At 74.9% G+C, this 57,671-nt stretch carries 40 protein-coding genes (1 of these 40 running past the window's edge); 23 read left to right on the plus strand and 17 right to left on the minus strand.

Annotation, left to right across the window (positions count from 1 at the left end; all coding sequences use genetic code 11):
• Window positions 1-35: 35 nt before the first annotated feature.
• The 3 genes from BJP25_RS03670 to BJP25_RS03680 all read right to left on the minus strand — a co-directional run bounded on the left by BJP25_RS03670 (window position 36) and on the right by BJP25_RS03680 (window position 3,255).
• A complete protein-coding gene (locus BJP25_RS03670) occupies window positions 36-1,244 on the minus strand; it encodes an ATP-grasp domain-containing protein (protein ID WP_084793655.1) in 1,209 nt (402 codons plus the stop codon).
• Window positions 1,245-1,246: 2 nt separating this feature from the next.
• The gene (locus BJP25_RS03675) at window positions 1,247-2,428 is read right to left on the minus strand and encodes an MFS transporter (RefSeq protein WP_075973354.1); all 1,182 of its coding nucleotides are present in this window, start codon (window positions 2,426-2,428) and stop codon (window positions 1,247-1,249) included.
• A 245-nt stretch (window positions 2,429-2,673) separates the two neighbouring features.
• Window positions 2,674-3,255 carry a TetR/AcrR family transcriptional regulator gene (locus tag BJP25_RS03680; RefSeq protein WP_075973355.1) on the minus strand — a complete coding sequence of 194 codons (582 nt, stop codon included), beginning with the start codon at window positions 3,253-3,255 and terminating at the stop codon, window positions 2,674-2,676.
• Window positions 3,256-3,394: 139 nt separating this feature from the next.
• On the opposite strand from BJP25_RS03680, the gene BJP25_RS03685 reads away from it, so the two are divergent.
• The gene (locus tag BJP25_RS03685; protein WP_075973356.1) at window positions 3,395-4,558 is read left to right on the plus strand and encodes a serine hydrolase domain-containing protein; all 1,164 of its coding nucleotides are present in this window, start codon (window positions 3,395-3,397) and stop codon (window positions 4,556-4,558) included.
• Between the two features lie 5 nt (window positions 4,559-4,563).
• Here BJP25_RS03685 and BJP25_RS03690 read toward each other — a convergent pair whose 3' ends face one another.
• A complete protein-coding gene (locus BJP25_RS03690) occupies window positions 4,564-5,280 on the minus strand; it encodes a hypothetical protein (RefSeq protein ID WP_075973357.1) in 717 nt (238 codons plus the stop codon).
• A gap of 58 nt (window positions 5,281-5,338) precedes the next feature.
• Window positions 5,339-5,800, minus strand: coding sequence for a phage tail protein (locus BJP25_RS03695; protein ID WP_075973358.1), 462 nt, complete (start codon window positions 5,798-5,800; stop codon window positions 5,339-5,341).
• 201 nt (window positions 5,801-6,001) lie between these two features.
• Here BJP25_RS03695 and BJP25_RS03700 point away from each other — a divergent pair, with 201 nt between their 5' ends.
• From BJP25_RS03700 to BJP25_RS03715, 4 genes are all read left to right on the plus strand, one after another.
• A complete protein-coding gene (locus tag BJP25_RS03700) occupies window positions 6,002-6,925 on the plus strand; it encodes an NADP-dependent oxidoreductase (protein WP_143218866.1) in 924 nt (307 codons plus the stop codon).
• A 136-nt stretch (window positions 6,926-7,061) separates the two neighbouring features.
• Window positions 7,062-7,955, plus strand: a complete 894-nt coding sequence (locus BJP25_RS03705; protein WP_075973458.1) for an NUDIX hydrolase — start codon at window positions 7,062-7,064, stop codon at window positions 7,953-7,955.
• Between the two features lie 117 nt (window positions 7,956-8,072).
• A complete protein-coding gene (locus tag BJP25_RS03710; protein WP_233157897.1) occupies window positions 8,073-8,390 on the plus strand; it encodes an ArsR/SmtB family transcription factor in 318 nt (105 codons plus the stop codon).
• 43 nt (window positions 8,391-8,433) lie between these two features.
• Window positions 8,434-9,090, plus strand: a complete 657-nt coding sequence (locus tag BJP25_RS03715; protein ID WP_075973359.1) for an NAD(P)H-dependent oxidoreductase — start codon at window positions 8,434-8,436, stop codon at window positions 9,088-9,090.
• A gap of 36 nt (window positions 9,091-9,126) precedes the next feature.
• Here BJP25_RS03715 and BJP25_RS03720 read toward each other — a convergent pair whose 3' ends face one another.
• Window positions 9,127-9,576 carry an RICIN domain-containing protein gene (locus tag BJP25_RS03720; RefSeq protein ID WP_075973360.1) on the minus strand — a complete coding sequence of 150 codons (450 nt, stop codon included), beginning with the start codon at window positions 9,574-9,576 and terminating at the stop codon, window positions 9,127-9,129.
• Between the two features lie 372 nt (window positions 9,577-9,948).
• Here BJP25_RS03720 and BJP25_RS03725 point away from each other — a divergent pair, with 372 nt between their 5' ends.
• Window positions 9,949-10,872: a TIGR03564 family F420-dependent LLM class oxidoreductase gene (locus BJP25_RS03725; RefSeq protein WP_075973460.1), complete on the plus strand. Its 924-nt coding sequence runs from the start codon at window positions 9,949-9,951 to the stop codon at window positions 10,870-10,872.
• A gap of 341 nt (window positions 10,873-11,213) precedes the next feature.
• Window positions 11,214-12,152 (plus strand): hypothetical protein, encoded by a 939-nt coding sequence (locus tag BJP25_RS03730; RefSeq protein WP_075973361.1) that lies wholly within the window; start codon window positions 11,214-11,216, stop codon window positions 12,150-12,152.
• A gap of 58 nt (window positions 12,153-12,210) precedes the next feature.
• On the opposite strand, the gene BJP25_RS03735 is transcribed toward BJP25_RS03730, so the two are convergent.
• The gene (locus BJP25_RS03735; protein ID WP_075973362.1) at window positions 12,211-12,747 is read right to left on the minus strand and encodes a TetR/AcrR family transcriptional regulator; all 537 of its coding nucleotides are present in this window, start codon (window positions 12,745-12,747) and stop codon (window positions 12,211-12,213) included.
• 86 nt (window positions 12,748-12,833) lie between these two features.
• Here BJP25_RS03735 and BJP25_RS03740 point away from each other — a divergent pair, with 86 nt between their 5' ends.
• From BJP25_RS03740 to BJP25_RS03765, 6 genes are all read left to right on the plus strand, one after another.
• Complete coding sequence (locus tag BJP25_RS03740; protein WP_075973363.1) at window positions 12,834-13,949, plus strand: YbfB/YjiJ family MFS transporter; 1,116 nt, start codon at window positions 12,834-12,836, stop codon at window positions 13,947-13,949.
• Window positions 13,950-14,051: 102 nt separating this feature from the next.
• Window positions 14,052-16,439: an AAA family ATPase gene (locus tag BJP25_RS03745; protein WP_075973364.1), complete on the plus strand. Its 2,388-nt coding sequence runs from the start codon at window positions 14,052-14,054 to the stop codon at window positions 16,437-16,439.
• Window positions 16,436-16,771, plus strand: coding sequence for a hypothetical protein (locus tag BJP25_RS03750; RefSeq protein ID WP_075973365.1), 336 nt, complete (start codon window positions 16,436-16,438; stop codon window positions 16,769-16,771). The genes BJP25_RS03745 and BJP25_RS03750 overlap by 4 nt, the downstream gene beginning before the upstream one ends.
• 66 nt (window positions 16,772-16,837) lie before the next feature.
• A complete protein-coding gene (locus BJP25_RS03755) occupies window positions 16,838-17,233 on the plus strand; it encodes a DUF11 domain-containing protein (protein ID WP_075973366.1) in 396 nt (131 codons plus the stop codon).
• Window positions 17,234-17,625: 392 nt separating this feature from the next.
• Window positions 17,626-17,970 (plus strand): hypothetical protein, encoded by a 345-nt coding sequence (locus BJP25_RS35200; protein ID WP_143218867.1) that lies wholly within the window; start codon window positions 17,626-17,628, stop codon window positions 17,968-17,970.
• 86 nt (window positions 17,971-18,056) lie between these two features.
• Complete coding sequence (locus BJP25_RS03765) at window positions 18,057-18,446, plus strand: hypothetical protein (protein ID WP_075973368.1); 390 nt, start codon at window positions 18,057-18,059, stop codon at window positions 18,444-18,446.
• On the opposite strand, the gene BJP25_RS03770 is transcribed toward BJP25_RS03765, so the two are convergent.
• Complete coding sequence (locus BJP25_RS03770) at window positions 18,439-19,434, minus strand: LacI family DNA-binding transcriptional regulator (protein WP_075973369.1); 996 nt, start codon at window positions 19,432-19,434, stop codon at window positions 18,439-18,441. The two genes, BJP25_RS03765 and BJP25_RS03770, sit on opposite strands and share 8 nt — an antisense overlap.
• A 36-nt stretch (window positions 19,435-19,470) precedes the next feature.
• Here BJP25_RS03770 and BJP25_RS03775 point away from each other — a divergent pair, with 36 nt between their 5' ends.
• The 5 genes from BJP25_RS03775 to BJP25_RS03795 all read left to right on the plus strand — a co-directional run bounded on the left by BJP25_RS03775 (window position 19,471) and on the right by BJP25_RS03795 (window position 23,631).
• Entirely contained in the window at window positions 19,471-20,367 is an 897-nt protein-coding gene (locus tag BJP25_RS03775) for a phytanoyl-CoA dioxygenase family protein (protein ID WP_075973370.1), read from the plus strand.
• A gap of 117 nt (window positions 20,368-20,484) precedes the next feature.
• A complete protein-coding gene (locus tag BJP25_RS03780; RefSeq protein WP_158075594.1) occupies window positions 20,485-20,838 on the plus strand; it encodes an STAS domain-containing protein in 354 nt (117 codons plus the stop codon).
• A 60-nt stretch (window positions 20,839-20,898) separates the two neighbouring features.
• Entirely contained in the window at window positions 20,899-21,582 is a 684-nt protein-coding gene (locus tag BJP25_RS03785; RefSeq protein WP_075973372.1) for a DNA alkylation repair protein, read from the plus strand.
• A 97-nt stretch (window positions 21,583-21,679) separates the two neighbouring features.
• Window positions 21,680-23,224, plus strand: a complete 1,545-nt coding sequence (locus tag BJP25_RS03790) for an amidase (RefSeq protein ID WP_075973373.1) — start codon at window positions 21,680-21,682, stop codon at window positions 23,222-23,224.
• Complete coding sequence (locus tag BJP25_RS03795) at window positions 23,224-23,631, plus strand: hypothetical protein (RefSeq protein WP_075973374.1); 408 nt, start codon at window positions 23,224-23,226, stop codon at window positions 23,629-23,631. The genes BJP25_RS03790 and BJP25_RS03795 overlap by 1 nt, the downstream gene beginning before the upstream one ends.
• A 4-nt stretch (window positions 23,632-23,635) precedes the next feature.
• Here BJP25_RS03795 and BJP25_RS03800 read toward each other — a convergent pair whose 3' ends face one another.
• Window positions 23,636-24,067, minus strand: a complete 432-nt coding sequence (locus tag BJP25_RS03800; protein ID WP_075973375.1) for a DUF1707 SHOCT-like domain-containing protein — start codon at window positions 24,065-24,067, stop codon at window positions 23,636-23,638.
• Between the two features lie 93 nt (window positions 24,068-24,160).
• On the opposite strand from BJP25_RS03800, the gene BJP25_RS03805 reads away from it, so the two are divergent.
• On the plus strand, window positions 24,161-24,805 hold the full coding sequence (locus BJP25_RS03805; protein ID WP_075973376.1) for a TetR/AcrR family transcriptional regulator: 645 nt from the start codon (window positions 24,161-24,163) through the stop codon (window positions 24,803-24,805).
• On the opposite strand, the gene BJP25_RS03810 is transcribed toward BJP25_RS03805, so the two are convergent.
• The gene (locus BJP25_RS03810; RefSeq protein ID WP_158075595.1) at window positions 24,756-25,907 is read right to left on the minus strand and encodes a glycosyltransferase; all 1,152 of its coding nucleotides are present in this window, start codon (window positions 25,905-25,907) and stop codon (window positions 24,756-24,758) included. The genes BJP25_RS03805 and BJP25_RS03810 overlap by 50 nt on opposite strands.
• A gap of 120 nt (window positions 25,908-26,027) precedes the next feature.
• On the opposite strand from BJP25_RS03810, the gene BJP25_RS03815 reads away from it, so the two are divergent.
• Window positions 26,028-26,549 carry a DUF1360 domain-containing protein gene (locus tag BJP25_RS03815; RefSeq protein WP_075973377.1) on the plus strand — a complete coding sequence of 174 codons (522 nt, stop codon included), beginning with the start codon at window positions 26,028-26,030 and terminating at the stop codon, window positions 26,547-26,549.
• 372 nt (window positions 26,550-26,921) lie between these two features.
• Here BJP25_RS03815 and BJP25_RS03820 read toward each other — a convergent pair whose 3' ends face one another.
• From BJP25_RS03820 to BJP25_RS03830, 3 genes are all read right to left on the minus strand, one after another.
• Window positions 26,922-27,335 carry a DUF3224 domain-containing protein gene (locus BJP25_RS03820; RefSeq protein ID WP_075973378.1) on the minus strand — a complete coding sequence of 138 codons (414 nt, stop codon included), beginning with the start codon at window positions 27,333-27,335 and terminating at the stop codon, window positions 26,922-26,924.
• Window positions 27,336-27,539: 204 nt separating this feature from the next.
• Window positions 27,540-28,334, minus strand: coding sequence for a Crp/Fnr family transcriptional regulator (locus BJP25_RS03825; RefSeq protein WP_075973379.1), 795 nt, complete (start codon window positions 28,332-28,334; stop codon window positions 27,540-27,542).
• A 96-nt stretch (window positions 28,335-28,430) separates the two neighbouring features.
• The gene (locus tag BJP25_RS03830; RefSeq protein ID WP_075973380.1) at window positions 28,431-29,948 is read right to left on the minus strand and encodes a class I adenylate-forming enzyme family protein; all 1,518 of its coding nucleotides are present in this window, start codon (window positions 29,946-29,948) and stop codon (window positions 28,431-28,433) included.
• Between the two features lie 169 nt (window positions 29,949-30,117).
• Here BJP25_RS03830 and BJP25_RS03835 point away from each other — a divergent pair, with 169 nt between their 5' ends.
• Window positions 30,118-30,660: a DUF1697 domain-containing protein gene (locus tag BJP25_RS03835; protein WP_075973381.1), complete on the plus strand. Its 543-nt coding sequence runs from the start codon at window positions 30,118-30,120 to the stop codon at window positions 30,658-30,660.
• Window positions 30,661-30,666: 6 nt separating this feature from the next.
• On the opposite strand, the gene BJP25_RS03840 is transcribed toward BJP25_RS03835, so the two are convergent.
• The 4 genes from BJP25_RS03840 to BJP25_RS03855 are packed head-to-tail and all read right to left on the minus strand — an operon-like array spanning window position 30,667 to window position 35,532.
• The gene (locus BJP25_RS03840; protein ID WP_075973382.1) at window positions 30,667-32,682 is read right to left on the minus strand and encodes an acyltransferase domain-containing protein; all 2,016 of its coding nucleotides are present in this window, start codon (window positions 32,680-32,682) and stop codon (window positions 30,667-30,669) included.
• On the minus strand, window positions 32,683-33,420 hold the full coding sequence (locus BJP25_RS03845) for an enoyl-CoA hydratase-related protein (protein WP_075973462.1): 738 nt from the start codon (window positions 33,418-33,420) through the stop codon (window positions 32,683-32,685).
• Window positions 33,420-34,658 carry a hydroxymethylglutaryl-CoA synthase family protein gene (locus tag BJP25_RS03850; RefSeq protein WP_075973383.1) on the minus strand — a complete coding sequence of 413 codons (1,239 nt, stop codon included), beginning with the start codon at window positions 34,656-34,658 and terminating at the stop codon, window positions 33,420-33,422. The genes BJP25_RS03845 and BJP25_RS03850 overlap by 1 nt, the downstream gene beginning before the upstream one ends.
• The gene (locus BJP25_RS03855; protein WP_075973384.1) at window positions 34,651-35,532 is read right to left on the minus strand and encodes a DUF6039 family protein; all 882 of its coding nucleotides are present in this window, start codon (window positions 35,530-35,532) and stop codon (window positions 34,651-34,653) included. Before BJP25_RS03855 ends, BJP25_RS03850 begins: the two co-directional genes overlap by 8 nt.
• 194 nt (window positions 35,533-35,726) lie before the next feature.
• Between BJP25_RS03855 and BJP25_RS03860 the strand changes: the two genes are divergently transcribed.
• Complete coding sequence (locus BJP25_RS03860; RefSeq protein WP_075973385.1) at window positions 35,727-41,231, plus strand: SDR family NAD(P)-dependent oxidoreductase; 5,505 nt, start codon at window positions 35,727-35,729, stop codon at window positions 41,229-41,231.
• 66 nt (window positions 41,232-41,297) lie between these two features.
• Window positions 41,298-57,671: the 5' portion of an SDR family NAD(P)-dependent oxidoreductase gene (locus tag BJP25_RS03865; protein WP_269844517.1), read on the plus strand. Its footprint extends 3,375 nt past the window's final position; the window shows 16,374 of its 19,749 coding nt (coding positions 1-16,374); its start codon is at window positions 41,298-41,300; its stop codon lies beyond the right edge, outside the window.

Genomic DNA, 57,671 nt, shown 5'->3' on the forward strand with positions numbered 1-57,671 from the left:
GGGGCGGGGGGGGGGGGGGGGGGGCGCCCGAGCGGTCAGTGCTGGGCCTTGACCTCGACGCGCACGGCGGCGACGGCCGCGCGCGCCCTGGCGTCGGCCTCGGCCGGGGTGTCCCCGACGGCGATCGCCGAGCCCACCCGGTCCCACGAGGAGCGCAGGTCGGCCAGGGTGTCGCCCGCCTTGCGCAGGACGTCGACCCGTTCCACCCCGGGCAGGGCGGTGGCGTCCTCCACCCCGTCGACGGAGAGGACCGTGCCGGGGTCGGCGGTGATGAAGGCGATGGCGGCGGCGCGCGAGGCCGTCGCGGGCGGGTCGATGGGCCGCCCGGCCAGGGAGTCCACCCAGTGCCGGGTCAGGTTCGTCCGGTAGGCCAGGTCGACGAGGTCGACGATCCGGTCGCCCGGGGGCCTGCCCGCGCACTCGACCAGGCGCGGGCCCTCAGCGGTGCGCACCCACTCGGCGTGCAGGATGCCGGTGTCGAAACCGACCGCGCGCACCAGGTCGGACACCGGTTCCCGCCAGTCGTCCGCGGGTTCGGCGGGCACCACGTGGCCCACCTCGACCGGGGCCGGGCCCGCCGAGGTCCGCTTGGCGGTCGCGTTGAGGAACACCACCCGGCCGCCCACCACCAGGCACTCGGTGCTGAACTCCGGCCCGCGCAGCCGCTCCTCCACCAGGTACCGCCACGACATCGGGCGCCGGGCGAGCTGGTTGCCCTCGTCGGCGCCGGTCGTGGCCGCCCACGCGGCCTCGACATCCGCGCCCGCGTCGAGCAGCAGCACCCCCAGGCTGGCCTGCCTGCCCGACGGCTTGAGCACGCACGGCCCGCCCCCGGCGAACGCGGCGACGTCGGCGGCCGAGCGGACCTCCGCGAACCGCGGCCCCGGCATCCCCGCCGCGGTGGTCACCTCGCGCAGGGTCAGCTTGTCGCGCAGGGCGGTCGCCGCCCGCGCGCCCGCGCCCGGCAACCCCAGCGCCTCGGCCGCGCGGGCGGCGGCGGCGACGGCGTACTCCAGACCGGGCGCCACGGCGTCGACGCCGGTCAGCCCGGCGACGACGTCGAGGAACTGGTCATCCTGCTGGTAGCGGCCGAACACGACCTCGACGAAGGGGTGCCGGGCGGCTTTGGCGGCCAGCCCCTTGGCCTCCCACAGGTCGCGCTCCTCCAGGACGACCACCGAGGTGTCGCCGTCGTCGAGGGCGGTGAGGACGCTGTCGTTGTACCCGACGAGCAGCAGGCGCACGGTCAACCCTCCCGGGCCGGGGTGGAGAGGTGGAACAGGACCACGACCGCGCCGACCACGGCCAGCGCCCCCCAGTACACCGGGCGGGAGCCGTGCTCGGCGGCGACCAGGAACAGGGCGCCGCCGGTGAACGCGCCCACCGACTCGCCCGCGGTGGCGGCGACCTGGCGCAGGTTGAACAGCTCGACCACCGGGCGGTCGCCGGGGATCACGCTGAACGCGGTGTTGACCATGGGGGTGAAGAACGTCTCGGCCAGGGAGAACACCGCCACCGCGGCGAGCATCCCGGCGACGGCCGCGCCGGTGGCCCCCATCAGCGCGAAGGCGGCGGCGAACGTGCCCACCCCGACCAGCAGGAACAGCACCGGCGGGGTGCCCGCCCCGAGCTTGCGCGAGCAGTAGGCGGTGACCGGGATCTGGAGGACCACGACGAGCACGGCGTTGGCGGTGAAGATCCCGGCCCGCCAGGCGGGGTCGTCGGTGACCTGGGCGACCTGGAGGGCGACCGCGGAGAAGAACTGGGCGTAGAGGAACCCGCCCGCCGCGGTGATCACGGAGACCCGGCGCACGTGCGGGTCCGCGACCACGGCTCGCAGCAGCCCCAGCCGCAGCGGGGGCCGCACGTCGCCGTCGTCGGGCCGCACCCCGCGCGGCAGCAGGACGAGCACGGCGGCCGCGGCCAGCACGTACGTCCCGGCGACCGCGAGCAGCAGCGGGGTGTCGAGCGCGTTGTCCAGCATGAAGTTCGCGGCGATCGGCCCCAGCGCGGCGGAGACGTTGACCGCGACCTGCACGGCGGCGAACACGGTGTTGCGGGCGACGGTCTCCAGCGAGAGGGCGACGTACACCCGGGCCATCAGCCCGTTGGTGCTCATCCCGGCGCCCGCGACCAGCAGCGCGGCGGTGATCCCCACCGCCCCGGGCGCGACCGGCAGGACCGCGAACCCGGCGGCGGCCATGAGCAGCCCGGACGCCATCGCCACCCGCACGTCCGCCCGGTGCAGCAGCGAACTGATGAACAGCGACGCGCCGCGGACGGCGAAGTTGAACGCGAACAGCGCGGCCCCGACGAACACCGCCCCGCCCGCCGGTTCCCACCGCCCCAGCAGCACGGGCAACACCGGCAGGACGGCGAAGAAGCCCAGGTGGGAGAGCAGGTAGTCCAGCACCACAGGCACGGTCACGGGCCTGTGCCGCGCAGACACGTCAGTCACCACCGGCCCCCCAACCGCTCCGAGAACCCCCACGTCGCGCAGTCGAGCCGCACGCCCTGACAAGGTTGCACATCGAATCCTGTCACCACGGTGTTACCGACTGCCGTCGGCCCCCGGGAAACGCCCGACGGGTCTGACCGGCAGTGGAAGACCAGCCCGCGTGGACCTGGTCGCCGCCCGGGTGGACGTCGCGGTGGTGCGCCGGGCGGGCTTGGTCAGGGGCGGGGAGCGCCGGGTTCGCGGGCCGGGAGGCCGCGGACCAGGGTGTCCAGGAACAGGTCGAACCTCGGGGTGCTCGCGCTCAGGTGCAGCGGGTTCTCGGTCGCCGCCAACCAGCTGACGACGCAGGTGATGAAGATCTGCCAACTGTGGTCGGCCAGGTCGGCGGGGACGTCGGCCCGCCGGAGGCCGGTGGTGACCACCGTCCGGAGGCGGTCGATGGAGTGCGCGTTGTGCCTGTGCGGGCGGGAGAGGTGGGTGGCGTAGCCGGGCAGGGCGAGGAATTCGTCGTGCACCGCCCACGCCAGCCGGGTCAGCCAGGGCCGGAGCTGCTGGTCCTCGGCCCCGGCGCGCTCCAGGACGCGGTCCACGACGACCTCGCTGACGAGGTCGAACAGCTCGTCGCGGTTCTTGACCCACCGGTAGAGCGCGCCGTGGCTGACGTCCAGGCGCGCGGCCAGCTCGCGCATGGTGAGCGTGTCGACGTTGTCGGCCTGGGACACCGCCTCGACGATCAGGTCCCGGCTGAGCTGCGCGGGACGTCCCGGCCGTCGTCGTCCGGGCGCGTCGTCGGTCATGGCACGACGATAGCCGGCGGTCACAGCCGCGGCAGCGCAGGTGGGAGCCGCTGCCACCGGGGTATGTGACCAATGGTCACTAAAGGCGTATGGTCGGTGTCGCGCGGCGGGTCGGCCGTCGCGGGACGAGGGAGGACCGATGCTGGACGTCGAGGAGAGGGCGGGGATCGACGGCGTGGTCGCGCCGGGGTTCGAGGCCGTGCGCGAGCGGTTCGCCGACCTGCTGGCCGCGGAGGGCGGCGACCTGGACGTCCAGGTCGCGGCCTACCACCGCGGGGAGAAGGTGGTCGACCTGTGGGCGGGGCCGGACACGACCGCCGAGTCGCTGATGGGGATCTACTCCGCGAGCAAGGGGGTCGCGCACCTGGTGGTGGCCCTGCTGGTCCAGGACGGCGTCGTGGACCTGGACCGGCCGGTGAGCCACTACTGGCCGCGGTTCGGGGTCGAGGGCAAGCGGGACCTGCTGGTGCGCGAACTGCTCGCCCACCAGGCGGGCCTGGTCGGCGCCGTGGACGGGTTCGCGGTGGAGGAACTGGCCGACGACCGGGTCGTGGCCGACCGGCTCGGCACGCAGCGCCCCTTCTGGCGGCCGGGCCGGGCCACCGGGTACCACGCGCTGGTGATGGCCGCGCTCAGCGGCGAGGTCGTGCGCCGCGCGACCGGCCGCACCGTCCAGGAGCACTTCACCGAGCGGCTGCGCCTCCCGCTGGGCCTGGACCTGCACCTGGGCCTGCCCGAGGCGCAGGACCACCGCTTCCTCAGCGCGCAGCCGATGACGACGACCCCGGAACGCCTGCGCGAGCTGGCCGAGGTCGCGACCGCTCCCGACAGCCTCAGCGGCATCGCCTTCAACCGCCACCACCCGTACCACCGGGAGGTCTGGGAGCTGCCGAACATCCCGGTGATCCGTTCCCGCGGCCCCGCCTCGCTGGGCGGTGTCGGCACCGCCCGCGGCCTGGCCAAGCTGTACTCGGCCGTGGCGTCACCGGTCGACGGCGCCGACCCGCTGCTCGACCCGACCACCGCGGCGGCCTTCGGCCAGGTCCAGTCCGCGGGGGTCGACCTGGTCCTGCGCCAGCCGAAGGCCTGGGCGGTCGGCTTCCACGCCTCGGCGGAGACCTACCCGGTCCTGGGCGCGGGGGCGTTCGGCCACAGCGGGGCGGGTGGGCAACAGGCGTTGGTCGACCCGCGGCACGAGCTGTCCTACGCCCTGCTGCGGCGACGGCCTGCGTTCCCCGCCCAGATCGACAAGGATCACCTGCGGCTGCTGGACGCGCTGGTCACCGCTGCGCGCAGGGCCTGACTCGTTCACCGCACGGAGTAGGCGCGGGCGCAGTAGGGGTCGGGCGCGACCTCCCGGGACGGGAGCACCCCGGTGCCGGCGAGTTCACGGATGCGGGCGGTGAGGAAACCCCCTGCTGCCAAGGCGAGTCCTCCTTCGCCTGCGATGGGAACGTCGTAGCCGCAGACATCGTTCGTCGCCGGGTCGTGGAAGTAGACCCGGACGACTTCGGGGCTCTGCGCGAGAAAGCCGACTGGGTGGAGGGTCTGCGCCACTGGTGGCGGCTGGGGGTCGAAGTGGACGAAAGTTCCGCTGACGGCCCCGTAGATCGCTTCGCCAAGCCCGGCGGCGGGCTCGTCGGCACCGCCGAGGAATGCCTGGGCGTCGACCACGCGAACCCCGCGGCCGTCGACGCTCCAGCTGATGTTCGCGTCGTCGTTGAGCGTTGCCAAGACGCGCCTGAGCATGGATACGGTGCGGAAGTGGTTGATCTGCTGGCCATCGGCGTCCAGCAGTGGGAAGTCGATCCCGATCGCCGTCGCCAGGTCATCGCCGTCGAAGACGAAGATCCGCGCGGTGGTCTCATGTGGATGGACCATTCCGCACACGGAGTGCGCGGAACCGTTCAGCGGCGTAGAGACGAACTCGGTCACCCGCTGGGCAAGCAGCCAGTAGAGCGTGTCCACGAGCGCTGGAGCGGCCTGCTCACGCTTGGTGCCCCTACTCGGGTCATCGGCCGACATGGAAAGAGCGTACCGGGTCGATCCCCAGTGGCGCGTGCACCGCAGCTTGGTGGGGAGGTCAGTGCTCCTGCTTGATGACGAAGTAGGAGCCGCGGATGGTGCCTGCCAGCTTGGACTTCTGGCGGGCGAACTTGAACGCGCCGAGTTCCTCCGGGACCTCCATGCCGTCGGAGAGCTTGAAGCCGACGGCGCGCTTGCCGGTGGGGTCGAGGGAGTACAGGACGTTGATGGACAGGCCGCTCTCGTAGAAGACGTAGGCCCACTTGGTGCCCTCGACCTCGAACTCGGTGGCTTCGAGCGGGGGTGAGGCGATGGTGATGTCTCGCTCGTCCTTGAGGATCTTGTGGACCCAGTCGACCACGGCCTGCGCGTCGGCGGCGGGTTCGACGGTGAAGGTGTGGTCGTGCTTGTTCTTGAAGTAGCGGGCCTCGTTGGCCCGCAGGCCGGCGAGGGCGGGGGCGACCGGCGAGGTCTCCAGGCCGGTGGTGGAGACGGTGGTGAAGTCCACGGTGTGCGGCATCGCTGGGTCCTGTCGTGCGGGCGTCCGGTGCTGCGCACAGCGTAGGCGCGGACCGGCTCAGCGGCGCCCGGGAACGTCCCCCGCCCGGTTCGCCGCGGGGTGTGACCTGCGCCGCAACCGATTGCACCTGACGTCGATGTGAGAGGTGAGGATCGGGTCACCCGGGAAGTGCGGGGCGGATGACGCGGGAGGCGGCAGGAGATGGGTCAGGCGTGGGGTTTCGGCGGGTACGGCGGCCCCGAGGTGCAGGAGGTGTTCGACCGGCCCGACCCGGCGCCCGGTCGCGGTGAGGTGCTGGTGCGGGTGCTGGTGGCCGGGGTGAACCCGCTCGACCACGTGCTGCGCTCGGGGCCGGTGCCGGGGCTCGACGGGGGCCGCCCGTTCCCCCGGGTGCTGGGCATGGAGGCGGCCGGGGTCGTCCTCGCCCTGGGTGAGGGCGTCGACGGGATCGAGGTGGGGGACGCGGTCTTCGGCTTCGCGCTCACCGGTGGCGGCACGTACGCCGAGACGACGGTGCTGTCCGCGGCGCACACCGCGCGCATCCCGGAGGGGCTGTCCGCGGTGGTGGCGGCAACCCTGCCCGTGGCGGGGACGACCGCGGTGGACGCGCTCGACCAGCTCGACCTCCCCGCCGGTGCCGCGGTCCTGGTCAACGGCGTCGGGGGCGGGGTCGGCCTGTCCGTCGCCCGGCTGGCCGCCGGGCGGGGGCTGCGGGTGATCGGCACCGGGAGCGCCGCCAAGCGCGAGCAGGCCGAGGCGCTGGGGGTGCGGTTCCTCGACTACACGGCCGAGGACGTCGTCGCGGCGACGCGTGCGCTGGTCCCGGACGGCGTCGACGGGGTGGTCGACCTGGTCGGGGGCAGCTCGCTGCGGGCGGTCGCCCCGCTGGCCCGGGACCCGCGCACCGTGATCTCCGTGGGCGACGCGTCCGTCTCCGACCTGGGCGGTCGCTTCGTGGAGCGCCGCATCGACCGCGCGAACCTGGAGCGGTCCGCCCAGCTCGCCCTCGACGGGGTCCTCGAACCCGTGATCACCGCGGTGCACCCGCTCGCCGATGCCCCGATCGCCCTCGCCGCGGTCGAGAGCGGCCACGCCTCGGGCAAGGTCGTCATCGAGGTGGGCTGAGGAGCGGTCGTCGTCCGGGGTTCCGCGGTTCGCGGGGTTGCGGTTCGCCGGGAACCGCGCTGGTCGGCGGGGGTTCTCGACACCGGCACCGGGAACCCGGTTCTCGCAGGTCACCCTGGTTGCCACAGTGATCGTCATGACCACGTTGATGATCGCCTGCCACGGCCAAGGCCACGCCGGGGCCCCATACAGCGGCGTCGAGCTCGACGCGATCGCCGCCAACGTCGCCCCCATGCGCACCGCCGACCTCCCGCCCCGGCTGACCACCGGCCCGCGCGGGCTGCCCGAGCTCGGGGACGGCGTCGTGTTCGTCGCCCCCGGCCACGACTGGGCCGACCACCGCAACCGCGAGGACGCCCCCACCGACCACCTCGACGCCGCGGTGCCCACCCGGGCGGACGGGATCGGCCGGGCGCACCCCGGGGTGACCGCGTGGGCGCGGTCGCGGGGGTGGCCGGTCGACCAGCACGGGCGCCCGGTCAACCCGCGCCACCGGCAGCTGCTGGCCGACCCGCGGATCGGGTTGTGCACCGGGTTGGGCCCGTCCTGGCGGTGGGGGGAGCAGGTCGTGGTCGACGCCGTGGCCGTGGCGGAGGGGCACGTGGCGCTGATCGAGCGGGACACCCCGCACGACGGCACGATCCCGGCCCTGCCCGGCGGGTACGCCGCACCCGCCGACTCCGGGTTGACGCCGGCGGACTGGACGGTCGGGTACCGGCCGGTGACCGCGGCGGGGATCACCGCCACCGCGGTGCGCGAGCTGGCCGAGGAAACCGGCGCCCTCGTCCCGGACGGCGCCCGCACCCGGGTCGTCCGCGAGATCCGCCCGGTGTCGTCCCCGCACACCCTCAACGCCTGGACCGTGGTCTACACCGTGGCCGTCCACCTTCCCCGCCGCGCACCCCTCGACGGCGGCCTCCCGGCGTCCTGGGTGCCGCTGGACGCCCTCGACGGGGTGGTGGACCGGATGTGGCCGGACCACCGGGTCGCCCTCGCGGCCGGGGTGGAGGCGGTGGTGGGCGGGTGGTGACGCGGCTGGGTGTCCGGCAGCTCGACCACGGCACCGGCTGCCTCGGCGGCGGGGCGGATATCGTGGGGGTGCTGTCCCGGCTGGGTGCCGGTCCTGCGCGTGGAGGAGGTGTGCGCCGTGGCCGCTGATCCCGACGACCTGGTCGAGGTGTTCAAGGCGCTGGGCAACCCGGCCCGGCTGCGGATCCTCGGCTGGCTGCGCGACCCCGACGAGCACTTCCCCGACTGGGTGTCCAACGCCGACGCGGAGCTGGGGGTGTGCGTCAACGAGATCCAGGCCAAGGCGGGGCTGGCGCAGTCGACCGTGTCGGCGTACCTGAGCACGCTGGAGCGGGCCGGGCTCGTGCGCGCGAGCCGGGTGGGGAAGTGGACGTACTACCAGCGGGTGGAGGAGCGGCTGACGTCGGTGGCGGAGGCACTCGGCAAGCAGGTGTGAGAGCGGTATCGACAAATCGCATTTTGTCGATACGATCGGTGCCATGCAGACCGGACGCACCGCGTTGATCGTCCACGCCCACCCGGAGCAGGCCTCGTTCAGCTCCGCCCAGGCCCGCGCCGCCGCCGACGGCCTGCGCGCGGCGGGGTACCGGGTGGACCTCCTCGACCTGTACGCGCTCGACTGGGCCCCGGTGCTGGGCCCCGGCGAGTTCCCCGACCCGGCGTCGCCGTTCAAACCGCAGGCCGAGCAGGTGCGGGCCCTCGCCGAGGGGACGGTGGACCCGCTGGTCCGCGACCACCTCGACCGGGTCCTCGCGGCCGACCTGCTGGTCTTCTCCTTCCCGCTGTGGTGGTTCTCCGTCCCCGCCGTGCTCAAGGGCTGGCTCGACCGCGTCCTGATGATGGGCGGTGTCTTCGGCGGCGACCACGGGGTGGCCGACGAGGCCGCCACCGCGGGCAAGGACGCCGTGCTCCTGCTGACCACCGGCGGCGACCAGGCCTGGTTCAGCGAAGACGGCTTCGGCTCGCTCGACGGCTTCCTCTACCACCTGCACCGCGGGGTCATGGCGTTCCTGGGGCTGCGGCCGCTGGAACCGGTGGTCACGTTCGCGCCCGCGCGCATGTCGGAGGAGGCGCGCGCGGCGGCGTTGGAGGCCGTGGGGGAGCGGTTCTCCGCGCTCACGGGCGTGCCCGCCTGACGGGCTGTGGTCCTCCGGGCCGGGGACCACACCCCGTCAAGGGATCAACTGCCACACCTCGTACGGGTAGTTGATGGGGCAGCCCCACTGGGTGAGCGCGACCGGTTTGGCGTTGTCGAAGGCGGAGACGCACATGTTGCTGTTCTTGTTGCGGATCAGCACGTTGCCGGTGTTCTCGAACCGGAACTTCTGGTTGTCCCTGCCGGAGCAGGTGTACTGCTGGACCACGCCGTCGTAGTCCTTGGAAGCGGCGCGGATGTCCATGCACTTGCCGGTGAGCTTGTTGCGCAGTTCGCCCCAGCTGCCGGAGGAGTCGACCGTGAAGGTCCACCCCTGGGAGGCCGTGGTGCCGCACGACGCGGTGGCCAACTGGATCCGGTCCGCGGTCGAGTTGCCGGGGACCTGGATGCACAAGGTGGAGTTCACCAGTTGGATGGCCTGGTAGTCGACCGCCGCTGACGCGGGCGTGGCTGTCGCGGCCACCATGACGCCTGCCCCGATCAGGGCTCTGACGGCTGTGGTCCGAATGCGGGCGTGCGTCATGCGGTGCTCCTCGGCAGGGTCGCTGCGTGTGGGTGGGTGGCGTGCGGAGCCCGGGGTGCTGCGGCGCCGCCACCAGCAGTGCCTCCACAGGGTGCCGGCCTCGGGATGCGCTTGTCCCTGTGCCGCGTGCGAGGCGGCGGCTATTTCACCCGACAAGCTCAGCGGGGAACCGTGCAATGGGTTGCCGAGGGCTTTTCGTTGTCAAGGTGGGATTGCGGGCGTTCCGGGTCTGGTGTCGGTCGCTGGGTGTTTCAGCCTGTGGGACGGGTGGGCGTGGGGGCGACCTCGCGGTCGGGGGCGGCCACGATGGGGTGCATGCGCTATGGGATCACCCTGACGGGTGCTGAGGGCGAGAACGTCGTCGACTCCACGGTTGCCCGTGCCGCCGCCGCGGCTGAGGTGGGGGTGGACTCGGTGTGGCTCGGGCAGCGGTTGGACTACGACGCGGTGGGGTTGGCGGGGTTGATCGGGTCGCGGGTGGCGGGCATCGACGTGGGGGTGTCGGCGGTGCCCGTGTTCGCGCGGCACCCGCTGTTGGTGGCCAGTCAGGCGCAGACCGCGCAGGCGGCGGCGCCGGGGCGGTTCCACCTGGCGGTGGCGTTGGGGGCGCCGCCGCTGGTGGAGGGGGTGTTCGGGTTGCCGTGGGAGCGCCCGGCGGCTCGGCTCCGGGAGTTCCTGGAGGTGTTGGCACCGCTGCTGCGGGGGGAGCCGGTCGACCACGACGGGGAGTTGTACACGGCCCATTCGATCCTGCCCACGCAGGTCGCGGGGGCCACCCGGACGCCGTTGCTCGTGGCCGCGATGGCGCCACGGGCGCTGCGGGCGACCGGCGAGTTGGCGGATGGCACGGTCACCTACCTGGCGGGCCCGAAGGCGCTGGCGAACGACATCGTCCCGGCGCTGGTGAAGGCGGCGGGGGACAAGCCCGCCCCGCGGGTGGTGACGTTGGTGCCCGCCGCGGTGACCACTGACCCGGCGATCCGGGAGAGGGTGGCGGAGGGGTTGGCGTTCTACACTCAGTTCCCCTCTTACCAGCGCGTGCTGGGGTTGAGCGGGGTGGAGAACCCGGTCGACCTGGCGTTGATCGGGGACGAGGAGACCGTGGCGCGCGGGTTGGCCGAGTACGCGGACGCGGGGGCGACCGAGGTTGTGCTGACTGCGAACGAAAGCCTGCCGCTGGAGGTCCAGGAGCGCACGCGCGCGCTTGCGGGTGCCCTGGCCCGCGAACGCGCGGCGTGAATGCGTTCCCGCGCGTTCGCCGAACCTGAGCGGGAGCGCTGCCGGCGGCGATGAGCTTTTGTCGGCGCGACAGCACTTTCGTGCCAAGGGAAAGAAGACCCTGGGGGGTGTCGTGGGTGCGTGGTACGTCTTGGGGCACTGCTCGACGACGAGAGGGTGCTGGCATGGGGGCTCGGAAGTTGGTCGCGGCCATGGCCGCGGCTGGGATCGCTGTTGGGTCAGCGGTGTTGATGGGTGGGGGCACGGCTTCTGCCGAGGTCGTGCGGATCACGCGAACGCCCAATGCTGGGCAGTGTTCCGCTGAGGTGCCCGGTTACCCGAAGGTCGGCGGGGGACCTGGGGTGTCGGTGGAGATGGACGTGCCGACCACCGCGGTGGCGGGGGTGCCGACCGAACCGGTTCCCTGGCGGGCCCGTGGGTCGGTGTCGCTGCGGTGGGCTACCGCGCCGGGGCTCCAGGAGGCGCTGATCGCCGAGGGGGCGACGACGCTGTCGGGTTCGGCGTCGGTCCGGGTGTACCTCGGCGGGGACCGCGTGCGGGAGTTCGTGGACGTGGAGGTGACCGGCACCGCGCCCATCGGTGCGGATTCGGTGTCGCTCAGCGCTTCCGGGCAGTTCCCGCCGATGGTGTTCGCCTCTCCCGGAGCGGGGAACCCGATGCTGGTGACCCCGGGTGGGGTGGGGTCGGGGATCACCCCGCTCAAGGCCGACGGGACGCCGACGTCGGTCGGGACGGTGGGGTTCTGGTGCATGGTCACCCCGATCCTGGAGACGTGGCACCGGGTGGACGTCCTGCCCGCGCCGACGAGCGCCGAGCACGGGGTGTCCGGGCAGGCGCGGTTGGCGGGTGCGGACGTGGACCTGGGGGCGGGCACCTTGGCGTTGACCGAGACCGCGGACAAGGCCGTCACCGGGAGCTTGGCGTTGCCCGCGACCGGCACCGCCAGCCTGCGCTTGCTCGGGATCATCCCCGCTGCCGCGCGGGTGCGGGTGGTGCCGGGGCCGATCACGGGCACGCTCGCCTCGGGGTTGAGCACGCAGGCGACGGTCCAGGTGTCGGAGTTGTCGGTGCTGGGCGTGCGGGTCGTGGGTGAGAAGACGCCGTGCACCAGTACGACCACGATCGCGCTCAGCGCCGCGGAGGCGTTCACGGTGCAAGCTGGTGGAACGCTGACGGGGACCTTCGACGTCGGCGCGTTCACCGGGTGCGGCGCGTTCCGGCCGGTGGTGGACCACCTGCTGGCCAAGCCCGGCAACACCATCACCATCACGACCGGCTAGCGCGTCTCGGGTGGGGGCGGCGGTCGTGCCGTCCCCACCGGAGGCGTCGCTGCCTCGATCAGGCGAGCAGGGACTCGGCCAAGCGCCTGGCGATGTGGAACGGCTGCGGGTCCTGGGCCACCACGGCCGCCGCGGCGGACCCTTCGAGCAGGAGCACCACCTCGTCCGCGCGGTCCGGGGTCTCGCGCAGCTGCGCGCCGAGGTAGCTGCGCAGAGCGGCCTTGTGGTGGCGGACGACCTCGCGGACGGGGTCCGCCGGGTCGGGGAACTCGGCGGCCGCGTTGAGGAACGCGCAGCCGCGGTAGCCGTCGCCGGTGATCCAGTCGGCGTAGGCGTCGAAGAGGGCCAGGACGCGGTCGCGCGGGGCGGTGTGGGCGGCGGTGATGGCGTCGACGCGCTCCTGCCAGCGCTGGTCCCGGTCGCGCAGGTAGGCCACGACCAGCTGGTTCTTCGAGCCGAAGTTGCCGTAGAGCGACGCCTTGGCCACACCGGCCTCGGCGGCCACCGCGTCGACGCCGACCGCGTGGATGCCGTCCCTGTAGAACAGCCTCGACGCCGCCGCCAAGACCCTGGTCCGCGCGTCGTTCTTCCGCATCCGCCCTACCGATCAGTCTGGGTTTGACCTGCGCTGATCGTAGCAAAGCCAGCAACTAGACAGACCTGTCTGTATGGTTTTGCCGCATGGTGTCGACGACGGGAGTTCGGTGGTGGTCCCTCGCCGCGGCGGGGGCCGCGGTCATCGCCCTCTGCTACGGGTTCGCGCGCTACGCCTACGGGCTGTTCGCGCCCCGGTTCGGGGAGGCGTTCGGGCTCGCACCCGCCGCTGTCGGGGTGTTGGGCGGCTTGTCCACGGCGGGGTACGGGCTCGGGTTGTTGGCCGCTCCCGTGCTGTCGCCGCGTGGGGCTGTGGTGGTCGCGGGAGCATCGGCGACCGCGGGGCTAGGCGTCATGGCGGTCGCACCGGGGGTGGTCGTGTTCGGTGCGGGCATCGTGCTCGCAGGCGTCGGGGCAGGGCTCGTTTCGCCTGGTGTGGCTGGGGTTCTGGCTCAGGCCGTGCAGGGGGCTGACGGGACGCGCGCGCAGACCTGGGCGAACACGGGCACGGGTTTCGGGTTGGCGGCGTCCGCGTTCACGCCCCTGCTCGTCGTGGACTGGAGGGTGACGTGGGGCGGGTTCGCGGTTCTGGGGGTCGTGGTGACTTTGGTGGTCTGGCGGGTCATGCCGTCGGGTTCGGCGGTGGGTGGCGGCGGGGGAACTACTGGTGGGGCTTGGGTGTTGATGGCGAACTCGGTGCTCATCGGGGTGACGAGCGCTCCTTATTGGACTTTCTCCAGTACGCGGCTGTCGGAGGCCGGGCTCGGTTCGGGTGTGGTGACGTGGTGCTGGTTCAGCATCGGCGCGGCGGGGTTGCTGGGGGGCATGGCTGGTCGGGCGGCGCAGCGGTACGGGGTGCGGCGGGCCACCCTGGCGGCGTGGGCGTTGGCGTTCCTGGGGATCGGTTCGCTGGCGCTGCCTGGTCTTGGCGTCGGCGTCGCGCTGGTGTCCAGTGTGCTGTTCGGGGCGTCCTACATGGCGCTGACCGGCTTGTGCATCCTCTGGGCGACCGAGGTGTGGCCTGAACGGCCCGCTCGTGGGGTGACGTGGTCGTTCGCCGGGCTCGCGATCGGTCAGACGGTGGCGTCGCCGCTGGCTGGGGCGGCGGCAGGGGTTGTCGGCCTCGCGGTTGTGTTCGGGGTGGCGGGTTTGGCGGCGCTGCTCGGGTGGGCGCAGGTCCACCCCAAGTTGTCGAGTTCTTGACCTTCTGCCCGGCCCGGCACGCTCCTACCCTCGGCGCTGCGCCAGTACGTCGAACGGCTCAGGCGCTCAACGGGTGAGTGGACTAGCGGTGGAGGTGTCCGGGTGGAGAAGGTGCTGGTCGACCTGGTCTTCGAGCGGGCGGAGAAGGACGAGCGGCTCGACGATCGGGCCAAGGGGCACATCCTCTCCGCCCTGCTCGGCCAAGACCCCCGGACCGGGGCGGAGCGCCGGGAGAGCGACCCGCCCGCCGAGGAGGCCGCTGCCCCCGCGAGCGTCTTCCTGTGCGGGGTCACCGTGGAGGGCTTCCGCGGCATCGGCCCGAAGGCGACGCTCGACCTGCACCCCGGCCCTGGGCTGACGATCGTCACCGGGAGCAATGGCACCGGCAAGTCCAGCTTCGCCGAGGCCGTCGAGTTCGCCCTCACCGAGGACAGCTACCGGTGGCGGCAACGGCCGAAGCAGTGGGCGGAGATCTGGCGGAACCTCCACCACGACCACCCGTGCGGGATCCGGGTGGCGCTGGCCATCGACGGGGCGGGCAAGACCGTGGTGGGCGCGGAGTGGGAGCGGGACACGGGGTTGCCGGACGCGAAGCTGTGGGTGCAGGTCGAGGGTGACAAGCAGGTCAAGGGGCTCGACGGCCTCGGCTGGGCGACTCCCCTGGAGAACTACCGGCCGATCCTGACCTATGAGGAGTTGGGCGGTCTGCTGCGTGCGGGGCCCGCGAAGCTGTACGACGCGCTGGAGAAGGTGCTCGGGCTCGGACTGCTCAAAGAGGCCGCTGCATCCCTGCACGAGGCGGTGAAAGCGGCAGAGGAGCCGGTGCTCCGCGTCCGGGAGCGGACGAATGCGTTGCAGGCCACACTGCCGGGTCTGGACGACGCGCGGGCCGGGAAAGCGCTGAGCGAGGTGACCAAGCGGAAGCCCGATGTGGACGTGGTCGCCGCGTTGGCGACGGGGACCGGCGAGGTCAACCGGGCCATGGACGGGCTGCGGAACCTGGCGGAGGTGGTGGTTCCGGACGCGGGGGCTGTGCACGCCTTGGCGGCTGAGCACGAGGCTGCCGAGAAGGGCGTTCTCGGTCTGGGGGCGGCCTCGGAGCTTGCCGAACGCCGGCTTGACCTGCTGGAACAGGCCCTGGGGCTGCACGACGCCGAGGGGGACCAGCTGTGCCCGGTGTGCCGGACGGGGCAGCTCGACCAGGTGTGGCGGGAGCAGGCGTTCGCTGAGTCCGAGGGTGCGTCGGCGGCGCTGCGGGAGGACAAGCAGGTCCGGCAGCGGTTGCGCGAGGCGCAGCGTCGGGTGGGGGACTTGCTGTCGGCGGCTCCGGTGCTGCCCGAGGCTGACCTCCCGTCGATGCCTGCGGCGCGCGCGGCGGTCGAGGCGTGGCGGGCGATCCCGCGTGACCAGGGGGCAGGTGAGCGCCTGCGTGCTCGGCACACCGCTCTCGTGGCTGCCGTTGCGGCGGTTCGGGATGAGGCCCGCGCGGAACTGGCGCGCCTCGATGACGCGTGGAACCCGGTCGCGCGGGAGTTGGCGGTGTGGGTCGAGGCGCGGCGGGCGGCTGACGCGGTGCTGGAGGAGGTCAAGAGCCTCAAGGCCGCGAAGAAGTGGTTGGTGGAGAACGCCGCCGAGGTGCGCAACGCACGGCTGCTGCCCTTCGCGGACCAGGCCAGGGACATCTGGCGCGAGTTGCGGGAGGAGAGCACGGTCGAGCTGGGTGCGGTGACGTTGGAGGGCAGCAACAACTCGCGCCGGGTGCGGTTGGCGGCGCGGACGGACGGGGCGGGGGCGGAGGCACTGGGGGTGATGAGCCAGGGGGAGATGCACGCGCTGGTGCTGGCGTTGTTCCTGCCGCGGGCGGTGGCCGAGCAGAGCCCGTTCCGGTTCGTGCTGCTCGACGACCCGGTGCAGGCCATGGACCCGTCGCGGGTGGCGGCCTTCGCCCGGCTGCTGGCGGGCATCGCCGCCACGCGGCAGGTGGTCGTGTTCTCCCACGACGACCGGTTGCCCGCGGCCGTGCGGCGGTTGGTCGGGGTCAACGCGCGCATCGTGGAGATCACGCGGTCCCCCGGGTCGGTGGTGAGCACGCAGGACAGCAGCGACCCCGCCGAGCGCTACGTCTCCGACCTGCGGGCCGTGGTCAAGGACCCGAGGGTGCCGGAGGAGATCCAGCGCGAGGTGCTGCCGTCCCTGTGCCGCGCGGCGGTGGAGGCCGCCTCCCGCGAGGTGCACTACGCCCGGGTGGCGGGTTCGGGGGCGTCGCACGGGGCAGCCGAGGCGGAGTGGACGGCGAAGCAGCGCACCCGCGAACGCGTCACCCTCGCGGTCGGCACGGAGAAGATGACCCGCTGGGTCAAGGAAAAGCCGTGGCGGGACGCCACGTTGAAGGTGTGCACGTCCGGGGTGCACAAGGGAGCAGGCGGGCATCCGCAGTCGATCCTGGAGGACCTGGAGAAGACCGTCGACGACCTCCGGGCGCTGGCGTGAGGCGGGACGACCTGCTGGCGCACGCGCGGCAGCTCCTGGACGGGTCGGTGCCCCTCCCGGCGGGCACCGCGCGCGTGGCGGCGGCGATGCTGATCCGGCGGGCGCTGGAGGAACTCGCCGCCGAGTGGTCCGGGTGCCCCGAGGCGACCACGCGGTCGCAGCTGGTCATCGCCGCGCGGCGGCTGCCCCCGACCGAGGCAGAACGGGCCTGCCTGGCGTGGTTCGCGCTCTCCGAGGCCTGCCACCACCACGCTTACCGGCTGCCGCCCAACCCCGTCGAGCTGGTGCGTTGGCTCTCGGTGGTGGGGGGCCTGCCCGCACCCCACCCGTGAGGGGTGCCCGGATGGGCGCCTGGGATCATGGCGCGGACCGCCGACCGACCAGCAGGAGCACCAGCCATGCCAGACGCCGACCTGACGGTGACCGCGACCAACGACGGCCCCTGGCAGGCGGGCGGGACCGGCCGCTACACCCTGCTGGTCAGCAACAGCCCCGACCACGGCCCGTCGTCCCGGTTGGTCGTCGTCGACCTGTTCCTGCCGACCGGCCTCACCGCCACCGCGGTCGCGGGCGAGGGGTGGAGCTGCTCGATCACCGGCCACGAGGTCAGCTGCCTGACCAAGGAACCCCTGGAGCCCGGCGCCGCCTACCCGCCGATCACCGTGGACGTCGAGGTCGGCCGCGGCCTCTCCGGCCCTGTCGACGCCCGGGTCGCGCTGTCCGTCGCGGGCTCCGAGGCCGACACGACGAACAACACCACGAGTTCTACCGCCACCATCACGCCCCTTCCCTGACAGGCGCCGCACCCGGTGAGCTGGTGGGGCGACACCTGGTCCCGTGAGGCGTCCAGAGGATGTCCAGAGGGGGGACATCGGGGGGTGTGATCGTCGGGGCCTCACTGGAGCGACGTGTTCACGGGTGGGGGGTTGCTCCTCCTCCGTGGGGTGGAGGGCCCATGTTCGGCAGGATGATCCGTCGGGGTGCTGTTGTGGTGGCGGGGGTTGTCGCGGCGGGGGTGGCGATGGCCGGGACCGCGTCGGCTACGTGGTACGACCGGTACGGGCCGGAGCGGCCCGCGGGGTCGGAGGGACGCTCGCACCTGGTGTGCACGCAGGCGCGGGGGATCAACGGGGTGTGGACGGAGTGGCGGTGCGGAGACTTCACCCCGTACGGGTACCGGCCCGGGGTGACTCCGGCGCTGTACCCGTACGGGTGGCAGTTGCAGGCGTTGCGGGTGAAGCAGTGGGGGCTGACCCAGCTGTGCATCGACGCGCTGGTCGGCGGTTTGGGGTGGCGGGGGGCGGTGTGCGGGGGTGACGGGCAGTTGTTCGAGGTGGGCAGTCCGGACTACCACCACGCCATGAACGGGTTCAGCGTGGCCAACTACGACCCGACGGACACGCTGGTGCACCTGGCCTACACCGACAACGGCACCTCCGACGGCGCCTTCGCGGGGTCGTGGGCCATCCCGCCGAACTCCTGGCAGCTGTTCGACCTGGGGACATCGATCTACCGGTACGGGATCGTCTGAGGCACGGGCTCGTCTACGGCCCACCCCGCGGTGGCACGGGGTGGGCCGCAGGGGAGGATGCCGCCAGGGCTGCTGGAGGGGGTGCGGTGCACAGGTCGAGCGGGCCGCTTCCGCTGGAGGTCGACCGGAAGTTCGTGCTGAGCGGCTACGTCTACAGCCACTCCCAGCTGCTGCTCCGCAGTGGCCGCACCGGGTACGACAAGGGCGAGTACCTGGCGCACGACTCCGTCTACGACGTGCTGTTCAAGGACGTGGGCGCCGTGGTGGTCAGCGATTCCTACCGGCCGTTGCGGATCAGCGTCGCGTCGGGGGAGGAGCGGCGGGCCGTGGAGTCGGTGCTGGGCCGGGGGCTCGACGAGCGCACCCTGTTCCGGTTGCGGGGCGCCGAGTCGAGCGGGTACGTGCTCGCGGGCGCGGTCTACTGGCTGGACGACCCGGCCGGGTCGGTCGAGGGGCCGAGCGCGCTGATCACGTAGTTTCCCGGACCAGCAGGCGGTGGGGGGCCGTGGTGGAGCGGGGCGGCCCGGGGGTGGACGCCTGGTGGGCCAGGTGGTCCAGGGCCAGGTCGGCGATGCGGTCCTTGTCCGGGGAGACCGTGGTGAGGGCGGGCGTGCTGTAGCGGCCGTCCTCGATGTCGTCGAAGCCGACCAGGGCGAGGGCGGTGGGGACGGGGACGCCCCGCTCGCCTGCGGCTCGGAGGGCGCCCAGGGCCAGTTCGTCGGTGAAGCAGAAGACGGCGTCCGGGGGGTCGGGGGAGTCGAGCAGGGTGTGCATGGCCTGGTGGCCGTCGGCGCGGTGGAGGCGGTGGACGGGGACTTCCAGGGCCGGGTCGGTGGGCAGGCCCGCGGCGGTGAGGGCCGCGCGGTAGCCGGTGAGGCGCTGGCGGGCGGTGGCGTTGCGGGAGTGCGGCTGCACGCCCACGGCGGCGACCCGGGTGCGGCCCGCGGCGAGCAGGTGGGCGGTGGCCTCGCGGGCGGCGGCGACGTTGTCGATGGCCACGTGGTCGACGCCCGGGGTGCCGTCGTGCTCACCGAGCAGGACGAGGGGGGTGGTGTCGGTGCGGGCGGCGAGGTCGGCGGGGGTGGTGGCCCAGGGGCTGAACAGCACGCCGTCGACGAGGTGGGCGCGGTCGCCGTGCAGCAGGCGCTTCTCCCGGTCGGCGTCGCCGTCGGTCTGCTCGACGAGCACGGTGAGGCCCCTGGCCTGGGCGGCGCGGACCGTGCGGGCGGCGAGGTCGGCGAAGTAGGGCGAGTCGACCTCGGGGACGACCAGGGCGAGCAGGCCGGTGCGGCCGCGGCGCAGGGTGCGGGCGGCGAGGTTGGGCCGGTAGCCCAGCGCGTCGATGCTCGCCTGCACGCGCTGCCTGGTCGCGGGCGCGACGTGCGCGAAGCCGTTGACCACGTTCGACACGGTGCGCACCGACACCCCGGCGTGCTCGGCCACGTCGCGCAGTTTGGCGGTCACCCGGGCAGCCTACCGCTTGCCACGTTGCATGCCACGTTGCAAACTGGGGTCACCGCCGAGAAGCCCCTGGAGGTCGCCGTGCCCGTGGACCAGATCGCCCCGCTGACCGCCGAAGAGTTGGCCGCCCTGACCGAGCGGCTGGACGAGGACGGCGTCATCGGCCTGCCCGGCGCCTTCGGCCGGGAGTGGGTGGCTCGGCTGGGCGAGGACATCGCCACCGCGTTCGCCGAGGCCAGGGCCCGACCGGGCGGCGCGGTCGGGCGCGGGCCGCACCGGTACTACGTCGAGGTCCACCCCGAGCAGCTGCGCGGGTTCGTCGACCTGGCCACCCACCCGTGGATCACCGCCGTGGCCGGGGCCGTGCTCGGCCCGGACTACCGGATCGTCGAGGTCGGCTTCGACGTGCCGCTGGCGGGGGCGGTCGACCAGCCGTGGCACCGCGACTTCCCGATGCCGGAGCAGACCGCCCGCGAGCGGCGCCTCACCTCGCTGGCGGTCAACGTCACCGCCGTCGACACCGAGCGCGACATGGGCCCGTTCGAGATCGCCCCCGGCACGCACTGGGACGACGGCAGCGCCTTCGAGCACGGCATGTTCCCGCCCCGCGACACCTACCCCCGCTACCGCGAGCGCGCGGTGCGCAAGTACCCGCGCATGGGCGACATCTCGATCCGCTCGGCGCTGACCGTCCACCGCGGCACGGCCAACCACTCGGCCAAGTCCCGCCCGGTCCTGGTGCTGGGCCTCGACGCCCCGGGCGCGGGCAACGACGAGCGCCACGACACCGCGGTCAGCCGCGCGTACTGGGCGGGCCTGCCGGAGTCCCTGCGCGCCCACCTGGTCTGCCCGGTGGTCGACGAGCTGACCCCCATCACCCAGAAGCACACCATCGAAGGCCTGGTCATGGGCGAGGCCGAGAGCGACCCGGCCTGAGCGGGTGCCGCCGCGGGGTGTGGTCGGGATCGGCAGAATCGCGACTGCGTGTGTGAAGTGTGCCCCGCGCGGGTAGGTGGCACGGAGTCGACTGCTGCCCGCAGGTGGTGGGGGCGAGTGAGGGAGGGTGTCGTGGGCGCGTCGTTCAGCACGTCCGAGAGCCGGGAGGGGTCCGAGCTCACCGTCGTGGCGGTGGGGGACGTGGACCTGCTCAGCGCCCCGCTGCTCGACCGGCCGGTCACCCAGGCGCTCGACGGCGGCGGCGTGACCAGGCTGGTGCTGGACCTGCGAAAGGTGACGTTCCTGGCGTCGAGCGGCTTGGCCGTGCTGGCCGAGGCCCACGACCGGTGCGACAAGCTCGGGGTGGACTACCAGGTGGTCGTGCGGGAGGGCAGCGCCGCCGCGCGCGCCCTGGCCGTGACCCGGTTGGACACCGTCTTCGAGGTGGAGCGGGTCCCGGCGGACCGCTGAGCCGGGGTTCTGTCGGTCTCCTCACCTACGCTGGGCCGCGGAGGGGCAGGGGAGGCGGCGATGGCGGTCACGGACACGACGGCGCCGACGGTGGCGGGCGTGCTGGCGGAGCTGGCGGCGCTCGACGACCCGAGGGCGCGCGCGGTCAACGAGAGGCACGGCGACGACCACGGGGTGAACCTGGGCGCGCTGCGGGCGGTGGCCAAGCGCCTCAAGACCCGGCACGACCTGGCCGTGGACCTGTGGGCCACCGGGGACACCGCGGCGCGGCTGCTGGCGCTGCTGGTGTGCAGGCCCAAGGCGTTCACCCGGGACGAGCTGGACGCGATGCTCCGGCAGGCGCGGTCGCCCAAGGTGCACGACTGGCTGGTCGGCTACGTGGTCAAGAAGAGCGCCCACGCCGAGGACCTGCGGCAGGCGTGGCTGGCCGACCCGGACCCGGTGGTCGCGAGCGCGGGCTGGGCGCTGACCACCGACCGGGTGGCGAAGGCGCCCGCCGGGCTTGACCTCGCCGCAGTGCTCGACGTGGTGGAGGCCGAGCTGGCGGGCGCGCCGGACCGGTTGCAGTGGGCGATGAACCACTGCCTCGCCCAGATCGGGATCGAGCACGCCGAGCACCGGGAGCGGGCCATCGCGATCGGGGAGCGGTTGGGCGTGCTGGCGGACTACCCGACGCCCAAGGGGTGCACCTCCCCCTACGCGCCCACGTGGATCAGGGAGGTGGTGCGCCGCAAGCAGGGGTGATCGTCCACAGCGGAGGACCCCGTGGTCGTGGACCGTGGTCGCGATTTCGCCGGGAGGAGCGGTTGACTGTGGGGAACTGGCCGGATTGGATCGGCGGATGCGCTTACTCGCCTCGCTCGCGTGCGTGGTCGCGGTGTCCGCCGGACTGGTGACCCCGGCCGCGGCCGCCCCCGCGCTCGACCTCGACTCCGCCACGATCCCGCGGTTGCAGGAGCTGATGCGCGCCGGTCGGCTGAACTCCGTCGCGCTCACCGGCGCCTACCTCAAGCGGGTCCGCGACGTCGACCCGAAGGTGCACGCGGTCCTGGCCCTGGACCCCACGGCGCTGGCGCAGGCCGCGCAGAGCGACGCGCGCCGCAAGGCCGGGCGCTCCCGGGGTCCGCTCGACGGCATCCCCGTGCTGCTCAAGGACAACATCGACACCAGGGGGCTGGACACCACCGCGGGGTCGCGGGCGCTCGCCGGTCCGCCGCCGCGCTCGGACGCGTTCCTCGTGCGCAAGCTGCGGGACGCGGGCGCGGTCGTGCTGGGCAAGGCGAACCTGTCCGAGTGGGCCAACTACCGCTCCACCAACGCCACCTCCGGGTGGTCGGGCGTCGGCGGGCAGACGAACAACCCCTACGTGCTCGACCGCAACCCCTGCGGGTCCTCGTCCGGGTCCGGGGCGGGGGTGGCCGCCTCGCTGGCCCAGGTCGCCATCGGCACCGAGACCGACGGGTCGATCGTGTGCCCGGCCGGGGTGAACGGGGTCGTGGGCCTCAAGCCGACGCTGGGGCTGGTCAGCCGCACCGGGGTCGTGCCGATCTCGGCCGAGCAGGACACCGCCGGGCCGATGGCGCGCCACGTCGTCGACGTCGCCATCACCCTGTCGGTGCTCCAGGGCCGCGACGCCGCCGACCCCGCCACCCGCGAGTACCCGGCGGGTCAGCCGACCGACTACGCGGGACTGCTCATCGGGGGCACCCTGCGCGGGAAGCGGATCGGCGTCTGGCGCAAGGCCGGGGTGAACGCCGAGGTCGACCGGGTGGTCGAGGAGAGCGTGGCCGTGCTGCGCGGCGCGGGGGCGACCGTCGTCGAGGTCGACCTGCCGCACCAGGACGAGATCGGGGAGAACGAGTCCCCGGCGCTGCTCACCGAGTTCACCCGCGACCTGCCCGCCTACCTCGCCACCCGGCGCGGCGCGCCGCGCACGATCGAGCGGCTGGTGGAGTTCAACCGCCGCGACCCGGTGGAGCTGTCGAAGTTCGGGCAGGAGCTGTTCGAGCAGGCGCTCACCGCGCCCGGGGTCGACGACCCCACCTACCGCCAGCAGCGGCGGACGGCCACCACCCTGGCCCGGCGCTCCATCGACGAGACGCTGGCCGCGCACCACCTCGACGCGATCGCCGCTCCCACCAACGGCCCGGCCTGGCGCACCAGCTACGGCTCCGGCGACGCCTTCGAGCTGGGCTCGTCCACCCCGACGGCCGTCTCCGGCTACCCGGACGTCACCGTCCCGGCGGGCTACTCCGGCGAGCTGCCGATCGGCCTGTCCTTCTTCGCGGGGCGCTGGTCGGACGGCAAGCTGCTCGCCTTGGCGGCGGCGTTCGAGCGCGCCGCGCCCGTCCGGCACGCCCCGCGCTACCTGCCCACCACCGGCTGATGGCCGCCGAGCCGGGCGACGCGGTGGGCGCGGAGGTGGAGCGGGTGCGCGCCGAGGTCGCGCGGCTGCTGCCCGGGGCCGTGCTGGAGTCGCGCCCCGCGTTGCCCGGCGACGGCAGGCACTGGCTGTCGGTGGAGCACCGCAGCGGGCTGGAGTGCGACGTCCTGCTGGCCGAGGGCGCGGCGTTCGGCAAGGTCCTGGTGGGCCGGTACGTGTTCGACTTCGTGCTGGTGGCCGAGGTCGCCTGCTTGCTCGCCAAGCTCGCCGCGGGGGAGTTCCGGCTGCGCGAGGCCGGGCTCTTCCGCGGCTCGCACCGGCTGACCGTGGCGCTCGGCAGCGGCGAGCAGGTGGTGCACGGCCCGCGCTCGGCCGGGCCGCTGGAGGCGTGGGAGGCGCGGGGGCGGTGAGGGGTCAGCGGCGCCAGGCGGGGACGTTGCGCTTGGCCTGCTTGGCGCTGTGCGAGCGGATGGCGCCGTAGCTGACGGCGGCGATGGCGATGGTGGGGATCAGCAGCCACATCGGCCAGAAGTGCACGTCGTCGTCGTACTGGGTGTGCACCAGGCCCCACACCAGCAGGTTGACCACCAGGGTCACCGCCCACCAGGTCCACACCACGCGCACCCACTTGGGCACCCGGGTGGTCTTGGCCGGGGTGGCGGCCGTGGCGGGCAGGTCGGTGAACAGGCGGGCGATGTCGCCGTAGGTGGTGGCCTTGCCGACCTGGTCGAGGCGCTCGTCGTACTCGGTGAGGGTGAGCCTGCCCTGGGAGTGGGCCAGGCGCAGCTCGTCGGCGGCCTGCCTGCGGTCGTCGTCGGAGATGCGGGTGCTGCGGTTGATCGCCATGGTCGCCCCTCGGCTCGGTGGACACGGCGCGGCAATCTGACACGGCGCTGTGTCACTTCATCTGGCACGAGAGGGTGTCAGTACAGTGCTGCCATGGTCAAGACCGGGGCGGACGCGGCCACCGCCCGCCGCTACGGCGGTCGCGACGCCCGGCAGCGCCAGGACGAGCGGCGGGCCCGGCTGCTGGCCGCCGCGCTGGGCCTGTTCGGCGGCGCCGGGTACGCCCAGACCTCGATCAAGCAGGTCTGCGACGAGGCCGGGCTGACCCAGCGCTACTTCTACGAGTCGTTCGCCGACAAGGAGCAGCTGCTCCGCGAGCTCTACGACGGCATCGTCGCCGAACTGCGCGCGGCCGTCGCCGGGGCCGTCGCGCGCGCGGGCACCGACGTGGCCGACCGCATCCGCGCGGGTCTGGCCGCGGTCATCGACACCCTGGGCGCCGACCAGCGGCGCGCCAGGGTCGCGCTGATCGAGGTCGTCGGGGTGAGCCGGGGGCTCGACACCCGGCGCCGGGAGGTGCTGCACGACTTCGCCCGCTACATCGCCGGGCTGGTGCCCGCCGACGTCGACCCGCTGCCCCCGCAGCGGCTGGAGACGGGCGTGATGGTGCTGGTCGGCGGGGTCAGCGAGGTGCTGGTGGACCACGCCCTCGGCTACCGCTCGACGCCGACCCCGGAGCTGGTGGAGATCATCGCGGCGCTGTTCCTGGGCGGGTACCGGGCGCTGGGCGGGCGCTGACCGCCGGGGGCGCCACCAACGGCCGGTAGAGGCGTTCGAGTTCGCCGCCCACCTGCGCCCAGTCATAGCGGGTGCGCGCGCGGTCGGCGCCCGCCAGGCCCATCGCCTCGCGCCGGGGGCGGTCGGAGAGCAGCGCGCGCAGGGCGCGGGCCAGCGCGCGCGGGTCGCCCGGGGGCACGTGCACGCCGGTGACCCCGTCGATCACCGTGTCGAGCAATCCGCCTGCCGCCGTGGCCACCACGGCGCGCGCGCAGCCCATGGCCTCCAGCGCCAGCACGCCGAACCGCTCCTCCCGGGGCACCTGCACCACCACGTCCGCCGATCGCAGCAGCGCGGGCCGGTCCGCGCGCGCGACGTCCCGGCGGTGGCTCACCCGGGACCCCACACCCAGCCGGGCCGCGGCCTCGCGCAGCCGGGCGGACGCGGGCCCCACCACGACCAGTTCGGTGTCCGGCAACGCGATCAGGGCCTCGACCACCGTCTCCGCACCCGCCGCGGCGGCGACGACGCGGTAGCGCGCGCTGGTGGGGGCGACCGGTCCGGTGGGGCGGAACAGGGACGCCTCCACGCCCCACGGGATGACCACGGCGCGGCTGCGCGCCGCCCCCGCGGCCACCACCCGACCCCGGGCGGTGGTGCTCGTCGTGATGACCCGGTCCACGGACCGGGCGAGCAGCCGCTCGATCTTGGTCTCCTGCTGGTCCCCGGTGGGGGACAGGTGGTGCGCGGTGTGCACGACCGGGACGCGCGCGGCCCGCGCCGCGAGCGCGGTGACCACACCCGAGACCCAGCAGCAGGAGTGGACGACGTTCGGGCGGTCGCGCTGCCACCGCGCGCGCAACCGGTCGCCGAACTCCTGGGCGTGCGCCACCAGGTGCGCGCTCGGCACCGGCCGCGCGGGCCCGACGGCCAAGCGCACCACGCGGTACTGCTCGACCGCCGTCGTCTCCGCCGGGTCGTCGCCGGTCAGCCGGGTGTAGCGGGTGACGCGGTGGCCCAAGCGGGTCAGGGCGGCGGCCACCTCCGCGCAGTACCGGTCGTGCTCGGGCGCGGTGTGCGCGTCGACCAGGGCGATGGCCATCGGGGGCAGGTTGTCGATCACCGATCGCTGGTACCCGATCGGGTGGCCTGTCATGGCCGCGCGGCCCGGAGTGCGATGAACGCCTCGCCCAGCCCCGGGCACGTCCTGTGTCGCGGCGCGAAAAGTGGGCACCCGCGCGGCGTGGGCATCGCTGAGAGCGTCAAGAGCAGGGCACGCGGAGTGCGGGAGCGGTACGCGCGCGGGGAGGACCGGCCGCTGGCTGGGTACCTGTCGGCGTTGGGCGGCTACGGCAGCCTGGTGGCCGCGATGACCGCGGTGGGCCGGGCGGTGGGCGCGCGGGTGCCCGAGCGGATCGCCCCGGGGGACATCGCGGTGACGACCCTGGCCGCGCACAAGGCGAGCCGCATCATCACCAAGGACGCCGTGCTCAGCCCGCTGCGCTCGCCCTTCGTGCGGTTCGAGGGACCGGCGGGCGCGGGGGAGGTGAACGAGTCCGTCACCGCCGAGGGGCACCGCCACGCCCTCGGTGAGCTGGTGACGTGCCCTTTCTGCACGGCCGTGTGGACGACCACGCTCCTGTTGGGGGGCTTGGTGATCGCGCCGCGGACCACCCGGCTGGTGTCGACGGGGCTGGCCGTGGTGACCGGTGTGGACGTGCTGCACCTGCTCTACGACCGGCTCAAGGGCGCCGTGGAGGGCTGAACCCGCCCCGCGGTCGCGCCCGCGCGGGCGCCGTTACCCGTTGTCCCACAATGAGGGAGCACTGGCGCGGGGCTCGCGCGAACGGGACGATGGTCGGGTACGCGCAGCCGGGGTGGGTGGCCCCGGCGAACGGGTGCGGTGCGGCCCTTCGGGGTCGGGCCGCACCGCAGCACCGGAGCGGGTGGTGCGCACTGGCACCTACTGATGCAGCCCGTGGGGCGGCGTGGTCCCGCTGGCACAGCCCGGTTCCAGGCAGGTCGAGTTCCGCGCAGGTCGGTTCGGCGCGGGCGACTCCAGCGCAGCCCAGTTCCGCACAGCCCCGGTTCCGCACAGCAGGCACGTCCGGTCTCCCCGCTGCGGCCGGGGCCGGGATCAGACCAGTTCGGGCAGGATCTCGTAGGCGAGGGAGAAGGTGTGGCTGCCGTCGTCGAGCTTGCGCATGGTGGCGGTGCCCTGGATGCCCGCGAGGTCACCGGTGCCGGTGCCGGGGACGATGTGCCAGTCGGCGCCGCCCTCCTCGTCGCTGGTCAGCCCGACCGCCTGGTGCTGGAGGATGAAGGTGCCCTTGCGGCCCTCCACCACGACTTCGAGCTGCTCGTGGCCGACGTAGCCCGCCCCGCCCTGGCCGAAGGCGAACAGGAACTGGCCGCGGCTGCTGCCCTCGACCCCGCCGGTGTAGGTCTTGGTGAGCTCGGCCTTGGAGAACTTCATGCCCTCCGGGCTGGCCTGCCACTCCTCCTCGTCCCAGGAATCGAGCTTGAACGACGCGGTGACGGTTGTGCTCATCTGACGATCCCATTCCTCGTGGAGTGGCCGGAGCCGTGCGCTGCCCGACGAACCGGTGGCGGGAAAACCGACTCGGCGCGTTGTCGGTTATTCTTTCTCGGACCTGCTGGGTGCATTTCGGTGAGCGGCGGAACACGCTCGGTGGCCAGGTGCGGTGATGGTACCGGAGCCATTTCCGGCTCGCCAAGGCGTGCGCCGGGCGGATCAGGGGCGCACCGCCCTGGCCACCTCCGTCCGGCGCGGGTCGGGCACCGGGAGCGTGGCGCAGCGGGTGGCCACCACCCCCACCGGGCCGGGCACGGCGGCGGGCACCGGGCCGGTGACGATGGCGTCCTCCAGGTAGGCGGCCACGGCGTCCTCGTGCACCAGCAGCAGGCTGCGCGGCAGCAGCCGCAGCAGCCCGTGCTCGCGGAAGTTCTTCAGGAACAGCCCGACCCGCGAGCGGGTGGTGCCGACCATGCTGGCCAGGTCCTCCTGGGTCAGCCGCACGTCGATGTAGGTGCCCGCCGGGGTGCGCCTGCCCAGCTTGCGGGCGGTGCGCAGCAGGGTGGCGGCCAGCCGGTGCTCGCTGTCCATGGTGATCAGCTGGGTGATGGTGACCTGCTGGTCGAGCAGCCGCGACATGAGGAACTGGGTGAAGTGCCCGCTCATCCGGTCGTCCTGGCGCAGCACGGCGGCCAGCCGGGCGGCGTTGAACTGGCGCAGCACGCTGTGCCGCATGGCGATGGCGGTGTCCTGCCGGGGCTGGCCGAGCAGGCTCAGCTCGCCGAACATGTCGCTGGGCAGGTGGATCGACAGCAGGCACTGCTTGCCGTCGGTGGCCGTCGTCATGGTCTTGAGCTGGCCGACCTCGACCACGTACATCCGATCGTCCAGGTCGCCCGCGTTGTAGACGACGCTGCCCTTGGGCACGTGCGTGCGGGTGGCCAGCGCGGGGTCGTTCAGCAGCGCTGTGCGCAGCAGGTCGTGGAACGTGGCGACACCGGGCGATAAGGCCATGGATTCCCCCATCTGGGTGGTCGGGTCGTCCTTGACTTCGTATTCTGGATCGTAATTTGTGCGCCTTTGTTACGGTTTGTGTGCACTTCGTCCGAACTAGCGAACCGCAGGTCGGGCCGCAGGGGTGAGCGGTTGCGCGTCCGCGAGCGCCGCACGCAGCGCGAACTTCAACACCTTTCCCGTTCCGCCCCGCGGGAGTTCGTCCATTCGGTGCACTGCGGTCGGGGTGGAATGCGGGGGGAGTCGTTGCGCCAAAAAGTCGATCAGCTCGTGCGGTTCGGTCCCCTCCGCCAGCGCGGCCACCACCGCGACGGACTGGCCGAGCACCGGGTCCGGCACCGCGACCGCCGCCGCCTCGCGCACCCCGGGGTGCTCGTAGGCCGCCGCCTCGACCTCCAGTGAGGACACCGGGACCCCGCCGACGGTGATGACGTCCACCGCCCGGTCGAACAGGGTCACCTCGCCGTCGGCGCTCATCCGGCCGCGGTCGCGGGTGCGGGTCCACCCCCCGGCGTGCACCAGCGCGTTCAGCTCGGAGTCCAGGTAGAGCCGCTTGGGGGCCTGGCTGCGCAACCAGATCTCCCCCAGCTCCCCCGGTGCGACCGGCTCGCCCTGCTCGTCGACCACCACGACCTCGGTGCCCCGGCCCGCCCGGCCGACCACCAGGTGCCGGTCGGGGTCGACGGTGCCCATGATGATCGCGGGCACCGCCTCGGACTGGGCGTAGGCGCTGCTGATCACCGCGTCCGGCATGGCGGCGAGCAGCTGGCGGGCGGTGCGCGGCGGCATCGGCGCGGAGGCGTTGCCGACGCTGGTGATCGAGGTGAGGTCGTGGCGGGCGGTGGGATCGATGCCCATGAGCCGGATGGCCGTCCACGGCGTGAGGATCACCGTGCCGCAGCGGTGCTCGGCGATGAGCCGGGCGATCTCCTCCGGGTCGTCGGGGGAGCACACGATCAGCGGCGACGGCGTGGTGGTCGCGAGGACCGCTACGGTGGTCGCGCTCGACGTGGTGCCCAGCGGCATGGGGGCCAGCAGCGGCGCGGGGTTGGTCAGCGCGCCCAGCGCTGCCGAGCCGCGGCCGTAGGTCTGGTTGCCGTGCGGGTTGGTGAACGGCTTCGCGGGGCCGGTCGTGCCGGAGGTGTAGAGGACGTCCGCGATGTCCTCGGGCAGCACCTCGGCGTCCACGGGGGACGCGTCGGCGTCCTCCAGCTCGACCGTGCGCGCCGACCACCGGTCCTCCCGGTGCGGCCACGGCTGGGCCGCGCCGTGCACCACGCCCGCCACCGAGCACTGCGCGAAGCGCCGCTCCAGCTCCTCGACCGGCAGGTTGTCGTTGACGTGCACCGCGGTCGCGCCCGCCTTGAGCACGCCGAGGTAGGCCACCGCGTACTCGATCCAGTCGTCGCCGCCGAACAGCAGCCCCACCCGCACCCCGCGGCCGCCGCCGACCCGCGCGAGCAGCCCGCGGGCCACGGCGTTGGAGCGGGCGTCCCACTCGGCGTAGGTGATCGAGCGCTGGCCGCGGACGTTGATCGCGTCCTGGTCGGGCAGTGCGCCCGCGCGCGCCCTGAGCAGGTCCGGGATGACGAGCGCGGAGGTCGGGACGGTCATCTCACTCCTCGGGTGCGGGCGGGTGGCCGGGGCGGGTGCGCCGCCACGGGGCACACGGTGCCGCCCGCGCCCCCGGTGTGTCTGCTCACAGTTGAGCCCCGCGGGCACCACCCGATCGGATGAGGTTGAACCTGTTGGAACAGCGGGGAAGGCGGCTACCATCTCGCGGATGACACGCTTCGTAGCCCTCCTGCGGGCGGTGAACATCGGTGGCACCAGTTCGATGCCGATGGCCGAACTGCGCGAGGTCCTGACCGGTGCCGGGCTCACCGACGTGCGCACCTACATCCAGAGCGGCAACGCGGTCTTCGCCGCGGGCAGCTCCGACGAGGCGGAGGTGGCCGAGGTGGTGCGCGGGGCGATCCGCGCGCGCTGGGGCAAGGACATCCCGGTGCTGCTGCGCACCGCCGACGAGCTCGACGCGGTCATCGCGGCCAACCCCTACCTCGGTGAGCAGGACGACCTGACGAAGCTGCACGTCACCTTCCTCGACCGGGAGCCGGGGCAGGACAAGGTGGCCACGCTGGTGCCGCCCGCGGGGGAGACCGGTGTGCTCACCGTGATCGGCCGCGAGGTGTTCCTGCACGTCCCGGACGGTTACGGGCGCACCAAGCTGCAGAACGTCTTCGTCGAGCGGCGCACCGGCGCGGTCAGCACGACCCGCAACTGGAAGTCCGTCCTCAAGCTCCGCGAGATGGTCACCGCGGGCTGAGCCCCGTCAGTCCCCCACCAGGGTCGCCGCCACCGCCGCGGCACCGCGCTCCCGCCAGTCGGCCAGCGCGGTGCCGCGCGTGAAACCGTTGAAGGCGCCCAGGTCCGGGCCCGCGGGCACCCGGTAGTCCATCCGGCGCCCCGCGGTCCCGAGCAGCGCCGCGGCTGTGGCGTCGCGGCAGTACGCGGCGAACGCGCGGGCCAGCTCCTCGCCCGGCGGGCCGGGCAGCCCCGCGCACACCTCCGCCAGCGGGCGGCCGAAGTGCGTGCGCTCGACCTCGTCGCGGTGGTGCGCGGGGAGGTCGGCGAGCGTGCCGTGGCGCAGGTACAGGCGGTAGAGCCGTTCGGCCCTGGCGGCGTAGAGGGTGCCCTTGCGCGCCACCTCCGCCCGGCCGCCGATCCCGAACTGGTCCGGGTCGGGCGCCGCGGTGGTGTCCCCGACGTCCAACAGCGACAGCAGGTCCTTCGCCGCCGTGGAGGTGGCGGCCTCCGGGGTGGCCTGGTTGAGCGAGGTCGTGAGCACGAAGTCGGCCCCGAGCGCGAACGCCGCGTCCACCGCGCGCGGGGTGCCGACGCCCGCGGCGCCCACGGCGACCCCCGCGCCGAGCGCGGCGATGGCGGGCAGACCGGAGACCCATTCGCCTTCCACGGCCACCTCCGTCGCCAGCGGAGCGCGCGCGGCGGCGGCGTCGGCCGGGCTGAGCACCCCGGTGTCCACCAACTGCCGCAGCAACCCCGCGTCCGGTGGGCGCAGGAAGCGTTGCGCCGAAGCGGGTGTGGTGACCCGGACGAGCACGCGGCGCTGCTCGCCGGAGTACCGGAAGCGCAGCAGCCCGGGGGTGGCGGAGCAGCGGTCGGCGCGGACCTCCGCGCAGTGGACGCCGTTGTCGATGAGCAGGTCGGCCATCACCGCGTCGTCGAGGTCGGGGTTCCACGCCGCCCCGCACCGGGGCGCGCCGCGCACGGCGGACAGCGCCGCGCGCACCTGGTCCTCGGTGAGCCCGCGCGTGCCGAGGAAGCCGAAGAACCCCGCCGAGCCCAGCGACCGCACCAGCTCGGGGGAGCTGACGCCGTGGTCGAGCGAACCCGCCAGGCAGGCGTGGCGCACCGCGTAGGCGTCGCGCACCGCCGCCGAGCCCCGGCCGCTCACCGGGCGCGCGGCGGGCGCGGGGTCCGGGGGTGGCAGGGTGTCCCCCGCGCGCCGCCACATCTTCGTCAGCACCTCGCCGGGGCCGATCTCCTCCGGCTCGGTGACCCCCGCCCGCGCGAGCAGGCACAGCGTGTCCCACCAGCGCACCGGCTCCACGAAGTGCCTGCGCAGCAGCTCCGGCAGGGTGCCGAGGGCGTGCGGGCGGGCGGTGACGTTGCTCAGCACCGGGAAGCGCGGCGCGGCGAACCGCACCCCGGCCAGGTCGGCGGCGAACTCCCGGGCGGCGTCGGCCATGAACGCCGAGTGCGCGGCGACGCTGACCGCCAGCGGCACGCACCGGCCCGCGCCGCCGCGGCGGACGTGCTCGACGACCTCGCGCAGCGCCTCCGACGGGCCCGCGAGGACGAGCTGGTCGGTGAGGTTGTGGTTGGCCAGCTGCACCCCGGGCACCTGGGCCAGCACGGCCTCGACCCGCTCCAGCGGCAGGCCCAGCACGGCCAGCATGCCCCCGCCGGTGGCCGCGCCCATCAGCTCGCCCCGGCGCACCACCAGCCGCAGCATCGCCTCGAAGTCGAGGCAGCCCGCGGCGAACAGGGCGCTGTACTCGCCCAGGCTGTGCCCGGCGGCGTAGTCGGGTGGGCCGGTGTCGAGCAGCGCCGCCTTCGCCGCCAGGGCGCTGACGGCGAACACCGCGGGCTGGACGTGGCGCGTCTGCGTCAGGTACGTGCCGTCCACGTCCGCGCACAGCCGCGGCAGGGGGATCCCGATCACCTCACCCGCCAGCGCCACCTCGTCGGGGAAGCGGGCGAACAGGTGCGCGCCCATGCCCTGCTGCTGGGCGCCCTGGCCCGGGAACAACCACGCGCGTGCCATCTACCGCTCCCAGGGGTAGCGCCCTCGGTGGACGAACGCGGAGATGCGCTCGCGCACCGCGGGGGAGTCCATCAGCCGGGCGAACTCGGCCACCGCCGTCGCCCGCACGCCCACGTCCACCGGGGCCAGCGCGGCGAAGTACCGCTTGGCGTCGCCGACGACCTCCTGCGGCAGCCGCGCCAGCCGGAACACCAGCTGGCGCAGCGCGGCGTCGGGGCGCTCGGTGACCTCGTCGACCAGCCGCACCCGGTGCGCGGCGGCGGCGTCGACGGCCTGCGTGCTCAGCGTGGCGGCGTAGGCGGCCTGCTGCCCGACGCGGCGGATGAGGAACGGCAGCACCGTGCAGGGCAGCAGCCCCCACAGCGCCTCCGGCAGGCTGAAGGTGCTCGCCGGGGTGGCGTGGACGAAGTCGCTCGCGGCCACCAGCCCGACCCCGCCCCCGGCGACCCGCCCGTCGACCTGGGCGACGACGACGAGCCGGGTCGTGGTGAACCGGTGCAGCAGGTCGAAGAAGGGGCCGGCGCCGTCCCCGCCGGTGGCGCCCGCGTCGGCGGCGGCGAAGTCCATGCCCTCGCAGAAGACCCCGCCGCCACCCCCGGTGAGCACGACCGCGCGGACGCCGGGGTCGGCCTCGGCCCGGTCGAGCGCCGCGCCGATGTCGCCGATCACGACGTCGTTGACCACCGGCCGCTCCAGCACCACCCGCAGCACGCCCGGCTCGGTGCGCACGCCCACCATCACGACCACCGGTAGACGCGGTGGAACTGCTCCACCCGGTCGAGCAGGAGCTGCCCGCGCCCGGCGAACTGGCTGTCCACGATGGACTGGTACGGCGCCGTGTCGACCCGCGAGTCGCGCACGCCGAACGCGCGGGCCGCGGTGTGCTCGTCGAGCGCGCGGAACTGCGCCGGGGACAGCTCGACCCGCTCGGCCAGCGCCTTGGCCAGCGGCCGCGCGGCGAGCTTGCCCGGCGCCGTCTCCGGCACGACCCCGCTGAAGAACTCCGACCCGCACCCGGACCCGTAGGAGAACAGGCCGATGCGGCGGGCGGTGGCGAAGTCGGCGGTGTCGATCAGCGCGCACAGCGCCAGGTAGAGCGAGCCCGAGTACAGGTTGCCCACCTCCGACGAGTAGCCCAGCGACGGCGCCACCCGCCGCTCGTAGTCCGCGGCGATGCTCGCCTCGTCCCAGCGCTTGGTGCGGCGCAGCAGCGTGCGGTGCGCCCCCTTCACCATCCCCGCGAAGGGCACGTGCAGCACCAGGTGGGCGAAGGTGTCCACCACGTCGGCGGAGGGCACCCGCACCCGGTAGGCGGCGAACGCCTTCTCCAGGCAGTCCAGGTAGGCCAGCAGCGACAGGTCCGAGTTGACGACGTCGGTGTCCGGGCGCGGCCGCAGGGTGTCCATGACCTCCTGGGTGTGCGTGCCGCTGGCCCCCGCGTCCAACCGCAGCACCGCCGGGTCGCGGCCGACGAGCATGGCGACCGCGCCCGCGCCCTCCGAGGGCTCCCAGTAGCTGCCGAACGCCGCCTGCCCGGCGATGTCGGTGGCCACCACCAGCGCCTTGGCGTTGGGCACCGGGCTCGCCGCCACCACCGCCGCCGCGGTCTGCAACGCCGCGGTGCCGCCGTAGCAGGCGTGCTTGACCTCGAACGAGCGGCACGTCGACGGCAGGCCGAGGTGGTGGTGGACGTAGGTGCTCAGTGGCTTGCCGAAGTCCAACCCGGACTCGGTGGCCACCACCACCAGCTCCACCGCGGCCCGGTCGGCCGGGTCGAGCGCGTCGACGACCGGCTTGGCCGCGTTGACCGCGTGGGTCACCTGGTCCTCGCACGGCAGGCTCACCGACCGGGTGCGCATCCCCAGGTTGTCGAACCGGGTGGGGTTCAGCCCGCCCGCCTCGAACAGCGCGCGGACGTCCACCTTGGCCCGGCCGGGGTAGACGTGGACGTCCTCGACCCCGACCGGCTCAGCCATCGCTGCTGGGCGCGTGCGGCAGCAGCAGCGTGTCCTTGATGCTGGCGGGGATGAACAGCGAGTCCCACGCGCCGCCGCCCTTGCTCTCGTGCACGCGCTGGCGGGTGAACACCTCGCGGGCCATCTCCGCGCCGCGCTCCAGCTCGACGAGCTCGTGGTAGGCGTCGACGTCGCGCAGGTGCACCAGCTGCCACAGCCGGTCCTGCTGGCCCCAGGTCTGCTCGAACAGCGTCGCGGTCACCTTGCCCGCCAGCCGCTCGTTGACGAAGTGCTGCCAGTGCGCGATGAACCGCCGCCCCTCCTCGCGCACCTCGTACTTGACGTCGGAGGTGCGCAGCACGATCGCGCCCGCGGTGGCGGTGTTGAGCCGCAGCTCCGGCGGCTGGGCCAGCTGGGAGGCCGCGGGCGGCACGAACGACCCGGCGGGCACCTCCTCGTGGTCGTCGTCCTCCATGCCGTGCTGGGGCACCAGCACGTCCTCGTGCAGGCTGCGGTGCAGGAACATCCGGTCCCAGTTGCCGCCGCCCTTGGTGGGCAGCCGGTCGTGGTCGGAGATGTGCCGGAACTCCAGGTCGTGGTCGACCATGTTGAGCAGGATGGCGTAGTCGGCGGGGTTCTTCATGTGGATGAACCAGTGCAGCTTGTCCCGGGTGCCGAAGACCTCCTCGAAGGCGAACGAGGTGGCCACGCCCTCCTGCGAGGTGTTGATGTACTGGAGCAGGTCCACGCTGAACTTGCGGCCCTCGGCGGCGAACTCGTAGGCCAGCTGCCCGGTCCGGTGCAGCAGGAACCCGCAGTTGAGCGAGTGCAGCACCCGCTCCAGCGGCAGCGAGGACTGGTTCAGGGCCTGTGCGCGCCCCAGGGTGCTGGTCATCGGCGTTCCCCTCGTCGACCCGGGATGTCTGGCCACGGTTCTACGGGCGGGCGCGGTCGGGTTTCTGCTCAATGGTGAGCCATCGGCGCCCGGGCGGTCGACTGCTCAGTGTTGAGCGGCTGCCGGTTCCCGCCCTGCCTAGCGTGGTGCGAGGCCGTGGACCGCGGCTCCCCGCACTCCCCCGGGCAGGTGTCGTGACGCACCCACCAGAGCGCTCACCCGCGCACGCCGTGCTCCTCTCCGCCACCGACGCCGACCAGCTCGCCGCCGTGGCCCGCCTGCTGCGCGAGCACGTCGCCACCCGCGACCCCGCCGTCGCGGAGGTCGCCTACACCACGCAGGTGGGGCGGATCCCGTTGCGGCACAGGGCCGCTGTGCGCTGCGCCACGGCCGCTGAGCTGCTGTCCGGGTTGGACGCCGTCGCGTCGGGTGGGGCGGCGCCCGGTGTCGCACAGGGTGTGGCCTCCGGCTCCGCCCGCGCCACCGCGTCCGAGGAGTGGGACGCCGCCGTCGAGTGGGTGGGCGGCGCGGCGGTCGACTGGCGCGCGCTGTGGCCCGCCCGACCGCGCCGCGTCGCCTTGCCCGGGTACCCGTTCCGCCGCGAGACCAGCCCCCGGGGAGGTGCCGTGCCCGTGTCACCGGACCTGCTGGACCGCTTGGTGGCGCTGTACGCCGAGGTGTCGGGAGTGCCCGCCGAGCGGGTGGACGCGCACGCCCGGTTGACCGACCTGGGGTTGTCCTCCTTCGTGATCACCAGGCTGAACGCCCGGCTGGAGGCGGAGCTGGGGGTGCGGTCGCGGACGCTGTTCTTCGAGCACGCCACGCTCGCGGAGGTCGCCGCCGCGCTCACCGCGAAGTCCACAGTGGAACCCGCACCCGTCGTGGCGCGGGCGGGTTCGGGGGCGATCGCCGTCATCGGCATCGCGGGCCGCTACCCCGGCTCACCGGACCTGGACGCGTTCTGGGACAACCTCGTGCACGGCCGCGACTGCGTGACCCCGCTGCCCGCCGACCGGGCCCGCCCGTCGTGGCCGGTGGAGCTGATGGAGGGCGGCTACCTCGCCTCGGTGGACCGGTTCGACCCGCTGCTGTTCGGCATCACCCCGCGCGACGCCGCGCTGATGGACCCGCAGGAGCGCCAGTTCCTCGAAGTCACCTGGGAGGCGCTGGAGAGCGCCGGGTACACCAGGGCCCGGCTGCGCGAGCGGCACGCGTCCTCGGTCGGGGTCTACGCGGGGGCGATGTGGAACGAGTACCCGCTCTTCGGGGCCGAGTCGACCGCGCTGGGCAGCCCGCAGGACTCCGGCGCGACGCTGGGCGGGGTGGCCAACCGGGTGTCGTACTTCTACGACCTGCGCGGCCCCAGCCTCACCGTGGACACCATGTGCTCCTCGGCGCTGGTGGCGCTCGACCTGGCCGTGGGCGCCCTGCGCCGCGGTGAGGTGGAGGTCGCGATCAGCGGCGCGGTGAGCCTGTCGCTGCACCCCAACAAGTTCCGCCAGCAGCAGCGCATGTCGCTGACGGCCACCGACCACCGCAGCCACAGCTTCGGCAAGGGCGGCGACGGCTTCGCCCCGGCCGAGGGCGTGGGCGTCGTGGTGCTCAAGCCGCTGGAGCGCGCCTTGGCCGACGGCGACCCCGTGCACGCGGTGGTGCGCGGGACGGCGGTCGTGCACGCCGGGCGCACCAACGGGTTCCTGGTGCCGAGCCCGGCCGCGCAGGCCGAGGTGGTGGGCCGGGCGCTGCGCGCGGCGGGCACCGACCCGGCCGAGGTCGGCTACGTCGAGGCGCACGGCGCGGGCACCGCCCTCGGGGACCCGGTCGAGGTCGACGGGTTGACCAGGGCGTTCGGCGACCGGCCCGCGGGCAGCGTGCCGATCGGGTCGGTGAAGTCGACGATCGGGCACGCCGAGGCCGCCGCCGGGCTCGCCGGGCTGACCAAGGTGGTCCTCCAGCTGCGGCACGGCACCCTCGCCCCCTCGCTGCACGCCGAGGAGCTGAACCCGGACATCGACTGGGCGTCGGTGCCGTTCCGGGTGCAGCGTGCGGCGGCGCACTGGAGCGGGCCGCGGGTGGCGGGCATCAGCTCGTTCGGCGCGGGCGGCACCATCGCGCACGCGGTGGTGGCGGCGGCGCCGGAGCGCGCGGCGGTGGCCGCGCCCGCCGGACCGCAGGTGGTCGTGCTCTCGGCCTACGACGCGGACCGGCTCGATGAGCTGGTGGGGCGGCTGCGGGCGTTCCTCGGGGAGGAGCGCGGTCCGGACCCCGCCCGGCTGCTGGCGGTGGTGCGGGCGATCGCCGCCGGGGAGGCGGTCGACGCCGGGCGGGCGGCCGAGCTGCTGGCGGGGTCCGGTCCCGCGCTGGCCGACCTGGCGTTCACCTTGCAGGTGGGGCGCGAGCCGCTGCGGCAGCGGTTGGCCGTGGTGGTGTCCGACCTCGCGGAGCTGCGGGAGTGCCTGGCGGACTACCGCAACGACCCGAGGGTGCTGCTCGGGCGGGCGCCTGGCGCTGTCGACCCGACCGCCGTGCCGTCCGAGGGCGCCGGGCCGCAGGAGTTGGCCGCGCACTGGGTCGCGGGCGGGGTGGTCGACTGGGAGCGGCGGCACGAGCCGGGGCGGTCGATCGTCCCGCTGCCCGCCTACCCGTTCGCCCGGGTGCGCTGCTGGGTGCCAGAGCCCGCGCAGCTCACCCATGCCACTCAGCCCGTCCAGCCCGCGGCGACAGCCGAGGTGCCGCTGCTGGGCAAGGAGTGGGTGCCCGAGCCCGCGCCGGTCGCCCCCGCTCCGCTCGGGCGGGTGCTGTGCCTGGGCGGCGACGCCGGGATGGTGGCCGACCTCGGCGGCACTCCCGTGCGGGACGAGGTGGGGCTGCGCGCGGCGCTGGCGGGCGGCGCTCCCGTCAGCGGCGTCGTCGACCTGCCCGGGAACGTGCCGTGGCAGGCGCGGGTGGCCGTGCTGAGGGCGCTCGTGCGGGAACGGCCGCGCGACGCGCTGCGGATCGTGCACGTGGCGGGTGCGGACGTGCGCACGGCCGCCGCGGTGCGGGTGCTGGCCGCCGAGCACACCCGGGTCACGGCGACCGTGCTCGACACGGACGCCTGCTCCGCCGACCAGGTGCGCGCTGAGTGGGCCGTGGCCGACGCGGTGGGCGAGGTCCGCTACCGGGCCGGGGTGCGGTACCGCCCGCGCCTGGTGGCCGTGGACGCGCCGTGGGTGCCGCTGGGCTGCGACCCGGCGGGCGCCTACCTCGTCACCGGCGGGACGCGCGGCACGGGTGCCGTGGTCGCCCGGCACCTCGTCGACCGCGGCGCCCGCGTGGTGGCCCTGGTCGGGGTGCGGGAGTCGACGGCCGTCGCGGACGAGCTGGGGGCCCGGGGTGTGCGCGTGCTGCGGCACGCGGGCGGGTTCGCCGGGGTGGAGGCGTTCCTGGACGAGGTGCGGGCGGTGGCGCCGCTGCGCGGGGTCGTGCACTGCGCGGGCATCGGCTCCCGCGGTGGACCGGCCTTCGCCCACGGCGACCCCGCGGACCTGGACGCCGTGCTCGCGCCCAAGCTCGACGGGCTGGAGCGGCTGGCCGCGGCGACCGCGGATGATCGGCTGGCGTTCTTCCTGGTGTTCTCGTCGGTGTGCGCCTCGGTGCCCGCGCTGGCGGCCGGGGTCGGGGACTACGCGGTGGCCAACCTCGCCGCTGACGCGGTGGTGCGCGGGCTGGTGGCCTCGGGGCGCGCGGAGTTCCGGTCGGTGGATTGGCCGCAGTGGGCCGAGAGCGGGTCCACCAGCGGCCTGCCGAACCCCTGCGCGCCGGTGGGCATCGCGCCGCTGACCGACGCCGCCGGGCTGCGGGTGGTGGACAGGGTGCTCGCCCTGCCCACCGGCACCGTCGTGCTGCCCTGCCCGCCGCTCGCCGGGCCGGTCGACCCGGCCGCGCTGATCACCACCGCGCCCCGGGAGACGGGGGACGCGGCACCGGTCGAGCCGCGGCAGCAGGCGGGCGGGTGGCTGGTGGAGCTGTTCTCCGAGGCCCTGGGCATCCCCGTGCCCGACCTCGACCCGACGGCGGAGTTCGGGGACCTCGGGGTGGACTCGGTGCTGCTCGGTGAGCTGCTGCTGCGGGTGGAGTCGCGGCTGGGGCGGGCGGTGGACCCGTCCGCCATGATCGTCCACCCGACGCTGGAGCGGTTGGCCGCACACCTGGGCGTCGACCTGGCCGCCGCGCCCGCCCCAGCACCTGCGCCCGCTCCGGTCCCGGTGCCCGCACCCGTTCCCGCGGCCTTGACTGCGCCTGCGCCGTCGCCGGTTCCGGCGCCGCAGGGGCACATCGCGATCATCGGGATGGCGTGCCGCTTCCCCGGCGCCGACACCCCCGCGCAGTTCTGGGACAACCTGCTCGCGGGCCGGGACTCCGTCGGGGAGGTGCCCGCCTCCCGCTGGGACGCGTCCCGGTGGTGGTCGCCCACGCCGGAGCTGGGCCGCTCGATCAGCCGGTGGGGCGGGTTCGTCGACGGCGTGGAGTGGTTCGACCCGGCCGCCTTCGACCTCACCGAGGACGAGGCCCGCTGCCTCGACCCGGCCATCCGGCTGCTGCTGGAGGGCACCGCCGAGTGCGTGGCCGAGGCCGGGTACACCCCCGCCGAGCTGCGCGGGCGCCGGGTCGCGGTGGTCGCGGGCGCGCGGCTGTCGGACTACGGGCGGCGGGTGCCGGTGCGCACGGACGTGCTGCGCTCGGACCAGAACTTCATCGCCGCCAGGGTGGCCCACCAGTTCGACCTGCGCGGGCCCAACCTGGTCGTCGACAGCGCCTGCTCGTCGTCGCTGGTGGCGGTGCAGGTCGCCTGCCGCAGCCTGCTGGCGGGGGAGTCGGAGCTGGCCGTGGTGGGCGGGGTGGAGGTGCTGGTCGACCCGGAGACCTACGTCGACCTCAGCGCCGCCAGGGCGTTGTCGCCCACCGGGCGCTGCCGGGTGTTCGACAGCTCCGCCGACGGGTTCGTCCCCGGCGAGGGCTGCGGGGTCCTGCTGCTCAAGCCGCTGGCCGCGGCGCTGCGCGACGGCGACCGGGTGCACGCGGTGATCGAGTCCGTCGCGGTGAACAACGACGGCCGCACCATGGGCGTCACCACCCCCAACCCGGCCGCGCAGGCCGACGTGGTGCGCCAGGCGCTCGCCATGGCGGGCCGCGACCCCGCCGAGGTGGGGCTGCTGGAGGCGCACGGCACCGGCACGCTCATCGGGGACCCGATCGAGCTGCGCGGGCTCACCGAGGTGTTCGGCGGCGTGCCCGGCCCGGTGCGCCTGGGCAGCGTGAAGTCTAACGTGGGGCACCTGCTCAGCGCGGCGGGGATGGCCGGGGTGGTGAAGGTGGCCCTGTCGCTGGCGCACGGGCGCATCCCGCCCACCCTGCACTGCGACCGGCCCAACCCGCGGTTCGACTTCGCGTCCTCGCCGCTGACCCCGGTGACCTCGGTGCTCGACTGGCCCGCCGGGCCGAGGGTGGCGGGGGTCAGCTCGTTCGGCCTCGGCGGCACCAACGCGCACCTGGTGGCGAGCGCGCCACCGCCGTCCACCCCCACCCGGGTGCCGCTGCCCCGCCCCCGGTTCGACCGCAGGCGGCTGTGGCTCGACCACCCCGACGAGCGGCCCACCACCCAGGGCGAGCCGCTGGTGGCCTCGCTGCTCGCCCTGGACCTGACCACCCGCGACTGACCCCAGCGGGCGACCCGCCGCCGGGTGCGGCGGGCCCCGCGATCGACCGGGACCGGAGGATGCGCCTTGTCCGCTGTCGAGTGCCGCGTGCGGCTGACGCACGACGACTTCATCATGCGCGGCCACCGCCTGCACGGGGTGTCGGTGATGCCCGGCGTGGTGTTCTTCGACCTGGTGCACCGGGCCCTGGCGGGCGCGGGCCGGGACCTGTCCGGGGTGGTCGTGCGCGACACCGTGCTCGTCGAGGCCATCGCCACCGCGCCGGGCCGCGACCGCGAGGTGCTGCTGGTGGTCGACGACGACGGCGGGTTCACCGTGCGCAGCCGGTGGGTCGACGAGGACGGGTGGCGCGACAACGCCCGCGGCACCGTCGCCCGCACCACCGACCCGCTGCCGCCGCGCGTGGACGTCGCCGCCCTGCGCGCCGCCGCGGTGCGGACCACCGACGTCGCGGAGCTGTACGCGCGCGCCCGGGCCGAGGGGATCTCCCACGACGCGCCGATGCGCTGCACCGGCGTGCTCCACCACCTGCCCGACGGCGGGGTGCTGGCCGAGCTGACCCGCGAGGTGCCCACCGGGGTCGACGGGTTCCACCTGCACCCCGCCACCCTCGACGCCACGACGCTCGCCGGGTTCGCCGTGGTGCCGATGCCCACCGCCGACCCGTTCATCCCGATGTTCGTGCGCGAGCTGCGCGCGCCCGGCCGGTTGCCCGAGCGGTGCTTCGTGCACGTGCCGCGCCCGGAGCGGCTGGCCGGGTCCGGTGACGTCATCACCACCGACTACGCCGTGCTCGACGAGCGCGGGGAGTTCCTGGCCGGGTTCACGGGCCTGACGTGCAAGCGGATCCGCGAGCCCCGGCTGATCGAGCGCCTGCTGGACGCCCCGCCCGCTGCCGCCGACCGCGCGGCCACGCCCGTCGCCGCGTCGGGGTCGGGCCTGGTCGAGCGGGTGCGGGCGCTGGTGGCCGCGCACCTGGGCCGGGCGCCGCAGGAGGTGGCCACCGGGGTCGGGTTCTACGAGCTGGGGTTCGACTCGGTGGCGCTGCTCCAGCTCACCAAGGAGGTCTCCGAGCTGGTCGGGGCCGAGCTGTACCCGACGCTGCTGTTCGAGCACAGCACCGTCGACGCCCTCGCCGCCCACCTCGCGGAGCACCACGAGGTCGCGCCCGCGACGGCGGCGCTGGTGTTCACCGACGAGTGGGTGGCCGAGCCGTCGCCCGGGGTCTTCGCCGGGGACGTGCGGCTGGTCGCCGACCACGACGTGCCCGGGTTGGGCGGCGGCGACGGCTCCGGGCCGGTCGTCGTGGTGGCGGACGACCCGGCGGCGGCGCTGTGGCGCACCGCGGGGACGTTGCTGCGGTCCGGGCCACTGGACCTGGTCGTGGTGTCCGCTGTGGAGGGTGCCGAGCAGTTCGCCGCGGGCGCCGTGGCGCGGACGCTGTCCGCCGAGGTGCCGGGCCTGCGCTGCCGGTTCGTCCACGTCGACGGCGACACAGGCATCGCCGCCGCCGTGCGGGCGGAGTTGGCCGCGCCGGTCGAGGCCGAGGTGCGGTACCGGGCGGGGCGGCGGTTCGTGCGCCGGTGGCGGGAGGTGCCCGCCGGGGGCGGGGAGCCGTTCCGCGACGAGGGGGTCTACCTGATCACCGGCGGCGCCGGGGGGCTGGCGGGTCTGCTGGCGCGGGACCTCGCGGGCGCGCACCGGGCGCGGATCGCGCTGGTGTCGCGCTCGGCGCCCGACCCGGCGGTCGTCGCGGACTGCGAGCGGGCGGGCGGGCGGGTGCTCGTGCTCGCCGCCGACGTCACCGACGCCGAGCAGGTGCGGCAGGCGGTCGAGCGCACGAGGGCCCACTTCGGCGCCCTGCACGGCGTCCTGCACTGCGCGGGCACCCGCGACGACGGCCTGTTCTTCCGCGGCGACCCGGCCGACCTCGACGCCGCCGCGGCCCCGAAGCTGCTCGGCGCGCGCCACCTCGTCGACGCGACCGAGGACCTGGACTTCCTGGTGTCGTTCGGGTCGTCGTCCGCGGTGGTGGCGAACCCGGGGCAGGCCGCCTACGCCTACGGCAACGCGTGCCTGGAGCACGTGCCGGGGGCGACGGTGATCGCCTGGCCGTACTGGGCCGAGGGCGGCATGGCGGTGCCCGAGCACGTGGTGGCCCGCTCGCGGGAGACGACCGGTCAGGCGCCGCTGCCGTCGGCCGCCGGGCTGGCCACCCTGCGCGCCGCGCTCACCCGGCCCGAGCGGTCGCTGCTGGTCCTGCACGGCGAGCCCGACCGCGTCCGCGAGCTGCTGCCCGCCGCCCCCGAGCGGACCCCGGCGGCGGCCCCGGCGGTCGCGGCGGCCCCGGTGGTGCCGGACGCCGAGGACGGGATCGCGATCATCGGGATGGCGGGCCGCTACCCCGGCGCGGCCGACCTCGACGCGTTCTGGGCGAACCTGGTCGGCGGCGTGGACTCCATCACCGAGGTCCCCGGCGACCGGTGGGACCACGCCGCCGTGTACGACCCCGAGCGCGGGGTGCCCGGCCGCACCTACGGCCGCTGGGGCGGGTTCGTCGACGGGGTGGACCGGTTCGCGCCCACCTTCTTCGGCATCTCCCGGCGCGACGCCGAGCGGATGGACCCGCAGGAGCGGCTGTTCCTCACGACCTGCTGGCGCGCGCTGGAGGACGCCGGGTACCCGCCCGCCGCGCTGGCCGGGGAGGTCGTCGGCGTCTACGTCGGCGTCATGTGGAACCACTACCAGCTCGCGGCGGGCGCCGAGGACGGCGTGGCGCCCTCGGCCATGCACTGCGCCATCGCCAACCGCGTCTCCTACACCCTCGACCTCACCGGGCCCAGCCTGGCCGTCGACACCGCGTGCTCGTCGTCGCTGGTCGCGGTGCACCTGGCCTGCGAGAGCATCCGGCGCGGGGAGTGCACGGCCGCGCTCGTCGGCGGGGTCAACGTCACCGTGCACGAGCAGAAGTACCTCCAGCTCGCCCAGGGGCAGTGGCTCTCCGACGACGGCCGGTGCCGGGCGTTCGGCGCGGGCGGCACCGGCTACGTCCCGGGCGAGGGCGTCGGGGCGGTGCTGCTCAAGCCGCTGGCCAGGGCCGTCGCGGACGGGGACCGGGTGCTCGGCGTGGTGCGCGGCACCGCGGTGAACCACACCGGCCGCACCGCGGGCGCCACCGTGCCCAGCCCGCGCGCCCAGGCCGACCTCATCGAGCGGGCCCTGCGCACCGCGGGGTGGTCGGCCGACTCGGTGTCCTACGTGGAGGCGCACGGCACGGGCACCGCGCTGGGCGACCCGATCGAGGTGGACGGGCTGCGGCAGGCGTTCGCCGGTGCCCGCTCGTGCGCCCTCGGGTCGGTGAAGTCCAACGTCGGGCACCTGGAGGGGGCGGCGGGCGTCGTCGCGCTCACCAAGGTGCTGCTCCAGCTGCGGCACCGGACGCTGGTGCCCTCGCTGCACGCCGACGAGCCCAACCCGCAGATCGACTTCGCCTCGACGCCGTTCCACGTCCAGCGCTCGGTGCGGCCCTGGGAGGGCGAGCGGCTGCGGGCGGGGATCAGCGCGTTCGGCGCGGGCGGCACCAACGCGCACGTGCTCGTCGAGGGGTTCGAGCAGGGACCCGGCCAGGCCACCGGGCCCGACGTGGTGCTGCTGAGCGCGCACGACGAGCACGACCTGCGGGCCCTCGCGCTGGCCCTCGCGGACGCGCTGCCCACGGGCGCGGTGGCCGAGGTCGCCGCGCTGCTCGGCGTGCCGGAGTCGGCGGTGCCGGAGTCGGCCACCCTGGGTGAGCTGGGGCTGCGGCCGGACGACCTCGTCGCGCTGGTCGGCCCCGAGGCCACGGCCCGGTGCACCACCCACACCCCGGTCGCGGACCTGGCGGTGGACGGTCCCGTGGGCGACATCGCCTTCACCACGCAGGTCGGGCGCGCCGAGTTCGCGGTGCGGGCCGCCGTCGTGGTGGGCGGGACCGCCGAGCTGCGGACGGCGCTGCGCCGCTTCGGCGCGGGGGAGCCCGGGTCCGGGGTCATCGAGTCCGGGGAGCTGGTGGCCGAGCCGGGGGCGCTGCTGGCCGCCGGGGCGCTGCCCGAGGTCGCCGGGCACTGGGTGGCGGGCGGCGCCGTGCCGTGGGCCGAGCACCGGCGCGGCCGCCGCCGCGTGGGGTTGCCCGGGTACCCGCTGGCCGAGGAGCGGTGCTGGGTGGGCCGGTGGGCCGCCCGGGGGTCGGTGCCCACCCGAGTCGAGGAGGTCCCCGTGCCTGACGTGCCCAGCGCGCCCGAGGTCGTCGAGGTGCCCGAGGTGGTGCTGCCCGCGGTGGCGGGCGACGGGCCGGAGGTGGAGCTGCGGGTGCTCGACCACGGCATCGGGCTGGTGGTGCTGCGCTCGCCGATGTTCACCCCCGGCCTGCTCGACGGGTTGGCGGCGGTGTTCGCCGAGGTCGGCTCCCGGGCGGACGTGCGGGTCGTGGTGGTGTCGTGCGACGGCCCGGTGTTCAGCATGGGCGGCACCCCGGAGGCGTTGCGCACCCTGGCCGAGGGCGGCGGCACGTTCACCGACGCCGCGATCGTCTACGAGGGCATGCTGCGCTGCCCGCGGCCGGTGGTGGTCGCGGCGGCGGGGCACGCCTCCGGCGGCGGGTTGGCGTTCGCCTGCTACGGCGACGTGGTGCTGCTGGGGGAGGAGTCCGTCTACAGTGCGAACTTCGCCAAGTACGGGTTCACCCCCGGCATGGGCGCCACCTACGTGCTGGAGCGCAGGCTGGGCGCGGCCGTGGCGGCGGAGATGATGCTCACCGGGCGTGGGCTGTCCGGCGCCGACCTGCGGGCCCGGGGCGCCGGGGTCTCGGTGCTGCCGCGCGAGCGGGTGCTGCCCGCCGCGCTGGAGGCGGCGAAGGCGATCGCGGCGCACCCGGCGAAGGTGACCGCGGCGCTCAAGGCCGAGCTGGCCGGGCGGGCGCTGCGCGCGCTGCCCGAGGTGATCGACAGCGAGGTCCGCATGCACCGCGACGTGCTCGGCGCGGACGCGGCGGCGCTGGTCGTGGACCGCTTCGCCAAGGCGCCCGCGGCGCCGCAGGACCCCGTCGCGGCCCCCGTCCCGCAGGCCCCGCCCGCGCCGCTGGTCCCGGTCGCCGTGCCCGCGGGGCCGTCGGCGGACGAGGTGGGCGCGGCGGTGGTCGCGGCCGTGGCCGGGTTGCTCTACCTGGAACCCGCCGAGGTGACGCCCGCGCGGACGTTCTCCGAGATGGGCCTGGACTCGATCGGCGCCGTGGAACTGGTGCGGGAGTTGAACTCGCGCTTCGGCACCGACCTGGACTCGGTGACGGTGTACGACCACCCCACCACCACGGCCATGGCGGACGCGGTGCTGGCGGCGGTGGCGGAGAGCGCGTCCCTGCGGGCGCAGGCCGAGGCGCCCGCGCAGCCCGCAGAGCCGGTGGGGGTCGTCGACCTCGTGGTGCTGGAGCCGGTCGCCGCGCCTGCCGTGCCCGCGCGCGGCGCGTCGGGCACGGTCGTGCTCGACCCCGTCGAGCAGCCCGCCGCCCCGGCCGAGCCTGTCTCGGTTGAGCCCGCCCCGGTTGAGCCCAGTCCGGTTGAGCCCAGTCCGGTTGAGTCCATCGCCGTGGAGCCCACCCCCGCCGGGCCGGTGCCGATCGCGGTGGTGGGCATGGCGGGCCGCTTCCCCGGCGCCGCCGACCTGGACGAGTTCTGGGCGAACCTCGACGCGGGGCGCTCGCTGGTCGAGGAGGTCCCCGCCGCGCGGTGGGACCTTTCCGGCCTCTACGACCCCGACCCGGGGGTGCCCGGGAAGACCGCGAGCAGGTGGGCGGCGCTGCTGTCCGATGTGGACGCCTTCGACGCCGGGCTGTTCCGGGTCTCGCCGCTGGAGGCCGAGGCGATGGACCCGCAGCAGCGGCTGTTCCTGGAGCAGGCGTGGGCCGCCCTGGAGCACGCCGGGTACGGCGGCACCCCGATGCGGTGCGGGGTGTTCGTCGGCTGCGCGGCCGGGGACTACCAGCTGCTCCTGGACGAGGCGGGCGCGGCGGGCACCAGCGAGGCGTTCCTGGGTTCGTCGGCGTCGATCCTGCCCGCGCGCATCGCCTACCTGCTCGACCTGACGGGCCCGACCGTCGCGGTGGACACGGCGTGCTCGTCGTCGCTGGTCGCGGTGCACCTGGCGTGCGAGAGCATCCGCTCGGGCGACTGCGACACCGCGGTCGCGGGTGGGGTCGCGGTGATGAGCACGCCGCGGATGCAGGTGTGGACGAGCCAGGCGGGCATGCTCTCGCCCACCGGCCGCTGCGCCCCGTTCGACACGGCCGCCGATGGCATCGTGCTGGGGGAGGGCGTCGGCGCGGTCGTGCTCAAGCGGCTCGACCGGGCGCTCGCCGACGGCGACACCGTGCACGGCGTGATCCGGGCCAGCGGCGTCAACGGCGACGGGCGCACCAACGGCATCACCGCGCCCAGCGCCACCTCGCAGGCGGAGCTGCTGCGGGCCGTGCACGCCGCGGCCGGGGTCGAGGTCACCTACGTGGAGGCCCACGGCACCGGGACGCCGCTGGGCGACCCGATCGAGGTCAAGGCGCTGCGACAGGTCGTGGGGGAGCAGTGCCGGATCGGGTCGGTGAAGGCCGCCATCGGACACACCACCATGAGCGCGGGCATCGCCGGGCTGCTGAAGGTGCTGCTGTCGCTGCGCCACCGCAGGCTCGTCGGCACCCCGGGCGTGGGGGACGACGTCCCCGGCCTGCCGGTCGTGCGCGGGTCGCTGCCGTGGGACGGGGACCACCTGGCAGCGGGGATCAGCTCGTTCGGGTTCAGCGGCACCAACTGCCACGTCGTCGTCTCCGAACCGCCGCGTCCCCTGCCCCGGAGCACGCCCGCCGGAGCGGCCGTGGTGCCGCTGTCCGCCCGCACCCCGGAGGCGCTGAGCGCGCTGCGCGAGCGGCTTGCCGCGCACCTGGCCAGCACCCGTCCTGCCCTGCACGACGTGGCCGCGACCCTCGCGCACGGGCGGGCGCACTGGGGGGTCCGCGCCGCGTTCGTGGCCGACGACCTCGACGACCTGGTGCGCCAGCTGCGGGAAGGCCCGCGGGAGGGTGCGGGGGCAGCGTTCGACCTCGCCCGGCGCTGGCAGGCGGGCGAGCAGGTCGAGTGGCCCGCCGGGGGCGGGCGCGTCCCGCTGCCCACCTACCCGTTCGCGCGTGACCGGTTCTGGGTCGGCGGTGCGCGGCGGAGCGTCGACCCCACCGACCCGGTGGTGGCCGATCACACCGTGGGCGGGACGGCCCTGCTGCCCGCCGCGTACTTCCTGCGCGCGGCCACCGAACGCGGCACGGCCCTGACGGGGGTCACGTGGGTGCGGCCGGTGCCGGTGGAGGGTGCTGTGGGTGTGCGCGTCGTGGAGGGCGCGCGGGTGAGCCTGGAGGTCGACGGGGTGGAGTGCGCCTCGGCGAAGGTGGGCGCGGTTGGACCGGGGAGCGTGCCGGTGCCCGGGTCCTGCGAGCGCGTCATCGCCGGGGTCGAGCTGTATGCGGCGTTCGAGCGCGGTGGCGTGCGGTACGGGCCGTCCTTCCAGGTCGTCACCGAGGTTCGCGCGGGGGAGGGGGAGGCCGTCGCGGGGCTGCGCACCTGGCCGGGTGACGAGGTGCAGATGCTGGACGGGGCCATGCAGGTCGCTGCTGTGCTCGGCGCGGAATCGACGCGGCCAGTGTTGCCGTTCGCCGTGGAATCGGTGTGGGTGGCGCCGCAACTGCCCGCGGAGGCGCGGGTGCACGTGGTGGCGCGCGGGACCGACCGGTTCGACGTCACGGTGTTCGACGACACGGGCGTGCTGGCGCGGCTGTCGGGGCTGGTGCTGCGGCCCGCGCCCGAGGACAAGGGGCCGGGGCGGTTCGTCCCGGTGTGGCGGGCGACAGAGCCTCTGCCGCCGCGCGACGCGGGACGGGTCGCCGTGGTGCACACCGCGGCGGACACCGCGCTGGCGCTCGCCTTGCGGCCCGAGGTGATGGTGCCGCTGGGAGAGGTCCCGGCGGGGACGTTCGACACGCTCGTCGTCGCGGTGCGGCCGGATGACCCGGCGGCTCCCGTCGACCGGGACCCCTCGGTGGGGCAGGCCTTCGCGCTGGTCCGCTCGCTGCTCGACGCCGGGCGCGACCGCGATCCGCTGAGCGTGGTGTTCGTCGTGGCGGGCACGCAGGCCGTGGACGACGAACCGGTGCGCCCGCACACGGCGGGGGTCGTCGGCCTGGCGAGCGCGCTGGGGGCCGAGGTCCCCGCGTGGCGGGTGTCCTGCGTGGACATCGGCTGGTCGGGACCCGCCGGGTACGCGGAGGCGCTGCTGCGGGAGGACGGCCGGGAACGGCTGGTGGCCCTGCGGGGTGAGCGCAGGTTCGTGCGGCAGCTGGAACCCGCTGCTCCGCCCGCTGGTGAGGTTCCGCTGCGCCACAACGGCGTCTACGTGGTCGTGGGCGGCAGCGGCGGCCTGGGGACGGCGCTGACCCGGCACCTCGTGCGGACGCGCGACGCGCGGGTGGCCTGGCTGGGCCGGAACCCCGTGGGCGCCGACGTGCTGGCCGAGTTCGGCGGGGCCGTGCGGCACTGGGTCGCGGACTGCGCCGACCCGCGGGCGGTGCGGGCGGCGCTCGCGGACGTGCGCCGGGAGTGGGGGCCGATCAACGGCGCCGTGCACTCCGCGCTCAACCTGCGTGACCGCACCCTGGCGGCGATGACCCCCGACGACCTGCACGCCGTGCTTCGGGCGAAGACGACCGGGGTCGTCGCCCTGGCGGAAGCCCTGCGCGGTGAGCCGCTGGACTTCCTCGCCCTGTTCTCGTCCGCGTTGTCGTTCGCGCCCGCGCCCGGCCAGGGCAACTACGCCGCCGCAAGCGCTTTCGAGGACGCGTGCGGGCACTGGTTGCGGGGTCGAGGCGTGCCCGCGAGGGTGGTCAACTGGGGGTTCTGGGGCTCGGTGGGCGCGGTGGCCGACGTGGACCACGCCGCGAGGTTCGCCGAGCTGGACATCGCCTCCATCGAGCCCGCCGCGGGGATCGCGGCGTTCGAGCGGGTGCTCTCGGGCGAGCAGACGCAGGTGGCCGTGCTGGCGGGCGGCCCGGAGGGCCTGTCGCGCCTCGGGGTCGCCGCGGCCGGGGCCGCAGACCCGGTGGCGCGCTCGCGGGAGGGGTTCGCGGCGCTCGACCGGTTGGCCGTGGAACTCGTCCGCGGCGTCGCCCTGCCCGACACCGCCCCCGCCGGGCTCAGGCCGCTGCGCGCCGCCGTGGCGGACATGCAGGCCCGGCCGGTGACCGCCACCACCGCAGGCGACGTCCTGCGCTCGCACCCCGACTTCGCCCCGCACCTGGAACTGCTGGGGCAGTGCGCGGCGGGCCTGCCGGACGTCCTGGCGGGCAGGCGGGCCGGGACGGAGGTGCTGTTCCCCGGGGGCTCTGCCGATCTCGTCGGCACCGTCTACCGGGCGCAGGCCGTCACCGAGCAGTACCACCGGCTGCTGGCCGACGAGGTGGCCAAGGCCGTGCGCGGCAAGCCCTCCGCGCGGGTGCTGGAGATCGGCGCGGGCACCGGGTCCGCGACGGCCCACGCCCTGCCCGCCGCGGCGGGCGCCCACTACACCTACACCGACGTGTCCACGGCGTTCCTGCGCCAGGGCGAGGACGAGTTCCCCGGCGCCGAGTTCCGGGTGCTCGACATCGAGCAGGACCCGGCGGCCCAGGGGTTCTCCGCCCAGTACGACGTGGTGCTGGCCACCAACGTCCTGCACGCCACCGCCGATGTCGCCACCGCCGTCCGGCACGCCCTCGCGCTGCTGCGGCCGGGCGGGGTGCTGCTGGTCAACGAGGTGACGCGGGCCTCGGACTTCCTCACCACGACGTTCGGCCTGCTGCCCGGGTGGTGGCGCTCGGCGGACGCGGGCAAGCGGCTGCCGCACTCGCCGCTGCTCTCGCCCGCCGGGTGGCGGTCGGTGTTCACCGAGGTGGGCGCGCGCGTGCGGGTCGTCGGGTTGGCCGGGGTGGCCGACGACGACCAGGAGCAGTGCGTGCTGGTGGCGGCGCCCGCGCCGGTGGGGCGCTCGGCGGTCGACTACGTGCGGCAGGTGTTCGCGGAGGTGCTGCGGTTCCGACCGTCCGAACTGGACGAGCGGGTCACGTTCGACTCGTTCGGGGTGGACTCGCTGATCGCGCAGCGGGTGGTGCGCCGGTTCGAGGCCGACCTCGGTGACCTGCCCGCGACGCTGCTGTTCGAGCACACCACCATCACCGACCTCGCCGCGCACCTCGCCGCCCACCACGGCGTCGGGACCGCGCCCGAGCCCGCGGCTGAGCCCATCCCCGTGCCCGTGCCGGTTCCCGTGCCGCAGGCGGCACCCGCCGACGACGACCGGATCGCGGTGGTGGGGCTGGCCGGGCGCTTCCCCGGCGCCGCCGACCTCGACGAGTTCTGGCAGCTGCTCGTGCAGGGCCGCAGCGCCGTCACCGAGGTGCCCGCCGACCGGTGGGACTGGCGCGAGCACTTCGACCCGCGGCGCGGCACCGCCCAGCGCAGCTACGGCCGGTGGGGCGCGTTCCTCGACGGCGTGGACCGGTTCGACCCGGCGTTCTTCGGCATCCTGCCGCGCGACGCCGCCGCCACGGACCCGCAGGAGCGGCTGTTCCTGGAGACCGCGTGGCTGCTGCTGGAGGACGCGGGCTACCTCGGCGGCGCGAAGGTGCGCGACACCGGGGTGTTCGTCGGCACGATGTACGGCTCCTACGGGCGGATCGCGGCCGCGCAGGGCTGGCCGCGGGGCCGCTACGGCGACGGGTACTCCTCGTACTGGTCGATCGCCAACCGCGTCTCGCACACCCTCGACCTCACCGGCCCCAGCTTCGCCGTCGACTCCGCGTGCTCGTCGTCGCTGACGGCGGTGCACCTGGCCTGCGAGAGCATCCGGCGCGGCGAGTGCGCGATGGCCATCGCGGGCGGGGTGAACCTGGTGCTGCACCCCGCGCACCTGATCGCCCTGTCGTCGATGACGATGCTCGCCGCCGACGGCGCCTGCAAGGTCTTCGACGAGCGCGCGGACGGGTTCGTGCCCGGCGAGGGCGTGGGCGCCGTGCTGCTCAAACCGCTGGCCGCCGCCCTGCGCGACGGCGACCGGGTGCTGGGCGTTGTCGAGGGCGGCGCGGTCAACGCCTGCGGGCGCACCGCCGGGTACACCGTGCCCAGCCCGGCCGCGCAGGCCGAGGTCGTGCGCCGGGCGCTGGCCGCCGCGGGCGCCGACCCGGCGTCGGTGGACTACGTGGAGGCGCACGGCACCGGCACCGCCCTGGGCGACCCCATCGAGGTCGCGGGCCTGGCCTCCGCGCTCGGCCCGCGCGCCCGGTGCGCCATCGGGTCGGTGAAGGCCAACGTCGGGCACCTGGAGGGCGCCGCGGGCATCGCGGGGCTGACCAGGGTGCTGCTCCAGTTCGCGCACCGCACGATCGCCCCTTGCGCCGGGCTGACCGAGGTCAACCACCGGATCGCGCTGCCGGACGGGGTTGTGCTGCCCACCGCGGCGGTGCCGTGGGAGTCGCCCGGGTTGGCGGCGGTGAGCGCGTTCGGCGCAGGCGGCGCCAACGCCCACCTGGTGCTGTCCGGGCCACCCGCGCCCGCTCCCGCCGTGGTCGTGCCCGGGCCGCACGCGGTGGTGCTGTCCGCCCGCACCCCCGCCGAGCTGGACAGGCTCGTGGCCGCGGTGGCCGACCAGGTGGCCGTGAGCAGGCCGGAGCTGGGCGCGCTCGCCCACTCCACGCAGGTGGGGCGCGCTGAGCTGGCCCACCGGTTCGCCGTCGTCGTGTCCGATGTGGACGAGCTGGTGGCCGCCCTGCGGTCCGGCGGGCACCGGGGCACCGGCGACGACGCCGTGCGGGCGGTGTTCACCGGGGAGGGCGGGGCCGGGCTGGTCGAGGACCTGCTGGCCCGGCGCGCCCTCGACCGGCTCGCGGCGATCTGGGTGGCCGGGGTGGACGTCGACTGGGCGCGGCTGTGGGAGCGGCGCCCGCGGCGGGTGGCGCTGCCGCCGTACCCGTTCACCCGGCAGCGGCTCTGGCTGCCCGAGCCCGCCGAGCCCGCTGCGTCGGCTGAGCCCGCTGCGTCCGCTGCGTCCGCGCGCCCGTGGCTCACCGAGCACGTCGTGGACGGCAGGCCCGTGCTGCCCGCCGCCGCCTCCCTCGACCTCATGCGCGCCGAGGCGGGCGCGTCGGCGCTGACCGGGGTGCGCTGGCTCGCGCCGCTGCACCTGGACACCGCGACCCCGGCCGTGACGATCGCCGCGGGCGTTGTGACGGTGTCCGCCGGGGCGCTCACGGCCGCCACCGGCACCGCGGCGGACGGGCGGCTGCCCGCGCGCGTCGACCTCGCTGCGGTGCGGTCGCGGTGCACTACGCGGGTCGAGCCGGACATCGTCTACGCGGGGCTGCGGGCGGGGGGGCTCGACCACGGACCGGGCCTGCGGGTGCTGCGGGAGGTGCTGGTCGGTGATGGCGAGCTGCTGGCGCTCGTGGCCGCCGCTGACTTCGTGCGTGCCGTCGACGGTGCCCTGCAAGCGCTTGCGGCCCTGCCCGGCGAGGCGGGCCCGCGCGTTCCGGTCGGCTTGGACGCGCTCACGTGGGCTCCCACCCTGCCGGAGCGGTTGTGGGTGCACGCCTTGGAGGAGGCACCCGCGCCCGGTGAGCGGCGGTTCACCCTGCGGCTCGTGGACGACGACGGGTCGGTGGTGATCGGGCTGGACGGCTTGCGCGTCGCGGGCCCGGCGCCGGACCCGTGCGCGTACCTGCGGCCGGAGTGGGTGGCGGCCGAGCCGCGGCCCGCCGTCGCCGGCCCGCCCGCCGTGGTGCTGCGCCTGCCCGCGGACGCCGCCACCGACCCGCACCCGCTGCGGGCGCTCCTGCGGGTGGTCAACGAGCACGCCGCGGGGGCCGAGCCGGTGCGGGTCGTCGTGGCCTGCGTCGACGACAGGCCCGAGCACGTCGCCCTCGCCGCCGCGCTGCGGTCGGTGGCCATGGAGCACGGCGGCTTCTCCGGTGCGTTGGTGCACGGCGAGCCCACCCCCGCCGACCTGCACCACACCGCGGGGGCGGCGGAGGAACGCGTGGAGGAGGTCCGGTACGCCGGTGGAGTCCGCCAGGTGCGGCGCATGGTGGAGTTCACGCCCGCTCACCCCGCACCCGCGCGCACCGGCGGGGTGTACCTGGTGGTCGGCGGCACCGGCGCGATCGGGCGGCACATCGCGGAGCACCTGCGCACGTCCAGGGCCGCGAGCGCTGTCGTGGTGGCCGGGCGGGCGGACGCCGACGTCACCGACGAGGCCGCCGTCCGCGCGCTGATCGCCCGGGTGCGCGCCGAGCACGGCAGGCTCGACGGGGTCGTGCACGCGGCCGGGGTCCGCGACGACGCCCGCGCGGTGGGCAAGGCCCCCGCGCGGGTCGACGCGGTGCTGGCGCCCAAGGTGGCGGGCGCCCGCGCGCTGTCCGCCGCGCTCGCCGGGGCGGACCTGGAGTTCTTCGCCCTGTTCTCCTCCGTCGCGGGCCGCACCGGCAACGCGGGGCAGGTGGACTACGCCTACGCCAACGCGTTCCTCGACGAGCACGCGGCGCGCACCCCGGGCGCGGTCTCGATCGCGTGGCCGCTCTGGGCCGACGGCGGCATGCGGGTCGACGAGCACACCGAGCGCCTGTTCGCCCAGCGCTACGGCACCGCCCCGCTCGGCACCGCCGAGGCGCTGCGGGCCTTCGACCGGGCGGTGTCCTGCGGCGAACCCGTCATCGCGGTCGTCCGCCCGGCGGTCGCGGCGCCCGAGAGGTCCACTGTGGAGCGGTCCGGTGCGCGGCCCGCGGACGTGCTGGGCACGCTGCGCGAGCTGGCGGCCGGGTTCCTGCTGGTGGACCCGGTGGAGGTCGACCCGGACCTGGAGCTGCTGGCGCTCGGGTTCGACTCCATCTCGCTCACCGGCCTGGTGAACGAGGTCAACACCGCCTTCGGGCTCGACCTGCTGCCCAGCACCCTGTTCGACCGCCCCACCCTGACCGCCTTCGCCGCGCTCCTGGCCGACCTCCTGCCCGCACAGCCCGAGCCCGCACAGCCCGAGCCCGTGCAGGCCACCCGGCTCGCCCCGGAGCCCGCCGCGGAACCGGCGCGGACCCCGGACGTGGGCGAGGACGCCATCGCGGTGATCGGCATGGCCGGGGTGATGCCCGGCTCGCCCGACCTGGGGGCGTTCTGGCGGCACCTGCGCGACGGCGACGACCTGGTGCGCCCGGTGCCCGCCGACCGCACCGACCTGCTCGCGGACCCGGCGGTCGCCGGGGTGCGCGCCGGGTTCCTCGACGACGTGCGCTGCTTCGACGCCGCGCACTTCGGCATCAGCGCCCGGGAGGCGGCGCTGATGGACCCCCAGCACCGGCTGTTCCTGCAGACCGCGTGGCAGGCCGTCGCCGACGCCGGGTACCGGCCGGACGCGGTCGCGGGCACGCGCACCGGGGTGTTCGTCGGGGTGTCCGCCTGCGACTACGACGACCTGCTGCGCGAGCACGGCGTGCCGGTGGAGGCGCACACCGCGAGCGGGCTGGCCGACTGCGTGCTGGCCAACCGGGTGTCCTACCTGCTCGACCTGCGCGGGCCCAGTGAGGCCATCGACACGGCGTGCTCGTCGTCGCTGGTGGCGGTGCACCGGGCGGTGCGGTCGCTGCTGGCGGGCGAGTGCGCGATGGCGATCGCGGGCGGGGTGAACGTGCTGCTCAGCCCGGGGCTGTTCGTGGCGTTCCAGGCGTCCGGGATGCTCGCGGGCGACGGCCGGTGCAAGACCTTCGACGCCGCCGCCGACGGCTACGGCCGGGGCGAGGGCTGCGGGGCGGTGCTGCTCAAGCCGCTGCGCGCCGCCCTCGCCGACGGCGACCAGGTGATCGGGGTGGTCCGGGGCAGCGCCGTCGGCCACGGCGGGCGCGGGGCGTCGCTGACCGCTCCGGCCCCCGCCGCGCAGGCCGAGGTGATCGGCCGGGCGGTGGCCGCCGCGGGGGTCGAGCCCGCCGCGCTGTCCTACGTCGAGGTGCACGGCACCGGGACGAAGCTGGGCGACCCGATCGAGGTGGAAGGGCTCAAGGCCGTCTTCGCCGGGGTCGACGGGCCGGTGCTGCTCGGCGCGGTGAAGACCGCGACCGGGCACCTGGAGGCGGCCGCGGGCATCGCGGGCCTGCTCAAGGTGCTCCTCGCGCTGCGCCACGGCGAGCTGCCGCCGACCCTGCACCAGCGCTCCCGCAACCCCATGGTGCGCCTGGGCGGCACGCCGTTCGAGGTGGTGGCGGCCAGGACGCCGTGGACCGGCGACCGGCTCGCGGGCGTCAGCTCCTTCGGGTTCGGCGGGGTCAACGCGCACGTCGTGGTGTCCTCGCCGCCGGAGGTGGCGCCGGTGGCCGCGGCCGGGCCGTGGCGGCTGGTGCTCTCGGCGTCGACCCCGCAGGCGCTGGCCGCCTACCGCGAGCGGGTGGCCGAGGCCGTCCCCGGCGGGGATCTGGCGCGGATCTGCTTCACCGCGCAGACCGGGCGGGCGCAGCTGGCCCACCGCTTCGCCGCGGTGGTGGCGGACCGGGCCGAGGCCGTGGCGGTGCTGACCGGCGCCGTCGCGCCGCGCCAGGACGAGGTGACGACGGCGTGGCTGTCCGGGGTGGACGTCGACTGGGACGCGGAGTGGGCGGTGCGGCCGACCCGGGTGTCGATCCCGGCGCCGCCGTTCGCCGCCACCCCGCACTGGTTCACCACCCCCGCGCGGCCCGCGGCCCCCAAGCTCGTCCTGCGCACCCCGGCCTCGGTGCGCCCGGTGACCGGGGCCCAGGACGAGGCGGCGGTGGTGGTGGAGCTGACGGTGCCCAAGCCCGTCGAACCCGCCCCCACCGCGCCGGAACCCTCGCCCACACCGGAGCCCGCGCCGGAACCCCTGCGCGCGGCCGGACCGGTGGAGGGGGACGTGGCGCGGGTGATCCGCGGCAGTGTCGCGGCGCTGCTCGGCGCGCACCCCGACGAGATCGCCGCCGACCAGGCCTTCTCCGACCTGGGCCTGGACTCGATCTTCCGGATGGAGCTGGCGCGCACCCTCACCGCCGCGTTTGGTGTGGAGCTGACCGCCGCGCAGCTCTACGAGCACGAGACGGTCGCCGACCTCGCCCACCTCATCGAGACCACCGCGGGCACCCCAGTCGAGCCACCGGCCACCCCGGCCGAACTGCTCGCCACCCGGGCCGAACCGAGGACCACCCCCGCGGACATGCCCGCCACCCCGGTTGCACCGGCCCCCACCCCGATCGACACCGTCCAGATCGACACCGCCCAGATCGACACCGCCCCGGCCGCGCAGGCCGTGGACGCGGTCGACCTGGACGGGGTGCTGGCCGAGGCGGTGCAGCGGCCCCTC

This window comes from Actinokineospora bangkokensis (genome assembly GCF_001940455.1).
Taxonomy (GTDB): Bacteria; Actinomycetota; Actinomycetes; order Mycobacteriales; family Pseudonocardiaceae; genus Actinokineospora; species Actinokineospora bangkokensis.

Coding starts and splice junctions, on each gene's coding strand:
- BJP25_RS03800 (WP_075973375.1), bottom strand. CDS start 24,067: ATGGCGATCAACCGCAGCACCCGCATCTCCGACGACGACCGCAGGCAG.
- BJP25_RS03805 (WP_075973376.1), top strand. CDS start 24,161: ATGGTCAAGACCGGGGCGGACGCGGCCACCGCCCGCCGCTACGGCGGT.
- BJP25_RS03685 (WP_075973356.1), top strand. CDS start 3,395: ATGCTGGACGTCGAGGAGAGGGCGGGGATCGACGGCGTGGTCGCGCCG.
- BJP25_RS03840 (WP_075973382.1), bottom strand. CDS start 32,682: ATGGCACGCGCGTGGTTGTTCCCGGGCCAGGGCGCCCAGCAGCAGGGC.
- BJP25_RS03790 (WP_075973373.1), top strand. CDS start 21,680: ATGCGCTTACTCGCCTCGCTCGCGTGCGTGGTCGCGGTGTCCGCCGGA.
- BJP25_RS03785 (WP_075973372.1), top strand. CDS start 20,899: ATGGCGGTCACGGACACGACGGCGCCGACGGTGGCGGGCGTGCTGGCG.
- BJP25_RS03845 (WP_075973462.1), bottom strand. CDS start 33,420: ATGGTGGGCGTGCGCACCGAGCCGGGCGTGCTGCGGGTGGTGCTGGAG.
- BJP25_RS03740 (WP_075973363.1), top strand. CDS start 12,834: ATGGTGTCGACGACGGGAGTTCGGTGGTGGTCCCTCGCCGCGGCGGGG.
- BJP25_RS03735 (WP_075973362.1), bottom strand. CDS start 12,747: ATGCGGAAGAACGACGCGCGGACCAGGGTCTTGGCGGCGGCGTCGAGG.
- BJP25_RS03725 (WP_075973460.1), top strand. CDS start 9,949: ATGCGCTATGGGATCACCCTGACGGGTGCTGAGGGCGAGAACGTCGTC.
- BJP25_RS03720 (WP_075973360.1), bottom strand. CDS start 9,576: ATGGTGGCCGCGACAGCCACGCCCGCGTCAGCGGCGGTCGACTACCAG.
- BJP25_RS03680 (WP_075973355.1), bottom strand. CDS start 3,255: ATGACCGACGACGCGCCCGGACGACGACGGCCGGGACGTCCCGCGCAG.
- BJP25_RS03690 (WP_075973357.1), bottom strand. CDS start 5,280: ATGTCGGCCGATGACCCGAGTAGGGGCACCAAGCGTGAGCAGGCCGCT.
- BJP25_RS03695 (WP_075973358.1), bottom strand. CDS start 5,800: ATGCCGCACACCGTGGACTTCACCACCGTCTCCACCACCGGCCTGGAG.
- BJP25_RS03835 (WP_075973381.1), top strand. CDS start 30,118: ATGACACGCTTCGTAGCCCTCCTGCGGGCGGTGAACATCGGTGGCACC.
- BJP25_RS03705 (WP_075973458.1), top strand. CDS start 7,062: ATGACCACGTTGATGATCGCCTGCCACGGCCAAGGCCACGCCGGGGCC.
- BJP25_RS03715 (WP_075973359.1), top strand. CDS start 8,434: ATGCAGACCGGACGCACCGCGTTGATCGTCCACGCCCACCCGGAGCAG.
- BJP25_RS03755 (WP_075973366.1), top strand. CDS start 16,838: ATGCCAGACGCCGACCTGACGGTGACCGCGACCAACGACGGCCCCTGG.
- BJP25_RS03825 (WP_075973379.1), bottom strand. CDS start 28,334: ATGGCCTTATCGCCCGGTGTCGCCACGTTCCACGACCTGCTGCGCACA.
- BJP25_RS03795 (WP_075973374.1), top strand. CDS start 23,224: ATGGCCGCCGAGCCGGGCGACGCGGTGGGCGCGGAGGTGGAGCGGGTG.
- BJP25_RS03850 (WP_075973383.1), bottom strand. CDS start 34,658: ATGGCTGAGCCGGTCGGGGTCGAGGACGTCCACGTCTACCCCGGCCGG.
- BJP25_RS03700 (WP_143218866.1), top strand. CDS start 6,002: ATGGGTCAGGCGTGGGGTTTCGGCGGGTACGGCGGCCCCGAGGTGCAG.
- BJP25_RS03855 (WP_075973384.1), bottom strand. CDS start 35,532: ATGACCAGCACCCTGGGGCGCGCACAGGCCCTGAACCAGTCCTCGCTG.
- BJP25_RS03830 (WP_075973380.1), bottom strand. CDS start 29,948: ATGACCGTCCCGACCTCCGCGCTCGTCATCCCGGACCTGCTCAGGGCG.
- BJP25_RS03820 (WP_075973378.1), bottom strand. CDS start 27,335: ATGAGCACAACCGTCACCGCGTCGTTCAAGCTCGATTCCTGGGACGAG.